At 34.4% G+C, this 57671-nt stretch carries 47 protein-coding genes (1 of these 47 running past the window's edge); 4 read left to right on the forward strand and 43 right to left on the reverse strand.

Features of this window, described 5'->3' with window-relative positions; translation table 11 throughout:
• Positions 1-415: 415 nt before the first annotated feature.
• The 26 genes from BC952_RS13745 to BC952_RS13880 all read right to left on the reverse strand — a co-directional run bounded on the left by BC952_RS13745 (position 416) and on the right by BC952_RS13880 (position 29093).
• On the reverse strand, positions 416-991 hold the full coding sequence (locus BC952_RS13745) for a sugar transferase (RefSeq protein ID WP_121366190.1): 576 nt from the start codon (positions 989-991) through the stop codon (positions 416-418).
• Positions 992-1039: 48 nt separating this feature from the next.
• The gene (locus BC952_RS13750; RefSeq protein ID WP_121366191.1) at positions 1040-1993 is read right to left on the reverse strand and encodes an MraY family glycosyltransferase; all 954 of its coding nucleotides are present in this window, start codon (positions 1991-1993) and stop codon (positions 1040-1042) included.
• Between the two features lie 124 nt (positions 1994-2117).
• Positions 2118-2987 carry a glucose-1-phosphate thymidylyltransferase RfbA gene (gene rfbA, locus BC952_RS13755; RefSeq protein WP_121366192.1) on the reverse strand — a complete coding sequence of 290 codons (870 nt, stop codon included), beginning with the start codon at positions 2985-2987 and terminating at the stop codon, positions 2118-2120.
• A 114-nt stretch (positions 2988-3101) separates the two neighbouring features.
• Positions 3102-3281: a GxxExxY protein gene (locus BC952_RS15210; RefSeq protein WP_121366193.1), complete on the reverse strand. Its 180-nt coding sequence runs from the start codon at positions 3279-3281 to the stop codon at positions 3102-3104.
• A 397-nt stretch (positions 3282-3678) separates the two neighbouring features.
• The gene (gene rfbB / locus BC952_RS13765; protein WP_121366194.1) at positions 3679-4725 is read right to left on the reverse strand and encodes a dTDP-glucose 4,6-dehydratase; all 1047 of its coding nucleotides are present in this window, start codon (positions 4723-4725) and stop codon (positions 3679-3681) included.
• A 557-nt stretch (positions 4726-5282) separates the two neighbouring features.
• The gene (gene rfbD, locus BC952_RS13770; protein ID WP_121366195.1) at positions 5283-6143 is read right to left on the reverse strand and encodes a dTDP-4-dehydrorhamnose reductase; all 861 of its coding nucleotides are present in this window, start codon (positions 6141-6143) and stop codon (positions 5283-5285) included.
• Between the two features lie 546 nt (positions 6144-6689).
• Complete coding sequence (gene rfbC, locus BC952_RS13775) at positions 6690-7238, reverse strand: dTDP-4-dehydrorhamnose 3,5-epimerase (RefSeq protein ID WP_121366196.1); 549 nt, start codon at positions 7236-7238, stop codon at positions 6690-6692.
• A gap of 328 nt (positions 7239-7566) precedes the next feature.
• Positions 7567-8055, reverse strand: a complete 489-nt coding sequence (locus tag BC952_RS13785) for a cupin domain-containing protein (RefSeq protein WP_121366198.1) — start codon at positions 8053-8055, stop codon at positions 7567-7569.
• A gap of 18 nt (positions 8056-8073) precedes the next feature.
• Complete coding sequence (locus BC952_RS13790; protein WP_208639990.1) at positions 8074-9162, reverse strand: mannose-1-phosphate guanylyltransferase; 1089 nt, start codon at positions 9160-9162, stop codon at positions 8074-8076.
• Positions 9163-9178: 16 nt separating this feature from the next.
• Entirely contained in the window at positions 9179-10078 is a 900-nt protein-coding gene (locus BC952_RS13795) for an NAD-dependent epimerase/dehydratase family protein (RefSeq protein WP_121366199.1), read from the reverse strand.
• Positions 10078-11184, reverse strand: coding sequence for a glycosyltransferase (locus tag BC952_RS13800; RefSeq protein WP_121366200.1), 1107 nt, complete (start codon positions 11182-11184; stop codon positions 10078-10080). Before BC952_RS13800 ends, BC952_RS13795 begins: the two co-directional genes overlap by 1 nt.
• A gap of 31 nt (positions 11185-11215) precedes the next feature.
• The gene (locus tag BC952_RS13805) at positions 11216-11953 is read right to left on the reverse strand and encodes a glycosyltransferase (RefSeq protein WP_121366201.1); all 738 of its coding nucleotides are present in this window, start codon (positions 11951-11953) and stop codon (positions 11216-11218) included.
• A 144-nt stretch (positions 11954-12097) separates the two neighbouring features.
• Positions 12098-13291 (reverse strand): hypothetical protein, encoded by a 1194-nt coding sequence (locus BC952_RS13810; RefSeq protein WP_121366202.1) that lies wholly within the window; start codon positions 13289-13291, stop codon positions 12098-12100.
• Positions 13292-13402: 111 nt separating this feature from the next.
• Positions 13403-14242, reverse strand: a complete 840-nt coding sequence (locus tag BC952_RS13815) for a glycosyltransferase family 2 protein (RefSeq protein ID WP_121366203.1) — start codon at positions 14240-14242, stop codon at positions 13403-13405.
• Between the two features lie 3 nt (positions 14243-14245).
• Entirely contained in the window at positions 14246-15064 is an 819-nt protein-coding gene (locus BC952_RS13820) for a glycosyltransferase family protein (protein ID WP_121366204.1), read from the reverse strand.
• 27 nt (positions 15065-15091) lie between these two features.
• A complete protein-coding gene (locus tag BC952_RS13825; protein WP_121366205.1) occupies positions 15092-16087 on the reverse strand; it encodes a glycosyltransferase family 2 protein in 996 nt (331 codons plus the stop codon).
• A gap of 17 nt (positions 16088-16104) precedes the next feature.
• Positions 16105-17574 (reverse strand): glycosyltransferase, encoded by a 1470-nt coding sequence (locus tag BC952_RS13830; protein WP_121366206.1) that lies wholly within the window; start codon positions 17572-17574, stop codon positions 16105-16107.
• Positions 17564-18784 carry a hypothetical protein gene (locus BC952_RS13835; protein WP_208639991.1) on the reverse strand — a complete coding sequence of 407 codons (1221 nt, stop codon included), beginning with the start codon at positions 18782-18784 and terminating at the stop codon, positions 17564-17566. The genes BC952_RS13830 and BC952_RS13835 overlap by 11 nt, the downstream gene beginning before the upstream one ends.
• Before the next feature lie 98 nt (positions 18785-18882).
• Positions 18883-19905, reverse strand: a complete 1023-nt coding sequence (locus tag BC952_RS13840) for a GDP-mannose 4,6-dehydratase (protein WP_121366208.1) — start codon at positions 19903-19905, stop codon at positions 18883-18885.
• On the reverse strand, positions 19902-20780 hold the full coding sequence (locus BC952_RS13845) for an NAD-dependent epimerase/dehydratase family protein (RefSeq protein WP_121366209.1): 879 nt from the start codon (positions 20778-20780) through the stop codon (positions 19902-19904). The genes BC952_RS13840 and BC952_RS13845 overlap by 4 nt, the downstream gene beginning before the upstream one ends.
• A gap of 3 nt (positions 20781-20783) precedes the next feature.
• Entirely contained in the window at positions 20784-22109 is a 1326-nt protein-coding gene (gene rfbH / locus BC952_RS13850) for a lipopolysaccharide biosynthesis protein RfbH (RefSeq protein ID WP_121366210.1), read from the reverse strand.
• 2 nt (positions 22110-22111) lie between these two features.
• On the reverse strand, positions 22112-23191 hold the full coding sequence (gene rfbG / locus BC952_RS13855) for a CDP-glucose 4,6-dehydratase (protein ID WP_121366211.1): 1080 nt from the start codon (positions 23189-23191) through the stop codon (positions 22112-22114).
• Positions 23179-23955: a glucose-1-phosphate cytidylyltransferase gene (gene rfbF / locus BC952_RS13860; protein ID WP_121366212.1), complete on the reverse strand. Its 777-nt coding sequence runs from the start codon at positions 23953-23955 to the stop codon at positions 23179-23181. Before rfbF ends, rfbG begins: the two co-directional genes overlap by 13 nt.
• Before the next feature lie 15 nt (positions 23956-23970).
• Entirely contained in the window at positions 23971-24954 is a 984-nt protein-coding gene (locus tag BC952_RS13865) for an FAD-binding oxidoreductase (protein WP_121366213.1), read from the reverse strand.
• Between the two features lie 26 nt (positions 24955-24980).
• A complete protein-coding gene (locus BC952_RS13870; protein WP_121366214.1) occupies positions 24981-26042 on the reverse strand; it encodes a Wzz/FepE/Etk N-terminal domain-containing protein in 1062 nt (353 codons plus the stop codon).
• A gap of 606 nt (positions 26043-26648) precedes the next feature.
• Complete coding sequence (locus BC952_RS13880) at positions 26649-29093, reverse strand: SLBB domain-containing protein (protein ID WP_121366216.1); 2445 nt, start codon at positions 29091-29093, stop codon at positions 26649-26651.
• Between the two features lie 2210 nt (positions 29094-31303).
• Between BC952_RS13880 and BC952_RS14945 the strand changes: the two genes are divergently transcribed.
• A complete protein-coding gene (locus tag BC952_RS14945; protein WP_208639992.1) occupies positions 31304-31468 on the forward strand; it encodes a hypothetical protein in 165 nt (54 codons plus the stop codon).
• A gap of 491 nt (positions 31469-31959) precedes the next feature.
• On the opposite strand, the gene BC952_RS13885 is transcribed toward BC952_RS14945, so the two are convergent.
• The 8 genes from BC952_RS13885 to recR all read right to left on the reverse strand — a co-directional run bounded on the left by BC952_RS13885 (position 31960) and on the right by recR (position 44638).
• Positions 31960-32610, reverse strand: a complete 651-nt coding sequence (locus BC952_RS13885) for a UpxY family transcription antiterminator (protein WP_244200158.1) — start codon at positions 32608-32610, stop codon at positions 31960-31962.
• Positions 32611-33925: 1315 nt separating this feature from the next.
• On the reverse strand, positions 33926-34933 hold the full coding sequence (locus BC952_RS13890; RefSeq protein WP_121366217.1) for a mannose-1-phosphate guanylyltransferase: 1008 nt from the start codon (positions 34931-34933) through the stop codon (positions 33926-33928).
• A 1654-nt stretch (positions 34934-36587) separates the two neighbouring features.
• On the reverse strand, positions 36588-37871 hold the full coding sequence (locus BC952_RS13895; protein ID WP_167445798.1) for a nucleotide sugar dehydrogenase: 1284 nt from the start codon (positions 37869-37871) through the stop codon (positions 36588-36590).
• Positions 37872-38180: 309 nt separating this feature from the next.
• Positions 38181-39572: a UDP-glucose 6-dehydrogenase gene (locus BC952_RS13900; protein WP_121366218.1), complete on the reverse strand. Its 1392-nt coding sequence runs from the start codon at positions 39570-39572 to the stop codon at positions 38181-38183.
• A gap of 98 nt (positions 39573-39670) precedes the next feature.
• Positions 39671-40651 carry an SDR family oxidoreductase gene (locus BC952_RS13905; protein ID WP_121366219.1) on the reverse strand — a complete coding sequence of 327 codons (981 nt, stop codon included), beginning with the start codon at positions 40649-40651 and terminating at the stop codon, positions 39671-39673.
• Between the two features lie 29 nt (positions 40652-40680).
• Positions 40681-43137 (reverse strand): polysaccharide biosynthesis tyrosine autokinase, encoded by a 2457-nt coding sequence (locus BC952_RS13910; RefSeq protein ID WP_121366220.1) that lies wholly within the window; start codon positions 43135-43137, stop codon positions 40681-40683.
• Positions 43138-43152: 15 nt separating this feature from the next.
• Complete coding sequence (locus tag BC952_RS13915; RefSeq protein ID WP_091173757.1) at positions 43153-43944, reverse strand: polysaccharide biosynthesis/export family protein; 792 nt, start codon at positions 43942-43944, stop codon at positions 43153-43155.
• A 73-nt stretch (positions 43945-44017) separates the two neighbouring features.
• The gene (gene recR, locus BC952_RS13920; RefSeq protein ID WP_121366221.1) at positions 44018-44638 is read right to left on the reverse strand and encodes a recombination mediator RecR; all 621 of its coding nucleotides are present in this window, start codon (positions 44636-44638) and stop codon (positions 44018-44020) included.
• A 100-nt stretch (positions 44639-44738) separates the two neighbouring features.
• Here recR and BC952_RS13925 point away from each other — a divergent pair, with 100 nt between their 5' ends.
• Entirely contained in the window at positions 44739-46247 is a 1509-nt protein-coding gene (locus BC952_RS13925; protein WP_121366222.1) for a sodium:solute symporter, read from the forward strand.
• A gap of 99 nt (positions 46248-46346) precedes the next feature.
• On the opposite strand, the gene BC952_RS13930 is transcribed toward BC952_RS13925, so the two are convergent.
• Positions 46347-46712 (reverse strand): CoA-binding protein, encoded by a 366-nt coding sequence (locus BC952_RS13930; RefSeq protein ID WP_091173917.1) that lies wholly within the window; start codon positions 46710-46712, stop codon positions 46347-46349.
• A gap of 146 nt (positions 46713-46858) precedes the next feature.
• Between BC952_RS13930 and BC952_RS13935 the strand changes: the two genes are divergently transcribed.
• Positions 46859-47488 carry a MarC family NAAT transporter gene (locus BC952_RS13935; RefSeq protein ID WP_091173749.1) on the forward strand — a complete coding sequence of 210 codons (630 nt, stop codon included), beginning with the start codon at positions 46859-46861 and terminating at the stop codon, positions 47486-47488.
• A gap of 64 nt (positions 47489-47552) precedes the next feature.
• On the opposite strand, the gene ctlX is transcribed toward BC952_RS13935, so the two are convergent.
• The 4 genes from ctlX to eno form a co-directional block, all read right to left on the reverse strand.
• The gene (gene ctlX / locus BC952_RS13940; RefSeq protein WP_121366223.1) at positions 47553-48488 is read right to left on the reverse strand and encodes a citrulline utilization hydrolase CtlX; all 936 of its coding nucleotides are present in this window, start codon (positions 48486-48488) and stop codon (positions 47553-47555) included.
• Positions 48489-48563: 75 nt separating this feature from the next.
• The gene (locus BC952_RS13945; protein ID WP_121366224.1) at positions 48564-49478 is read right to left on the reverse strand and encodes a dimethylarginine dimethylaminohydrolase family protein; all 915 of its coding nucleotides are present in this window, start codon (positions 49476-49478) and stop codon (positions 48564-48566) included.
• Positions 49479-49543: 65 nt separating this feature from the next.
• Positions 49544-50827 carry a citrate synthase gene (locus tag BC952_RS13950; RefSeq protein WP_121366225.1) on the reverse strand — a complete coding sequence of 428 codons (1284 nt, stop codon included), beginning with the start codon at positions 50825-50827 and terminating at the stop codon, positions 49544-49546.
• A 155-nt stretch (positions 50828-50982) separates the two neighbouring features.
• Positions 50983-52275, reverse strand: coding sequence for a phosphopyruvate hydratase (eno, locus tag BC952_RS13955; RefSeq protein WP_121366226.1), 1293 nt, complete (start codon positions 52273-52275; stop codon positions 50983-50985).
• Between the two features lie 379 nt (positions 52276-52654).
• On the opposite strand from eno, the gene BC952_RS13960 reads away from it, so the two are divergent.
• Positions 52655-53992, forward strand: a complete 1338-nt coding sequence (locus tag BC952_RS13960) for an erythromycin esterase family protein (RefSeq protein ID WP_121366247.1) — start codon at positions 52655-52657, stop codon at positions 53990-53992.
• A gap of 85 nt (positions 53993-54077) precedes the next feature.
• Here BC952_RS13960 and carA read toward each other — a convergent pair whose 3' ends face one another.
• From carA to rpsD, 4 genes are all read right to left on the reverse strand, one after another.
• The gene (gene carA / locus BC952_RS13965; protein WP_121366227.1) at positions 54078-55178 is read right to left on the reverse strand and encodes a glutamine-hydrolyzing carbamoyl-phosphate synthase small subunit; all 1101 of its coding nucleotides are present in this window, start codon (positions 55176-55178) and stop codon (positions 54078-54080) included.
• 431 nt (positions 55179-55609) lie between these two features.
• Entirely contained in the window at positions 55610-56095 is a 486-nt protein-coding gene (rplQ, locus tag BC952_RS13970) for a 50S ribosomal protein L17 (protein WP_091173723.1), read from the reverse strand.
• A gap of 31 nt (positions 56096-56126) precedes the next feature.
• Positions 56127-57119, reverse strand: coding sequence for a DNA-directed RNA polymerase subunit alpha (locus BC952_RS13975; protein WP_121366228.1), 993 nt, complete (start codon positions 57117-57119; stop codon positions 56127-56129).
• Between the two features lie 21 nt (positions 57120-57140).
• On the reverse strand, positions 57141-57671 hold the 3' portion of the coding sequence (gene rpsD, locus BC952_RS13980) for a 30S ribosomal protein S4 (RefSeq protein ID WP_113636693.1). 75 nt of this gene lie beyond the right edge of the window; the window shows 531 of its 606 coding nt (coding positions 76-606); its start codon lies off the right edge, out of view; its stop codon occupies positions 57141-57143.

Consider the following 57671-nt stretch of genomic DNA (forward strand, 5'->3'; position numbering starts at 1 on the left):
CTCGGGCTGCGGAACGGTACTTTGAGGTAGTTTTTGAGCTTTTGATTTTCAGGCTTGATCTTTTGTTTCTTTTGCATCAAGGCAAAAGAAAAGATTGTTCTTGAGTAATACTATATAGTCCCAATAAACAAAAATTTAACCCGTAAAACATTTTTTGTTTCTATTTTTATCAAAACAAATCGAAGATTCATGAACCACAAAAAAGTATTAACTCGTGAGTAATCAAGACAAAAAAAATTAGTACCCCTTAATTTTATACTTTCAATAAAAAGTCATTGGCAGCACACTTCAAAGTCTCTATATAGTCTCGAAACAACATCAAACGCTAAATTTTCAACTCCCTTTAAGACTGGTGCAAAACGAAAATTTCAAACCTACTATTGACTCCCTAAAATCCAAAACCCTTTTCGTAAGTCTATTTCTTTCGAAAAAAAACAACCCACACAGTATTCCAGATAACTACTAAATCTCCCCAAAAACTTCGATTGTAGTAATACGCGAGATTCAGTCGTACTTTATCGGGGAAAATAATACTGTCATTATAAACCAAAGGCGACTCCTGCTTCTGCAACAAGAACTCCTCTTTATTATATTTTATGGAAGCTAAACAGGTTAATCCTGGCTTCAATTCTAGTATTTTACGATTTTCACCTGTTAACAAATCATAATAACCCGGTAAATCGGGTCTTGGCCCCACAATACTCATTTCTCCATTGAGAACAATAAATAACTGAGGCATCTCATCCAATTTAAAGCGTCTCAGGAACTGGCCTATTCTCGAAATATACTTTTGACCTGTGTGAGATTCAGTCCGAATCGTCCGCAGTTTATATATTTTAAATGGTACACCATATTGACCAATACGCTTTTGGGTGAAGATGCCATGAGTACTAGTATCGATAGCAGCAAGCAGCCATGAAATCAACAAAACCCAAAAAAACAAGAGAAGTGTGAAGAGGGAGAAAACAATATCAAAAAGACGTTTTGTCATACCTTTCGAAGTATTTAATTCGAGATAAAAATACAATCAAAAAACAGATTATGAATTCCCGAGAACCATTTTACGAGTAACAAAATTTCGAACAAGTAAATAGATAAAGGTCAGTAGCAGTAAAAATCCGCCGATAAAAAGCAGGCTCAAGTCCCCAATGGCATCCATATAAATAACCAGTCCGTTTATACCCAATTGAAATCCTGCATACATAAAGGCAACTAAAATATGGGAATAGCCCATTTCATTAGCCAGATATTGGTACAAATGAGAGCGGTGTGGCTGAAATATATTTTCTTTTTTAAGCAATCTATTGATAATGGTGATAATAGCATCAATTCCATAAACCGAAAAGAAAAGAATATACCCGAGTTGCCCAGAATCAATAATGGTCTTTATCATAAAATAGCCCAAAAAGAGTGCCATGCTAATACTCCCAACATCTCCTGCAAAGGTTTTTGCTTTTTTTCGAACATTAAATATCCCAAAAGCCAAACAAGACAATCCCATAGTAATCAGTAATGGCAAACTGGCTTCGTTGATTGGTAAAAAAGAAAAAGTAGCTATGGCTGCTAAAGCATATAAAACGGTTATCCCATTGATACCATCCATAAAATTAAAGGCGTTCACCCAACCTATAAGGAGTACAAACACAACAGGAAGCAACCACAAAGGTTCATAAAACAAATGCAACTCATAAAAAATCAAACCCACAGCTATGACATGTGAAATAAAACGAGGCAATTGAGAAAGCGGTTTGATATCATCTATAAAACTTACTATCGCAACTAATACTACTGCAAGCGTAACAGCCCAAGAAACATAGCCCAGTAAAAAAGCAATACTTATGGCTATTGGAAAAATAATGCCACCACCTCTTAATGTAATAGAAGTGTGTGATGATCTGCTATTGGGTTTATCAATGATATTGTAGGTATCCGCTATTTTAAAATAAATAAGTTCAATACCAACTAATAAAATAAGTAATGCAAAATATATCATGTTTTAAACTTTGTCTATGCTTTTAAATAAATAAATAATAATAATAATAATAAATAAGAACTAATCCCTGATCACTCCTCACTATTCACTTCTCACTATTCACTTCTCACTACTAACTACTAACTTACAACTTATGCTTCAGCAATCCCAAAAGATACTCCCCGTAACCTGATTTTTTCAAAGGCTCGGCTAGTTCTTTAAGTTGTTGTTCACTAATGAAACCTTGTCTCCAGGCAATTTCTTCGATACAACCTACTTTTAATCCTTGACGCTCTTCAATAACCTGAACAAACTGTCCCGCTTGCATTAAGCTGTTAAAAGTTCCGGTGTCCAACCAAGCGGTACCTCTGCTTAGAATACCTACTTTCAAAGCTCCTTTTTCAAGATATACTTTGTTCACGTCGGTAATTTCGTACTCACCGCGGGCACTAGGCTTGATATTCTTGGCAATTTCCACCACCGAATTATCATAAAAATACAAACCGGGAACGGCATAATTAGATTTGGGTACCAAAGGTTTTTCTTCAATAGAAAGCGCTTTGAATGTGGCATCAAACTCCACCACACCATAACGCTCCGGATCAGAAACATGATACGCAAACACGACTCCGCCTTCCGGATTAGTATTGGATTGTAACAATTCATGCATATTAGCCCCAAAGAAAATATTATCCCCTAAAACCAATGCCACACTGTCTTTTCCTATGAATTCTTCTCCAATAACAAAAGCTTGCGCCAAACCATTCGGAATGGCTTGTTCCGCATAACTAAATTGGCAACCAATTGAAGACCCATCGCCTAGTAATTTTTTGAAATTAGGCAAATCATGAGGCGTAGAAATAATTAATATTTCATGAATCCCAGCCATCATCAAAGTAGACAACGGATAATAAATCATCGGCTTATCATACACAGGCATCATTTGTTTGCTCATAGCAAGCGTTAACGGATGCAAACGGGTTCCGGAACCTCCGGCTAATATAATTCCTTTCATAAATGCTATCTTTATTTTGTATTGGTCATTTATGGTATCGCTTTTTATTTATTGGTGTTTGCTTACGCAAACTTATTTTTAATAGCGATTTCATAATTGTACTAATTTTACGAATTAATTCGAGTTTCTCAAATTAATCATTCTTTTATAAGGTAAGGAAGGCGTGCCGAAATTAATCAACATACCCAATTCCATTTTTGTACATTTTAAATAATTGGTCAACTGCATATAAATAAGTTTTATGATGAAATTAAGTGCTTTTTTTATGAATCCCTTGACCCCAGACTTCTCGATACAATTTTATAAAAACGCTCTCGCTATTTTATAAAATCACTCGAAGTAACGAAAACCGAAAACTCACATCTCACCACTCCTCACACCGCCCTTAAATTAAAAACGTCAAAAAACAACATTTGAAATTAAAAGGAGGACTGCCGGTGGCAGTCAGGTAAATACCCAAAACAGTGTTAGATTTTCAGGCTTGAAATTGAAGATTCATGAATACAAAAAAACAATAATAACCCGTGAATAATTTTTACTTTCAATAAAAAGGTATTAATAGTACAATTCAAAGTCTCTATATAGCCTCGAAACAATATTATACTCTGAATTTTCGACTCCCTTTATATCTATGGCAAAACGAAAATTGCAAGCCACTTCTCACTATTCACTTCTCACTATTCACTTCTCACTAACTATACTGTTTCTCGTAATAACTAGCATACTCCCCTGAAGTAATATTATTCAACCAGCTTTGATTTTCCAAATACCAATTTACGGTTCGTTCCAATCCTTGCTCAAAGGTAACCGACGGCTTCCATCCCAACTCTTTATTAATCTTGCTTGCATCAATCGCATAACGCAAATCATGTCCTGGACGGTCTTTTACATAGGAAATCAGTTGTTCAGAGGTTCCAGCAGCTCTTCCCAATTTGGCATCCATTATGGTACACAATAATTTAACCAAATCAATATTTTGCCATTCGTTAAAACCACCAATATTATAAGTATCGTGGTTTTTACCTTCATGAAAAACCAAATCAATGGCCACGGCATGGTCTTCTACAAAAAGCCAGTCGCGGGTATATTTCCCATCACCATATACAGGTAACGGTTTGTTTTGAATGATATTATTAATAAACAACGGAATCAGTTTTTCAGGAAAATGATAAGGTCCGTAATTATTAGAACAATTCGTCAGGACATAAGGCAAACCGTAGGTTTCACCATAGGCCCGAACAAAGTGATCCGAACTCGCTTTTGAAGCCGAATAAGGTGAATTCGGATCGTAAGCGGTAGTCTCCGTAAACAATCCTTCGGCACCTAAACTTCCATAAACCTCATCAGTACTAATATGGTAAAAACGTTTTCCTTCATAATTGCCTTGCCAAATCGTTTTAGCGGCATTCAATAGGTTCATGGTTCCTATCACATTTGTTTTTACAAAAGACAACGGATCCGTAATGGAACGGTCCACATGTGATTCAGCAGCCAAATGCAATACCCCGTCAAATTGATGTTCCGCAAACAATTTATCTATAAAAGCAGCATCAACGATATCTCCCTTAATAAATGTGTAATTAGGTTCCTTTTCTATATCAACTATATTCTCCAGATTCCCCGCATACGTCAGTGCATCCAAATTAAAAATGTGATACTGCGGATACTTCTTTACAAAAAGTCGTACGACATGGGACCCAATAAAACCGGCACCACCAGTGATTAATATTTTTTTCATTTTATTTTTATATATTTTAATTAGTTGCAAAAAACTCCCTAAATATTTTTTGTTTACTCTTTAGTGTCAATAATAGAAAAACCCTATTTTCGGCTTCCTTTACGGCTTAGGCAAAACGAAAATCGCAAACCCTAACCGAAATACCCACAACACCACTAAACGTCCATTTAAATACTCTTCACATCGCCCTTATGGTTTTATCCCAAAAAAATCACGGTAAGGATTTAAGCGGTGGCCGAAGGGAGCAACCCCCGAGTCGAGTGTGAAACACGAGCGGCTGGGGTTGTGATAGGAAAATGCGTCCGATGATTTTGGGTTAAAACTATTGAGGCTTGATCTTTTGTTTCTTTTGTATCAAGGCAAAAGAAAAATAAATACCCATTAATTTTTACTTTCAATAAAAGCTATTGATAGCACAATTCAAATTCTCTATATAGTCTCGAAACAACTTCAAGTTCTAAATTTTCGGCTTCCTTTACGGCTTAGGCTAAACGAAAATTGCAAGCCTATTCTCACTATTCAATTCTCACCTCTCACTATTCACTCCTCACTTCTCACTATTCACTCCTCAACAACTTCATACACCTTGTCAAACTATCCTTATACTCCGGCACATCAACACCGTACACCTCTTTAATCTTACCCTTATCCAATAAAGAAAAAGCAGGACGCTTTGCAGGCGTAGGATAAGCCGATGAAGGAATACCATTTACTTCACAAGTAAAACCTCCAATTTCTTGGATAGCCAAAACAAACTCGTACCAACTGATTTCCCCTTCATTCGAATAATGATACATTCCTGCAATCCACTCTTGTGCCGTTACAATGTCCATCATTACCTGAGCCAAATCCGCTGCATACGTTGGAGATCCGATTTGATCATTGACAACACTGATGGTATCGCGCTCCTGTAACAATAGTTGCATGGTTTTTACAAAATTGTTTCCAAATCTACTGTAAACCCATGAAGTTCTGATGATAATAGCGTCAGAATTTAATTTCAAGCACGCTAGCTCCCCTGCTCTTTTTGTTGCCCCATAAACATTAATAGGTTTGGTTATAGCTTCCTCTGTCAATGCAACGGATGAGGTACCATCAAAAACATAATCGGTAGAAATATGGATTAATTTTACGGAATGATCTTTAGCATATTGGGCAATAATACCTACAGCCAAATCATTAATCATGTTTGCTAATTCCTGTTCGGTTTCAGCTTTGTCTACAGCAGTATAAGCACCACAATTCAAAATTATATTTGGAGATAGTACTTCTAATTGTTTTTTTAAGACATCCAAATTATCCAAAGATACTTGCGTTCTATCCGCAAAAATCCATTCATATTGCGCATAATTCTCGGATAACGCTTTCAGTTCTGAACCCAATTGTCCGGTGGCTCCTGTTACTACTATTTTTTGCATAATTATTTTTTATCAAACAAACGATCAATCTTACCGACAACTTTAAACTTTAAACCTTAAACTTTTTTTAATCTTCTTTGCGAACTTTGCGGTTAAATTTTAAAACTCCCAGTCAAACAACTTTGAGTCCTTCGCGCCTCCTTTGCGAACTTTGCGGTTAAACCCAATTCTCATTCTCACCAGTGACAACTTTAAACCTTAAACCTTAAACTTTTTTTAATCTTCTTTGCGAACTTTGCGGTTAAATTTTAAAACTCCCAGTCAAACAACTTTGAGTCCTTCGCGCCTCCTTTGCGAACTTTGCGGTTAAACCCAATTCTCATTCTCACCAGTGACAACTTTAAACCTTAAACCTTAAACTTTTTTTAATCTTCTTTGCGAACTTTGCGGTTAAATTTTAAAACTCCCAGTCAAACAACTTTGAGTCCTTCGCGCCTCCTTTGCGAACTTTGCGGTTAAACCCAATTCTCATTCTCACCAGTGACAACTTTAAACCTTAAACCTTAAACTTTTTTTAATCTTCTTTGCGAACTTTGCGGTTAAGTATTAAAACTCCCAATCGATATCATTAAAACCAGGCAATATCAAATCCTTTTCAGAAACAATAACTTCTTCAGGACGCAATTGCCAGTCAATCGCTAAAGTAGGATCATCAAACCGAATCCCTCTTTCGCTTTCCTTATGATACAATTGATCCACTTTATACAGTACAGATGCCGTTTCACTCAAAACCGAAAAACCATGGGCAAAACCATGCGGCACCATCAATTGTTTTTTATTTTCGGCACTCAAAACCACACTAAAATGCTCGCCGTAAGTCTCCGAATTTTTACGTAAATCGACGGCAACATCAAGAATTTCTCCTTGAAGTACACGAACCAATTTCGCCTGTGCAAAAGGATTAATTTGCAAGTGCAATCCTCGAATCACCCCTCTTGTAGAGAAGGACTGATTGTCTTGGATAAAGTTGTACATAATTCCATTTTCATGGAACTTCGCTCGATTATAAGCTTCAAAAAAATAACCCCGTTCGTCATGAAATACAACTGGGTTTATAATCACAAGATCTTGAATTGTAGTAATTTCTAAAGTCATTTTTATTTAAAGTATAGAATTATAATGGTTAGTAACCCGCTGGCTGCGAATATTCAAAACGCAGTCCCTCCCAACACTTCGGGATTTTGTAAAAAAAATATAATATAACATCCACTCTGTCACCCTGAGCGCAGTCGAAGGGCTCCTCAATAAAAACATCAGTTCTAGCTAAATTTTTAAATCCGCGTGTATCAGTTAAAATCCGTGTCATCCGTGTTCCATTTTAAACAGTGATTCAAGTAACGGATTATCATAAAAATCAACATTCATTCTGTCACCCTGAGCGCAGTCGAAGGACACTTCTCACTCCCATACCGATAACAGCCTGCTATCGCCCAAAATCATCCTGTACCCGCACAATATCATGCTCATCAGATGGATTTTCCGTATCGGTATGTTGCCAGATTTCGGCAACAACTCCCCAATCTTCAAGTCCTACTAAACGATGGCGCTCTCCTTGCTGCAAGGTAATCGTATCGCCTTTTTTTAATACTTCAAGTTCTCCTTGAATATCATCTTCACTATGAATAACACCTGCTTCCCCATCAATTAGCCGCCATATCTCAGCCCTACGGTGATGGTATTGCCAGGATAATCGTTGATGAGGTGCTACTAACAATATTTTCGGACTCAGTTTTCCGGATATCTTAAGAGATGCTACATCTAATCCTTCAAAATAGCGGTTGGCAAATTGCTGTGCTTGATTTTCGTCAATAACAAAAAAACCGCCCCAGGGACGATGGTCATCATAGGATGCTATTGTAAATCCCTTTTGTCGTAAGGATTCATTTATTTGATTAAATATGGTAGTTTTCATTTATTATTTATCACTTTTTTACTGAAAATCAACACCAAAATCTTCACTCATTTGCATCGATACTTGTTTGATTTCTTGTTCCTTTTCTTTAGGATAAATTAGTAATACATTGGCATCATCAACAATAATGTAATTTTCAAGTCCATCTATAACCACCCCTTTCCCTTTTGGCACTTGTATCAAGCAATTCGTAGTGTTGCTTAGATGCTTTTGAGAAACGGTAACCGAGTTATTAAAAGCATCTTTCTCAGCTACTTCATGCAAGGAAGCCCAAGTACCCAGATCAGACCAACCGATATCAGCAGGAAGGGTATAAATATTGGTTGCCTTTTCTAAAATAGCATAATCTATAGAAATGTTAGGACTTTTAGGGTAGTTTTCGGCAATAAATACTACTTCCGCGTTAGTATTATAGACATCATTTCCTTGAATAAACAACTCATGTATTTCGTTTGCATGTTGTTTAAAAGCATTTTGAATACTTTGAGCACGCCAAATAAAAATTCCTGCATTCCACAAATACGCTGCGCTAGCGAGATATTCTTGTGCTTTTTCAAGAAGAGGCTTTTCTAGGAAACATTCCACCTTATGAACGCCATCAATCCCCTCTTTCTGGAAATTGATATACCCATAACCCGTATCCGCGCGTGTTGGAGTAATCCCCAACGTCACCAATGCGTCGTTTGTTGCGGTATAATCAAGGGCTTGCGTAATTTTATTCAAAAACTCCGTTTCTTTTAAAATCAAATGATCCGAAGGAGCCACCACTATATTCGCTTCAGGATTTGCCTTTAAAATTTTATAAGAAGCATAAGCAATACAAGGAGCCGTGTTATTACGACATGGTTCGAGTAAAATATTATCTACCGCTATTCCTTTTAGTTGCTCCTGTATCAATCCCAAATACTGCTTATTACTCAGTATAAAAATATTTTTTTTGGGACAAACTTTCTCAAATCGCTCGTAAGTGAGTTGCAATAACGATTTGCCTATGCCCAGAAAATCAATAAACTGTTTGGGAAAGTGGTTGCGGCTTTTAGGCCAAAACCGACTTCCCACACCACCTGCCATGATTAAAACATAGTTGTTATTTTTAGTTCCAGTCATTATATTTTTTTGTCTTTTATTTCTTAAAGGATTCAAAAGTCATCATTAAACCTTGCTCAGTAGAAACGGGCAATTCTTTCCCAATCGCCTTTATTATCTTTTGATTACTTACCATATAATTCTCTGTTAGCTTTTGTAACCGTTCTGAATTTAAGGGCAAATACAAATAATTCCCAAATTTAGCCATCGATTTTATCATACTTTGTGATAAATTTAGTATTCTACTTTTTTTATCCAAACCCCTCCCGATTAACTGAATCAATTCGTTTGTAGACAACGGTTCGTTATCAGCTAATTGATACACTCCCGAAGGAATAGAAGTATTTTCCAGTAATTCTTTAATCACAAAACAAAGATTTTCAATACTCAAAAAAGAACGCTGATTTTCAAAAGCGCCCAATGGCCAGGGCAATCCTTTGGCAACCAATTGATACAACAAATTTAGATTTCCTTTATTTCCAGGGCCGTGAATCATACAGGGACGCAAAATATACACTCTCTTTTCTTCTGGTAGTAACTGACTCAGAATATACTGTTCCGCCTGTTGTTTGGCAATACCGTAATGGGTTTTAGGATTTGGGATTTCGTCTTCACTCAATATTCCTTTAACTTCATCTGCTACAGCTTTTACCGTACTCATAAACACAAACACTTGGGCATCTGAACGCAAAAAAGCATCAAACAATTGCTTGGTTAATTCATAATTAGCTTCATAATAATCCTGAGGATTGGAAACCTTTTTTAAATCGTGGGCTTTTCCTGCAAGATGAATAATCGCATCCGCTTCTATATCAAATCGCTGATTGGGTATATAACGAATGCTGATGGGTTGCACCTCACATGAAAGCTCCAAATAATTTTGGAGATTTGTCCCAACAAATCCTGTGCCGCCTGTTATTGCGATTTTTTTTAACATTATGATTGATAAATTTTATCATATGCTTCCGACATTTTTTGTCGTGAAAACGTTTCAACTCTTTCTAATGCATTTGACGAATACAATTCGTACAACTCTTTATTATGAATTAACTTTTCAATTGCACCTCTTAACCCTTTAGTATCTTTAGGTTCCACAGTAATTCCTGAATAATCATGCAAAGACACAAAAGGAACGCCTGATTCTAAGTTGGTATTTATAACAGGTAGTCCATTAGCCATAGCTTCCAATTGAACAACCCCAAAAGCTTCGGCCTCATTAATTGAAGGTAACACAAACAAATCGGCTTCTTTGTAAAAATCGACTAGCTGATTATCACATGCATTAGAAACAAAAGTAACTTTGTTTCTAATATTTAGCATTTCTACTAATGATTTTAGGCTTTCAAGTTCCTCGCCATTTCCAACAATTTTTAATTTAATGTCTAAATTTTCTATAGCTTTTAATAAATACTCAACTCCCTTATATTTTCTAAGTTTCCCAACAAAAAGCAATTGAAAACATCTATCTACAGGATATTTTTTTGATAATACTGAAGAATATTTAGGATCAAAACTAAGCGGTATCGTGTGAATTTTAGATTTATATTTTTGAAGTATCACTGATGCCTCAAATAGTTGTGGTGAGGTAACAATAATAGCATCTGCTCTTTCTAGAAGTTTTTCAATCATAGGATTATAGATCTTCTCAATCCAGCTCCATCTCGAATTTTTAATATTTGCATGCCATGTAATGATAAGTTTTTTATTGGACATCTGTTTAAAATATCGTAACAAAGCAAATTCCATCGTTGGAAAAGGATAATGATGATGGATAACATCATTATCTTTTATTAAGTTTTTTAATGATGGATATCTTAAATTTAAGGGTTGGCTCTTTAAATGGGCAGGTGTAATTTCTTTTATAATTATTTCCCTATTTTTCTCCTCAATAGATTTTACAAAATTTCGTCTATGATTATTAGAATAAACTGTAAAACTAATGTCATTAGAGTGATCAATTACACCCTCAACTATATTTTTTACTACTGATTCCATTCCCCCTTGACAAGGATCATAGTATTTTACTATTTGTAGAATTTTCATTTTGATGTATTGTATCTATATACTAAAAAAATTATTTATGTGACTCAAGAGCTCTTTTAATAAGAGCTTTAAGTAGTAAGATTCTATATCTTACTTTAAAATTTAAGCTATTTGTACTTATTTCTGCTGAGTCTGAAAGATTATTTTGGTGTCTGCGGTAAAGGATTGTTTTTTCGTTCAAAAAATAAACACGCCCATAAATTTCAGCTATTAAACCAATCCATATATCATGAGGAACTGGTTCTAAAGGAAACGGTAAAGCAAATTTTAAAATCTCTTTTTTAAAAGCCATGCAACAACCTAAATAGGAATTTTTAGAAAAATTTTTAATCATTCCTACTTTAGAATTAACCAAATAATAATAGGATTCATGGATTACCTCTAGATTGTCATTAACAACTTTACAGTCAGTAACCACCAGTGTATATTTTTTAAGAAGTGACAACACGGTAGTAATTCTACCAACTTCCCAAACATCGTCTTGATCTGCCATAAAAATGTAATCTCCTACTGCTTGGTTGATAGCATTTTCCATATTTCGAGTTGTTAAATCGAATTTGAATTGTGATTCTCCCACTTGTTTTTTAATATGTGGGAATATTTTAATTCTATCATCATTATAAGAATTTATTATTTCAATAGTGTTATCAGTAGATTGATCATCCGATATAATAATCTCATCTGCAAAACTAAGCTGACTTAGTATTGAATCTATTTGTTCTTTTATATAATTTCCACCATTAAAGGTAGGTATGCAAACTGAAATCATAATTTTTGCTTAATCTAATTTGTTGAATATTATCATCAAGAAAACGTAATTTTTATAGAAAAAAGATCAAGAACATTAAAATAAAATTTAAAACAACACAAATAAAAATCGCCGAATTAAAAATATAATCTTGACAAAATTCATCTACAGAGCAGTTCTACTTTTTGACGATTTTTCATCTAATAATGAATACATAACAACTATTATTAACATGCCTGTTGAACTAATCAGTAATGGATTAGTACCCGAAATAAAAAGATAAGTCAAAAAAGCAATAATACAATATCTATTCCTATCAGTTATTTTTTTATTTATAATAAGATAAATTAAAGGATAAACTATACAAATCATAAATAATATGGCTAAAGGAAATCCGAAAAAACGCACTAAATCAAAATAAGTAAGCTCTGTTTGTGTCGTGAATTCGCCAACACCTTGTGAATAATATTTACTTCCTAAACCTTGACCCCAGATTAAGTATTGTGGATTTGAAGCTGTATTATCTAAAAAAGAATTGAAGTGACCCGCTTTAATTTCTGAAGACGCTTCTTTTTCTCCAAAAGACAAACTTAATAAAAATGTAATGAACAGGAAAAAAAAAGAAGCAATTGCAAATATAGAATAAAGCGCGTTTTTCTTTTTATTTAAATAAAGATAAAAATAATACAATAAAATTATCGTTGCCGAGACAATATTTGCTCTAGTTCCAGAAATTATTAAACTTGAAAAAAAAGTAATAACCAAAAATAATGAAGCAAATTTATTTTTACCATATATCAGTTTATCACAAAAAAAAGACAAGGGAAATACTAAAATAGGACTTGTTTTGTAATAAACACTAAGCAAATTATACCCATAAAAATTTCTTTCAGCAAATAAGCCAACTTGCTTATCAATAACAACATAATCATATATTACAGAAAAAACTATTGGGTTATAAATAGAAACAAAATAAAAGGGTATAGTTAATCCTGGGATCAAAATTGAATATTTATTCAATGTAACATCCGCCTCTAAACCCAAATCTATAACCACGATTAAAACAAATAATATACAAATTGATTTTAAAAAACCTATAGAAAAAGAATAATCTACATCATTATTTTGAAAAAATGCTGTTAGAATACCGAATAAAGTAATAGTTATCAAAGCAATAATTATCCTTATAGAATCTATCTTGTATTTGATTTTTGTTTTGACCTTGTATAGAATCCAACAAAACATTATTGATAAAAATAATGGGATTTTGAGATGAAAAATTTTATCTGCTGGATCAACTATTAATACTACAACAAAAAAAGAAAATAAAATAGTAATTATCCTTTTTAAAATTAGCATATGAAAATTTAAAAATTATTAAAAAATAATCTAATTAGAAATTAAATATGGACTCAATCGTTTATTATTTTGAAATAAAGTCAAATAATTCTCAACTAAATTTATACTGTCTTATTTAGATATATATCTAACTCTAAATAACATTTCTATTTTTAATATCAGAAACTTATATAATGACAAATTTGTAATTGAGTTAACAAATTTAAAATACTCATAATTTGAAGTAATAATTTTATTTAAATTAAAAATTTTATTTTTAATAGAATTATTAAATTCTTTAACTCCCAAAACATTATTACCATGCTGTCGATAATAGATTAGCGAAAAAGGAATTTCTTTTACAACCCCACCAGAATGTAACACTGACAAAGCTATAAGAGAATCATGCATTATTGCTGTAGCAGCATATTTTAATGCAGCCAATTTCGCTTTATTATTAAAAAGCATTGTACATCCTGTTGCAAGTGTTCCAACTAACAGATACTTGTTAGGCTTCATAATTCTATTATATCTAGTATAATCCCACATCGAACTTGAAATAATATTTAATGACTGATCGACAACGAAAAGATCAGAAAAGGTTAATAGAGGTAAGCCTTTATTAACAATCTCTAATTTTTTAATCTCTAAATAACTTACTTCTATTTTATTTGGTAACCACACATCATCTTGGTCGCAAAACATATAATAATCGGATTCAACATTTTCCATGAGCCAAATGAAACTTTTCATAGCTCCAATATTATTTGAAGAATTCTGAAGAAGAATAATATTTGAATATTGTTTAATATAACTTGATATCAAATCCAAAGTTGAGTCGGTTGATCCATCGTCTCTAATATAGAGAGTCCAATCATTATTAGTCTGATTAATAATTGATTCTATTTGTTGAGCCAAATAATTCTCGCCATTATATGTTGCTAGAAGAATAGCTATATTGATTTTACACATAAATTATTTAATTGAATATTTTCCCATCCGATTTGTTAAGCCATCGTAAACACCTCTCAATATCATTGAACATTTTCTTTTTTTATTCTCTTCGATAAGTATAAATAAAATAAATTTTTTCAAGGAATCGTTAAAATACAGCCATCTCATACTTGGTCGCTTCTTCATTAAATATATTCTGTTTCTTGCAATATAATATTTACGCAAAGCTGAATGATTATCGCTGCATATTTTTTTCCATAAAATTTTTCGACAATATTGACTTCCTAACTCATGGACAAGTTCAATTTCATTTATTTTAATTAAATTATATTTTGATTCGTTAAGGCGATATGTATAATCACCGTCTACTTCATCAATAAAAAGATTCTCATCAAATTTTTTTATTAGAGACCATGCTTCCAAATTCATTATAGCTCCAGAGGTATAAAACTGAGGCTGCTCTGCTAATTCTCCTGAAAAATATGGACTAAATAAACCAATATTATTATTCAACTGTACGGAAACTAAATCGACATATTTACCTATACCATCTGCAACATTAAAAGAGCTATCTTGATCCATAGTTAATATCCATTTAAAACCCGAATCATAAGCAATTTGAGAACAGTAATTCAAAGCAAAAGCTATTCCTTTATTTTCCATAAAGGTGTAGTATTGTATTTTAACTGACTTTTCTTTTAAAGTCTCTTGATAATTTATTTCATTATCAGAATTATCAAATACATAGAGAACATCTAGCTTGTGTAAATACGAATCAATATTGTCTAAAACTTTGGAAATATTAGGGTTATACAAAACAACCACACCTGCTAAATTCATTTAATACTTTATTTTGTAAAATTAACTCTAAAATTTTCTAATAATATAAGCCAAGTGAACTTCAACACATATAATAAAACGATCAAAAAAAGGTGGCTGCTTTAATTTTGACAAAAAGTTCATACTAAAAATAAAGTCATTTCTAAGAACCTTAAAAAACCCTATTTTTTTTGATACAATACCATAATGCTGACAAACAATATCATTTTCTATCATTAACTTATAACCTAATGTTGCTGCGGATAGGCCATTTTGAAAAATTAATTTGATCACTGATTTTTTTTCATTGTTTGTTAAATTTAAATTTGAAACATGACTTATATATTTTTGTAATATTTCAAATCTTTTAAAAGGGGTAAAATATAAATTATTTTGGCTACCTGAATAAGAATATGATTTTATATTCTTAACTTCTTCCATAGTTTCCATATAAAATAAAGGCAATTTAACAACGGCTGTTTTTCCTTCTAGACATAATTCCCCTAAGATAAATTCAAAAGGAAAAACTCCAACTTTATCAGTGTTAGAAAAATTTCTAACCACTTCTAAACTTTTTAACTTATCATTCTTAAAAAAATAACCTGTTGGGTGTTGCGATAAATAGGCAACATTTAATAGTCCTTCTAAGCCTTTATTAAATATTATCTCCTCTTGCTTTTTATGAACATCTAATTTACAAAGTCCGGCAACCACATAAGAATGATTTTCAAAAAAATTAATTAAATCGAAAATTCCTGATGGATTAATAGAGTCCTTATCTGTACTAAAAAAAACATACTCTGCATTCCCCTCAGAAATTGCTTTCATATAATTGGGAATAGCACCTATATTAGGACTATTAATTATATAACGAAAACGCTTGTCATCAATTTTTGATAATTCTACTACAGTATTATCAGTTGAACAATTATCAGACACTACGACTTCAATATCATCGCCTTCGTATTTAAGAATGTCATTTACTAGTTTTACAATCTTTTCGGATCGATTAAAAGTTGATATACAAAAGCTAATTTTTTTCATCTTTAAAAAATAAAAACTTATATACTAAATGTTTTAACAATGCGTGCAGGATTCCCAACTACAATACAATTGGGAGGAACATCTTTGGTGATAACCGTATTAGCTCCAATAATTGAATTCTTACCAATGGTTACATTTGGCAAAACTGCTGCACCATCACCTATCCATACATTTTCTTCTATAATTACTGGGCCCTTTGAATACAAAACTCGTTTAGATGGTGGTAACATTAAATCCGCCATTTCATTGTTTCCATGTGAATGATCAGTTATTAGAACTCGACTTCCAATTAAAACATTACTATCAATTTTAATTAATTCCAAAGCTCCTATATGGCAATCCCAATTAATACAAACATTATCACCAATAATAATTTTTGGATTATCAATAACAATTTTACCTACTGCTTCAATTCTTGTCCTTTTATAACATGTGAAATTATCACCTATAATAATTGATTTGCTGCCTTCTACATAAAAAGGAAACTTTATACTAGCTTTTTTTCCCATTTTAAGAATGTTTCTACTAGCATAATAAGAATAGATGTTTGATTTAATTTTAACAGTACTAACATAAATTTTTCTTAGAACTTGTTTAGTAATTAATTTAATTAAATAATAATATGCATAAAGACAGTGTCCGTAAGAAAAAAAAAGTATTTTTTTTGCTGATTTTACTTTAAAATTACCGGTCTTTTTTAGAATTAATAATTCCACTATATAGGTAGCTAAAAAATATTTAAAAATATCTCGTTTAATCAAATAAAACAACTTGCTAGGTATTGTTTTTGAGTTAACAAAATCTTTCCAAATTTTCAAATAATTCACAACAAATACCTCGAAAAAATTATAGCCTCCATTTGAATTCGACTCGATTCCTTCGTTAAAAACAAGTTCATGAATTAATAAGTTTTTATCATGTGATGCTGCAGCATTTAAATAAAGAGGAACAATCGTTAAAAAGGTTCCGAAATTTTTCTCGAAATCATATCCTTTTATATATTTAGCATTAACAACATTTGAACTGATATAAGTAACCCAATAACTTACATTTTGCAAAAATAATGTTGAATCAGTAAATTCCTCTTCTAAAATTTTAGCTTGAGAATTGGTTTTTAAGTGAACCAATCCATAATCACCGTTTTTTAAATAATCTAAAAGTTTTTCCAGCATTCCATCAATTAAATAATCGTCATCGCCAAGAACTAGTACATATTTTCCAGATGCTTTTCGATAACATTGAGCAAAATTACCGTCCATACCCAAATTAATAGTATTTCTAATGTAATTTATTGGCATTCCTTCTTCTATATATTTATTAACAACAGTAGAAGTTTCATCGCTAGAGCAATTATCTGAAACCATTAATTCTAATGGCAAATTCTTACCTGAAACTTGCTTGTTTAAAGCTTTTAAGTTTCCATCTAAAGCTTTTGCACGATTATATGTTGGAATACATATTGAAAGAAGGACTTCGTTATTGTTCATTAATACGATTCTTAAATTGTTTGTAAATAAAAAAGGATAGTGGTAACCACCATAAATAACTAGATAAAAAACCAATAAAAAAATATTCTGGCTTCAAGTAATATCCGGCAAATGCGGTAGAAAATAACACCCAAAAAGCTAAAATAATGGAGGGCACCATATACAGCTCTTTTTTAAAAGCTCTCAAGTATGTAGCCCATGAATTTACTAAAAGCTGAAAAAAATAACATAAAACCAACATCCCTATTGAAGTTAAAGAAAGAAACCTAGAAACTATTCGTGGTATAACCCAAAAATCTTTGAGGAAATAATAAAATAAAATCAAACACCCTAAGATAAATAAATAAGTGCTTGCAGAAAAAAGCAATCTTTTTTTGAATAATCTATTCAGTTCTTTAAAATTTTTTTGAGAAACTAAAATATTCATTTGTGGCGTAATGGTGTATATCCAAATATTACTTAGGCTAAATATTGCCATAATAAGTGTCAACGTAATTCCGACTTTACCACTTTCTATTGGTCCGGCATAATATTGCATTAATGGTGTATAAATCGAAAAAATAAAATAACCACTTGCAAAACTAAGTGCGTATCGTATAAATAAAGGCAATATTTCTTTGTTCCAATCATACTGGTAATTAACTGATGCTTTTAGTAGTTGTCTTAACAAGGATTTAAACTTACCTAAAAACAGAACAAATATTAATGAACCTCCTACTAAACTACCTATAGCCAAAGCATATATGTTACCACCCATAAGCAAAACTACGGCAATAACTACTGTATTAACAACTGACACAATTAACTTCGTGTTTTCAATTACTTGTATTTTATTCATCCCTTCGATAAAAGATAAAATAGAGTAATTAAAAAAATTTATCAAAGAACCTATTGCATAGATCGTCCATGGTAATATAAGTACGTCTATAACAGAATCTCTCTGAAAAAACCAAAGCCCAACAATATAAATTACAGGAAAAGTAATCAATATAATAAGACTTATCCTCTTTAAAATAAATCGAAGCAGACTTCCCATTTTTTTAATATGCAAATCATCCCCTACAAGCAATCCCTTGTCGCTAAATGAAAGAAATGCAAATTCATGGGCTGAAAATTGCATTACGATATTTGAGAAACCTAAATCAGCAAACACCGTTAATGCAGACAAACTTATAAATAAATACCAGTATCCTTGAAATACACTTGACAAATACAATGGAATTAAAACCATTGTAAGCGGACCTGAAATTAATCTCCAAAGTTGATTTATCAATGTTGACAATAAATCTTTATGATGTTGATTTAAGATCATTTGTTAATCCCCTGCAACCAATCTGTCATCTTTTTAATTCCACTCTCTTTATCAACTAACGGACTCCATCCAATTATTGAACTTACTTTACTGTTGTCAGCAATAAATACTTTTTGATCACTTTCACGCCAAGGCAACTGCTCAAATTTCATATCAACATTAAGAATTCCTTCTAGTAATCGAAATAATTCAATCAATGATAGGCTATTATCCTGACCACCGCCAATATTAAAAGCCTGACCATATGCAGCATTAACATCTTTTGCCATAAAATATAGATTCACAACATCAGATCCATGCAGGACATCTCTTACTTGCTTACCTGTCCCTGATATAGTAAAAGGTTCTTGATCAGCGTTTTCTTTAAACTCTAAGGCTTTTTGGCAAAACCAGCCAACCCAACCTTGATCAAAAGTTGCGTGTTGATTACTACCATACATTGATGAATGTCTAAATACAATAGTTTTTAATCCGTAAATACGATTATAATCCAATAAATATTGATCTGCAGCACCTTTGGAACAGCCGTAAGGAGAAGAAAAATTTAATGAAATATCTTCTGGCAATCCTAACGGGTATTCTACACATGAATATCTAGAAACCTCTTCAGTAAAATTCAAATTATCAAAATCTCCATAAACTTTATTCGATGAAGAGTAAAGTATTACAGAATTCGGCGAAAATTTCCTAACTGCTTCTAGCAAGTTAAAAGTACCCAATATATTTACTTCAAAATCTAATCTAGGATTTGATATTGATGTGGTCATTGCTACTTGGCCAGATAGGTGAAAAATATAATCCGGTTTTATTTCTTGTACTACAGTTTCAACATCATTATTATTTCTGATATCACATGGGTAAAACTTAAAATCTCCTTGTGTTTTAAGCCATTCTAAATTTTTAGAGCTTCCGAACCTTGATAGATTGTCAAAAACATACAATTCATCACCTCTATGTAAAACTTCTGCAGCAAGATTTGAACCGATAAAACCACAACCTCCAGTTATTAAATACTTCATTTATAATTTTTTATAATTTTTTCAACTCCGTCAGCAATGGCCACGTTTTGTTGCCACCCTAACGCTATTAACTTTGTATTATCTAATTGTGGTGACATAATATCACCACTTCTATAGGGAATTGCTCCAAACTTTAATCTTGACACTATTTCCCTATTATATGATCTTTCTAATTCTTCTGCTATTTGTAAAACAAAATCCTTCACTTCAGTAAAAACATTAGTACCGATATCAAATACGTTCCAAGAAGATAGACTTTTCCGTTTCTTTATAACTAAATTATAAGCGGCCACAACATCAGATATATAAATAAAATCTCTTTTTTGAATTCCAGAAGTTAAGTTAATGTCATCATTACCGTTAATCATTTCATTTATTAGCCAAGGCAAAAACTTTTTAGTATCATCTTTGATTCCATACATGTGCTCAATTTTAAAATTAACAACTTGAATCTTATCAGAACGTTTTTGCAGCCAATCTGTAAACTGGGCTTTTGACAAACTATAATCGTTTAAATTTCTAGGCAAAAGAGAGTCTGTGTTTATAAATGTATTCACATTACTAGTTATAGATTCTTCCAATAAATCAAGGCCGAAAATTAAATTTGAATTCACAATATCAATTAAGCTCTCATTTTTTCGTCCATAACTACAAGCGGTATGAACAATTATATCAGGCTTAATTTCCTGAAAAATAGTTTTCAAATTTACTTGATCAATATTGTAGCTAATTATTTTATGCAATAGATGGCCTATCCGCCAAGTATCTGATGTTGATCTTTTTAATACTGCAACCTCGTGACCATTCGCAACAAAGCTATCTAATAAATGACTTCCTAAAAACCCCGTTGCACCAGTTAATAAAATTTTGGCCATTTATTAAAAATTTAAACCGAAAAACTCTTCCATTTTCTCCACTACAAAATCAAGATGATCATTTGTTAATGCAGGTTGTACTCCAATCCAGAATGTATCATTCATTGTTTTATCGGTATGCGTCAATTCTCCAACTATCCTGTATTCGATATCCTTGAAATAAGGTTGTTTGGTTAGATTTCCTGCAAACAATAAACGAGAACCTATTTTATTATTGTCTAAAAATTTTAATAGATCAACTCTATTTGATCCACAGTTATCTTTTAATGTTATGGGAAAACCAAACCAAGAAGGATTACTGTTTTCTGTAGCTATAGGTAAATGTATAAAATCGTTTAGTGATTGTAACTTTTCAAATAAATAACTGAAATTTTCACGACGTCTGGCAATAAAAAAATCTAATTTATCCAACTGTGCCAAGCCACAAGCTGCCTGCATATCAGTTATTTTTAAGTTATATCCTGAGTGAGAGTAAACGTATTTGTGATCGTAACCATAAGGCAAATCTCCATGTTTTTGTTCAAAACGACAGCCGCAAGTATTATCACATCCTGGTGCGCAATAACAATCACGTCCCCAATCTCTAAAAGATTCAGCAATAGATTTTAACTCTGATGAGTTCATAAATACAGCCCCGCCCTCGCCCATAGTCATATGGTGCGCTGGATAGAAGCTAAGTGTACCAATATCTCCAAAAGTACCAACTTTTTGTCCGTTGTATTCGGCACCAAGTGCATCACAAGTATCTTCTATCAACCATAAATTGTATTTTTTACAAAGCTCGGTAACCTTGTTTAAGTTAAACGGGTTACCCAAAGCATGTGCTAACATAATAGCTTTGGTTTTTGGTGTAATTGCCGCTTCAATTAAATCTGCATTTACGTTGTGCGTAGAAATATCAACATCAACAAAGACGGGAATAGCTCCAAATTGAACAATAGGATTTACAGTAGTAGGAAAACCAGCAGCAACACCTATTACTTCATCTCCTTTTTTAATGGCGCGATCACCTAATTTATGTGAAGTCAAAGTACTAAAAGCAACTAAATTGGCCGAAGAACCTGAGTTTACTGACAAACAGTATTTTACGCCTAGAAATTCGGCCAATTTTTTTTCAAATTCTGCATTAAAACGTCCTGTAGTTAACCAAGCATCGAGCGAGGCAGCTACCATATTTTGTATCTCCCCTTCTCCTAATAATTTCCCCGACGGAGGAACGACAGTTTCCCCTGGAATAAAAGGAGTAGGCTCATAATTGATTGCCGCATATTTTGATACCAAACCTGCAATTTCATTTCGCAAATTTTGTAATTGTTCTTTCTTTTCCATTATTATAATTTGTTACTATATAAATCTATTTCTTTTAAACATTGTTTTTTCATATCGGCTTTGCTCATCCAGGCTTTGTGCCAATTAACTATCAAACTTAAAGTAAATTCTAAATTCCATTGTGGCACCCATTTCAATTGTTGGGCCGCTTTGGAGCAATCTAATTTTAAAAATCCAGCCTCATGAGGATTGCTATTGGTATCTAATTCCCAAGAAGCCCCTTCTCCCCAAGTTTTAATCATCGTATTCAAAATTTTTTCAACCGATTGACAATCTTCGTCTTTGGGACCAAAGTTCCAGCCTTCGTCAAATCGATTGCCATTAACATATAATTCTTCTGCTAGAACCAAATAACCCGATAGAGGTTCTAGCACATGTTGCCAAGGTCTTGTAGAAAGTGGGTTTCTCACAATTACAGGGGTTGATTTTTCAAAAGCCTTTAAGATATCCGGAATTAAACGATCATCGGACCAATCTCCTCCCCCAATAACGTTCCCAGCACGTACCGAGGCCAATGAAGCGGAATTTGGACTATTAAAAAAAGATTTTCTATAGGAAGCAATTAGCAGCTCGCAACAACCTTTGCTACTGCTATATGGGTCATGGCCGCCCATGGGTTCGTTTTCGCGATAGCCCCAAGACCATTCCTTATTTTCATAACATTTGTCTGTTGTAATGGCCACAATCGATTTTAAATTGGTGCATTGTCGAGCAGCTTCAAGTACATGTATAGTTCCCATTACATTAGTCGAGTAGGTTTCCACTGGTTCTAAATAAGACAAACGTACCAAGGGTTGTGCCGCCATATGTATCAAAATTTCGGGATCAAAATCGACCATACTTTTGGTAACGGCCTCTAAGTTGCGAATATCCCCTATTTCTGATTGCATACCAGTGGCGACTGAAGCTTCTTCAAACAAATTAGGGTTCGTATAAGGCGCTAATGAATACCCTTTTACGACTGCACCCATTTGTTGCAACCATAGTGAAGTCCAGCTCCCTTTAAAGCCTGTATGACCCGTAAGGTAAACTCTTTTGTTTTTCCAAAATACTGAATTTACTTTGCCTTCTAATCCTTCCATAATCTCCAAGGTGCTTGATTAGTATCCCATAACTCTTCTAAGTGTACTTTATCTCTTAATGTATCCATAGGTTGCCAAAACCCTTCATGTTTGAAGGCCATCAGTTGATTATCTGAAGCCAATCCTTTTAAAGGACCCTGTTCCCAAACTGTATCATCACCAGCAATTCGATCAATCACTTTAGGTGACAAAACAAAAAAACCTCCATTGATCAAAGCACCATCTCCTCTTGGTTTTTCTTGAAACTGCCTCACTTCACCATCTACTATATCTAATGCTCCAAATCTACCTGGAGGATAGGTAGCAGTTAACGTAGCATCTTTTCCATGTGATTTATGAAATTCTAATAAAGCTTTAATATCAACATCGGCAACACCATCACCATAGGTAAAACAAAAACTTTCCTCATCTTTTAAGTAAGGAGCTACTCTCCTCAGTCGTCCTCCTGTCATAGAATCATCCCCCGTATCAACTAAGGTTATCGACCATGGTTCAGCTCTTTCTTCATGCACAACCATTTTATTATCTCTCATGTTAAAAGTTACATCAGATTGATGTAAAAAATAATTTTGAAAATATTCCTTAATAATATACCCTTTGTATCCACAACAAATTATAAAATCATTTATTCCGTAATGAGAATAGGTCTTCATAATATGCCATAAAATAGGTTTTCCTCCAATTTCAACCATTGGTTTCGGTTTGGATACTGTTTCTTCACTTAAACGAGTTCCTAAACCACCTGCAAGAATTACTGCCTTCATATATATAATTTATATTTATTTGGTACTGACAAATGCATCCGAATAAAATGAATCCTCAGACAATCCGTTTTGAATTAACATTTTATTAGAATCGTTTATCATATTTTCAGATCCGCAAGCATAAACTACGGAATCAGATAAGTTAATTGATTTAGAAAGAAGGATATCTTGAACATATCCAGTAGAACCATCCCAATCTTCTGTGTTTTTACTTAACACTGGAATAAAATTCACGTTTATATTACTGAACTGTGGTTTCCAAAATAAATCTTCTGAAAATCTGCCACCAAAAAAAAGGAATATTTTTTTAGTCATAAGCCCTGTATTGTCATCATTCATTTGCTCCAAAATTGCCTTGACAGGAGCAATTCCCGTACCTGTAGCCAAAAAAATGATATTCTTTTTATCCGTGTTTCTCAAGAAAAAAGTTCCTATTGGACCTTCTATTCTAAGTAAATCGTTAATTTTAGCTTCGTTAAACAAATAATTACTAAACACCCCCCCTGGATACTTTTTAATAAAAAAAACAAGGTTTGAAGATTTATTATAATTCGCGACTGAATAACTTCTTTTATAATCGTCTTTAATAAAGTTCACATATTGCCCAGGCAAATAATTAAATGTAGATTGAGGAGGAGTTCTTAACTCCAATTCTATAACATCTGCTGAAATTTTAGTTATTTTATTAATTTTAGAAGGCAGTGTTTTTATAGATTCAAGCTTATAATCACTTAAGTCATCAAGATCTAAAACAACATCAGAAGTTGGAGTACGAACACAAGTCAGTATATAGCCCTTTTTTTTATCTTCTTCACTAAGTCCAATTTCATCAACTTTGGCGATAGAAGTACCTGAAAGGACTTTTGCTTTACAAGATTGGCATCTTCCCGTTTGGCAGCTATAACTTAAGTTGAGATTCTGTTTTTGGGCACCAACTAAGATTGTATCATTAGCCTCACAATAAAAACTAATATCATTTTTTAAAGAAACTTGATACATAGTACTATAATATTATTGAATTATAATTATTGATTAAGCAGTTTAAAAACTCTTCTTATTATCAATCCAAAAACTACCAAAAACCCAGCTAAAAACCCTCCCATTACAATACCTTTCTCTTTACCAAAACGTTCTTTCGGCAATGGCAAAATGGGTTTGTCTATAACCTGAATCAATGGGGTTTCTTTACGCAGCGTAACCTTAGCTAGTTCGGTTTGTTTTACTAACTCGGTTAAGATGGCGGTATTCGCCTGCACATCCACCTGTCTTCTGGCCGATGGAGCACGACGCACATTCATCGCAGGATTCAATCCAAAAGTATTGTCGTTGGCAACGGCCACACCTGTAATCGCACCATTCAGTGCTCCACGAATAGAATCTGTTTGCCGTTCTAGGATATCCATATTCTCACGTGCTTTTTTACTCTTCGTAGTTACGTAAAAATCGGATACTTCTTTTACCAAAGATTCAGTAAAATATTTAGAGAACAATTCATTATTAGAAGACACATCAATAGTAATAATCGCTATTTTTTTATCTTTTTGTCCCACTACCAACCCGCTTTGAGACAAATTTTGATACACAACCCCTAAAATACTGTCATGTACGCGGGTAAAATACTTTCTCTTAGTATCGGGCAAAAACTGGATAGCTTTGTATTTTGGCATAGCGTTCCATTGGTCTCTCCATCCATTATTTTGAATATACATCTCCGCCAAGGATATAGCCTTTCCATCAACCACAACGGGACTCAACAAGGTTTGTTCCACCATCGCACGGGACTTGAACAATTCAGTCAAATTAGAGCCGGTAAAAATACTCCCGCCACCACCGCCTAGATCTAAACCAAGCGAACTGGCCAATCCAAGGGCACTCCCTAAACCACCACCACCTTTTTCATCTTCTAAAGCAAAAGACAAGCTGGCCGTGTATACTGGTTTTTTACTAAAAGAATAGGCAAGACCCAATCCGGCGCCTATAATCCCCGCCAAAACAATAATCTTCCATTGCGAAAGCAAATAAGAAAACCATTCCCTTCCTTTTTCAATAAGTTCTTTTAACGATATTTCATCATTTTGTACTTCCATCAATACTTATATTTTATAACTAACAGCTAATTATTTTTCGTTTTTTGCCCATTATTTTTCATTCGCCTTTTTCTCAATCATCGATCAACTAATATCGAAAACGGAACCCTCTTCACACCACTCCTCCATCGCCCTTAAATAAAAAGTATAGAAAAACAACGAAAAAGTAAAGTGGCAGCAGTCCGCGAGTTGAGGACGAAGGACGAACGGCTCGGGCTGCGGAACGGCACTTTGAGGTAGTTTTTAAGCTTTTAATTTTCAGGCTTGATTTTTTTGTTTCTTTTTTGATCAAGCAAAAAAGAAAAGATTGTTCTTCAATAATACTATATAGCCTCAATAAATATACAGTTAACCCATGAATAATTTTTGTTTCTTTTGCATCAAGGCAAATCGAAGATTCAGACACCCGAGCGAAGCGAACAGGCGAAGCAAACACCACTTATAATAAAAGTTAAGTGAGCTAAAAGAAAAGATTCAGCGAACACCAATCAAATTTACAACAACAAACTCAAATTATAAATATCTCAATCTTTATAACTTTTTGTTGTCCTTATTGTAAAGCATTCTCTCTTTTACAGACAACAGAAAACCCTAAACCTATAAATACTATTTAAAAGCAGTCAAAATCAACAACGCAAGACTCGAAATCACACTTCCTATCCCTACCCATTCCCCTGCAGTCATTTTCTTCACTTCTGGTTTCTCCGGAACTATGATTTGTGACCCGGGAACAACCCTTGGATACGATCGAATAAACAGGAAAGAACCCGCAACATCCGCTTTTCCATTCGGATAAATGATATACGCTTTTTTCTTCCACCCTTTAGCGTCAATTCCACCGGCTGCATTCAGATAATAACGAAATCCTTTGCTGGGATCATACGGAATCTCCGAAGTCAACAATACATTCCCCGTCACTTTAACACCTTCATTAAAAGGAACTACTTCAATTTCATCTCCTGGAAACAAAGTCACATTGGTATTGCTTTTGGGGTTCTTAACGATAGACTTCCAATCCACTGGAATAGTGGCATATTTTAAATCTTCTTTTAATTTTTTCTCTAATTTATTTTGAATGCTGTCTTTTTTACCTAAGTTCAAATTCACATTTTCCAAATCTTCAATTTGTTTGGCTTGGATAGGTCTTTTGATACGCACCCCTTCTACATTGGCAACCGAAGTCAATCCGCCCGCTCTTTGAATCACATCATACACACGGTCTTTTTTACCGGCCAATACATATTTACCGGCGTAATGCACAGCTCCGCTTACGGTAACCATCTCGGGCTTTTCATACACCGCCATCTTACGGATATTCACCACATCAAAAGGACGCAAGGCAAAGTTTTTGGCCTGCTCATTATTGGTGGCCGTAATTTCGATGTTAAACAATTCTGCTTTATTTGGATTCGAATCATCAATGGTCTCTGATTGTATCATTCTCGCGATCTCCACCCTTTTAGAGGCCGAACCGGTCAAACCGCCTGCTTCCACTAACAAATCATTTAAGGTCAAATTTTCATAATAATCATAAATCCCGGGTTTTTTGATTTCTCCGTCAATGGTTATTTTAAATTCGTCTACAAAGTCCAAAATAGAATAGACAGTTACTACATCTTCTTTCTTCAAAGCTACATCCGCTTCCAAGTCTCCGGATAAGGCTTTCGCCAAATTGACGTTGACGATTTCAGTGGTAAGATCGGACTGCAAACGAATAATTCTGGCCCTATTGGTATAAGCATCTTCCTTTAACCCGTCCGCTTTAAGGACCAAATCAGAAATACGCATCCCTTCATAAAAAGAATAGGTATCCGGTCTAAATACTGCCCCATCAATTTTAATTCGGTTTTCAAATCGGTTCAATATTTTAGTCACTCGAAACACATCTCCTGAAAGCGGTTTATAAGTACCATATTCGCTGGCTTTAATATCACGAACTTTAAATTCGCGATCCGTTTTCTGCAAAACATTCACCGAAGCGGTATAAGCAAACTCATTGAATCCTGACGCAAAAGACAAGAGATCTTCAAAAGTCTCTCCCGTTTTCATTTCAAAAATACCAGGACGTTTCACCTGTCCTTCTACCGTAACCCTTTGGTTATAGGCGGGTATCCGAATAACATCATTGTCCTTTAAACCTACATTACTCGATTGATCCCCATTAACCAAAAAATCATATATATCTACTTTAGTAAACACTTTATTGTTTCGGATCAGCTCAATATTTCGGTAACTGCCATTTTTGCCAGGACCACCGCCCAAAAACAACGCATTATAAACGGTTGCCAACGAGGATATCGAATAATTTCCGGGCTGCTTACTTCCGATAAGCGTTACTCGAATCGTTCGGATGCGTGTGAGGTTGACACTAACCTGCGATTGTCCGGATCGTACCGTACTGTAAACGCCCGCAATAGCTGCGCGTATTTTTTGGGTGGCTGCCTCAATAGTCATACCCGAAACAGCAATTTGTCCCACGTATTGAATAGTCACTTTGCCTTCAATACTCACTGGAATACTCGCGTTAAACTCTTGCACGCCATAGACACTCACTTGCAACTCGTCTCCGGGTCCCAAGATGTAATTCATTGGTGTGGCCAATTTCAAATTAGGCTCAAAATTTAAAGTAGGAGTATCAAATAATTCAGAACCAAATACCAGCGCGTTCAACGAATCCTTTACTTTAGTATTAACTATTTTCTCCTGTTTTCTTCCAAAAGCATCCTCTTTATCAGTAGCTGAATCTTCAGAATCGCTGTCGTTTTTATCCTTTTTAACCACAGCTGACGGGGTTGCCGGCATCGCTAAACGTTCTTTCAATTTAGCAAATTCAGTGGCCGACATTCCTTTAGACAAAGCCATTGGTTCCGCCTGTTCAATAGTCACATTATTGGTCTGCAACTGTGTTTTTATTTTAGCAATATCGCTATCGGATAAATAATCCACCTTCAGCATGCTTAAGTCCGTACTCTTTAATAAATCTTGTGCCACCACAGTAGTCGACTGAAAAAAAGCGATAAAAAGGACAACAACAGTAATTATTTTTCTCATAATTCAGATATATAAATTTATTTGTGCAACCGTTAGTGGTAAGCCGCAAAAAGCAATTCGAGTTTTGGTTAAAGAAAAGCGAAGAGAAAACACCGCTAAAAAGTCATTTTCAATACTACAATTCTATTTCCAAATACGATTCTTTTCAAAAACCACTCCAACCAACAAAAATCGATGCTGAAAACCAATAATAAGCATTGGATTTTCTTTGATATTAAAGTAAAAAATCACCACATGATATGGCTTCGCCGTTGCAAGTCCCAATTAAGAACATGCACCAAATTTTAAATGGCAAATTTATAGTAAATAATAAGACTATCTAAAGTTTTATTTACAAAATTCACACTTTAACACTAAATCCGCTTAAAATTTTAAAATGATTTTTCTTGCATATAACAAAATAAAAGTTTCTAAAAAGAAGGATACAATTGGTACTCCTACCCCCGTCCTTAAATAAAAAACGTCAAAAAATAGCAATTTGTCAGTTCGTCCCGACGCTTCGGGATTTTATAAAATAGCGACAGCCGCTTTACAAAAATGTATCGGTAATAATACCAGTAAACGTTCATTCAACCCCTCCTCTCACGCCCTTAAATAAAAAGCATAGAAAAACAACGAAAAAGTAAAGTGGCAGCAGTCCGCGAGTTGAGGACGAAGGACGAACGGCTCGGGCTGTGGGACGGCACTTTGAGGTAGTTTTTAAGCTTTTAATTTTCAGGCTTAATCTTTTGTTTTTTTTGAAATCGAAGATTCACGAACTCCAAAAAAGCATTAACTTGTGAGTAATCAAGACAAAAAAAAGATCGCTCTTCAGAAATAATAATAATAATAATTCCGTTAACGCTCTTCACACCACTCTTACTCCGCCCTTAAATAAAAAGCATAGAAAAGCAACGAAAAAGTAAAGTGGCAGCAGTCCGCGAGTTGAGGACGAAGGACGAACGGCTCGGGCTGTGGAATGTTTGAAATTAAAAGGATGACTGCCAGTGGCAGTCAGGTAAATAAAACCGTTTTTAAGCTTTTAATTTTCAGGCTTGATCTTTTGTTTCTTTTGCATCAAGGCAAAAGAAAAGATCGTTCTTCAGAAATAATAATAATAATAATAATAATTCCGTAAACGTTGATGTTACCCCTCTTCTCCCCGCCCTTATAGTTTTATCCCAAAAAATCACGGTAAGAATTTAAGCGGTGGCCGAAGGGAGCAACCCCCGAGTCGAGTGTGAAACACGAGCGGCTGGGGTTGCGATAGGAAAATACGTCCGATGATTTTGGGATAAAACTATTCAGGCAGTGATTTTTTTGTTTCTTTTTTGATCAAGCAAAAAAGAAAAAATTGTTCTTCATATAAAGTAGTAGTAGTAGTAGTAGTAGTAGTTCCAATAAACGTTTCTGTAACCCCTCCTCTAACCGCCCTTAAATAAAAAGCATAGAAAAGCAACGAAAAAGTAAAGTGGCAGCAGTCCGCGAGTTGAGGACGAAGGACGAACGGCTCTGGCTGTGGAACGGTACTTTGAGGTAGTTTTTAAGCTTTTGATTTTCAGGCTTGATCTTTTGTTTCTTTTGCATCAAGGCAAATCGAAGATTCAGCGAACACCACTTATAATAAAAGTTAAGTGAGCTAAAAGAAAAGATCGCTCTTCAGAAATAATAATAATAATAATTCCGTTAACGCTCTTCACACCACTCTTACTCCGCCCTTAAATAAAAAGCATAAAAAAACAACGAAAAAGTAAAGTGGCAGCAGTCCGCGAGTTGAGACTGAAAGGCGAACGGCTCGGGCTGCGGAACGGCGCTTTGAGGTAGTTTTTAAGCTTTTGATTTTCAGGCTTGATCTTTTGTTTCTTTTGCATCAAGACAAAAGAAAAATAAATACCAATTAATTTTTACTTTTAATAAAAAGCCATTGGTAACAGCATTTAAAGTCTCCATGTAGTCTAAACAACATCAAGCGCTGAATTTTCGACTCCCTTTAGGACTAGTGCAAAACGAAAATCACAAGCCTCCTCACTAAAAACCCAAAACCTAGAACCTAGAACTCCTAACCCCGCCCTTATAGTTTTATCCCAAAAAATCACAGTAAGGATTTAAGCCTTGGCCGAAGGGAGCAACCCCCGAGTCGAGTGTGAAACACGAGCGGCTGGGGTTGCGATAGGAAAATACGTCCTATGATTTTTGGGATAAAACTATTCAGGCAGTGAAATCGAAGATTCATGAAAACCAAAAAAACAATAACAACCCGTGAATATTTTTTTGTTTCTTTTTTGATCAAGCAAAAAAGAAAAAATTGTTCTTCATATAAAGTAGTAGTAGTAGTAGTAGTAGTAGTAGTTCCAATAAACGTTTCTGTAACCTCTCCTCTAACCGCCCTTAAATAAAAAGCATAAAAAAACAACATTTGAAATTAAAAGGAGGACTGCCAGTGGCAGTCAGGTAAATAAATAAAACAGTATTTAAAATTTTGATTTTCAAGCAGTTAAATTGAATATTCATGAATACCAAAAAAACAATAACAACCCGTGAATAATTTTTGTTTCTTTTGCATCAAGGCAAATCGAAGATTCAGCCAACACCACTTATAATAAAAGTTAAGTGAGCTAAAAGAAAAAATTATTCTTCAGCAATATTATACAGTCTCAATAAACGTACAATTAACCCATGAATATTTTTAGTCTCTTTTGATATCAAATTTACTTTCAATAAAAAGGTATTGGTAGACTCGATACAAAATCACCTTCTAAATTTTCGGTTCCCTTTAGGGCTAAGGAAAAACCAAAACCCAAAATCTAAAACTCATCAATCCATAAAACCTTTTGAAACCAAGGCATTCGTCTCCTCTTCACACAAACGCCAAATATACCAACAGATTTTACAATTGCTTTTTTTCCACTTTAAGCACACAACCCAAAGATTCCAATACAAGCAAGTAATGACGTTGTTTAACCTCTTGCACAATAGCCTCCTGGTCTATAAAGGGTCCCGACTCCAAAACAATTTTATCGCCTTTTCGCCAAGTATCTATAGCAATTTCAAATGTTTCTGGTGCCGAAAGCCAATTTTGTATGGCTTCAATTTCAAAATCTTTAACTAGTGCCGGTTTCCCCAACCAAAACAAATAGCGAATAGCCCCGGGCACTTCAAACACCCGATTACGGTCTTTATCCGAAACCTGAACAAAAATATAAGAATTAAACAAAGGCACCAATACCTTTTTTTTTCGATCGGACCACTGACTGATTTTTGCAATCAAAGGACAATAGGCAACTACTCCCATTTCATTTAAACGCTCAGCCACTTTTTTCTCCCACTTGGGCTTGGTGTATACAACATACCAATTCATATTTTTCCAATATTGATTAATGGTTTTTCTAGTACTTATTTCGCAGGAACTACACTTAAATTCCTCTAGCACTATTTCTAAATCCTTAATAACATCCAAAACTACAAAATACTCAGTGAGTAATCTTATAAAATAGCGACAACGATGTATAAAAAGAATACTAATAATACCAGTAAACATTCTTAGAAACACTCTTCTCACCGCCCTTATAGTTTTAACCCAAAAAATCACGGTAAGAATTTAAGCGGTGGCCGAAGGGAGCAACCCCCAAGTCGAGTGCGAAACACGAGCGGCTGGGGGTTGCGATAAGAAAATACGTCCGATGATTTTTGGGATAAAACTATTCAGGCTTGAAATCGAAGATTCATGAATACCAAAAAAACAATAACAACCCATGAATAATTTTTGTTTCTTTTGAAATCGAAGATTCACGAACTCCAAAAAAGCATTAACTTGTGAATAATCAAGACAAAAGAAAAGATCGCTCTTCAGAAATAATAATAATAATAATAATAATAATTCCGTAAACGTTGATGTTACCCCTCTTCTCCCCGCCCTTATTGTTTTATCCCAAAAAATCACGGTAAGGATTTAAGCGGTGGCCGAAGGGAGCAACCCCCGAGTCGAGTGTGAAACACGAGCGGCTGGGGTTGCGATAGGAAAATACGTCCAATGATTTTTGGGATAAAACTATTCAGGCTTGATTTTTTGTTTCTTTTGCATCAAGGCAAAAGAAAAGATTGCTCTTCAGAAATATTAATAATAATAATAATTCCTTAATCGCTCTTCACACCACTCCTATCCCGCCCTTAAATAAAAAGCATAAAAAAACAACGAGAAAGTAAAGTGGCAGCAGTCCGCGAGTTGAGGACGAAGGACGAACGGCTCGGGCTGTGGAACGGTACTTTGAGGTAGTTTTTAAGCTTTTGATTTTCAGGCTTGATCTTTTGTTTCTTTTGTATCAAGACAAAAGAAAAATTAGTACCCCTTAATTTTTACTTTCAATAAAAAGTCATTGGTAGCAAATTTTAAAGTCTCCATGTAGTCTAAACAATATCAAGCGCTGAATTTTCGACTCCCTTTAGGACTGGTGCAAAATGAAAATTGCAAGCCTCCTCACTAAAACCCAAAACCTAGAACCTAGAACTCCTAACCCCATCCTTATAGTGTTATCCCAAAAAATCACGGTAAGGATTTAAGCGTTGGCCGAAGGGAGCAACCCCCGAGTCGAGTGTGAAACACGAGCGACTGGGGGTTGCGATAGGAAAATACGTCCAATGATTTTTGGGATAAAACTATTCAGGCTTAAACTTTTGTTTCTTTTGCATCAAGGCAAATCGAAGATTCAGACACCCGAGCGAAGCGAACAGACGAAGCAAACACCACTTATAATAAAAGTTAAGTGAGCTAAAAGAAAAGATTGTTCTTCAGTAATATTATATAGTCTCAATAAACGCACAATTAAACAACTAATAAATCTTACAATCACTTTCCTTTACTCTAACAAATGAGATTTCTTTCGTTCCAATTCGTTATATACATTCTTAACTTCCTGAGAACTTTCTTTTTGCAAAATTAAATTAGCGGACTCGGTAGAAACAAAAATAGTGTTTTTAAGTCCTACAAAAGCCGTATAGGCATCGGTCCCAATAACCATATTGCCATTGGCATCAACAGGATGGCCCTTTGACACTAAATAATCATAAACAGATTCAAAAGACCCTAAATCAGACCAGATAAATTCAGAGGACACTACTTTTATTTTCCTGCTTCTTTCCATAACCGCATAATCAACACTGATAGAAGGAATGGCAAGTGATAATTCCAAATCCAATTTCCCATCGATATTAGTATCCCAGGCGGCTTTAGATTTTTCATATACTTCTGGGTTATACAATTGTAGTTCTTCCAGAAAGACACCTGCTTTAAAACAAAACATACCGCTATTCCACAAAAAATTCCCCTTTTCAATAAAATCTTTGGCAGAAACCTTATTGGGTTTTTCTCGAAAAGAAAGAACGTCTTCTCCTTTACGTTCAATATAGCCATATCCTGTTTCTGGTTTAGTTGGAACAATTCCAAAAGTGACAATAAACCCTCTGGACGCTTTTTCAATAGCCTCTTTAATAGATTGCTCGTAGTGCTCCACCTCATCGATGATATGATCGGATGGCGTAACAACCAAAATAGCATCCGAATCAGAGGCAAACGCAGCAAAAGCAATTGCTGCAGCCGTATTTCTTGGTGTTGACTCGATGATATCGACATAGTCAGTACCTGATTTTTCTAAAACCTTTCTGCTCAAATGGCAATTATCGGTATTACCCACAACCATAACGGTATCCACCAAAGTCCGATTACGATCAACAGTCATTTCAAATAAAGATTTGCCGTCAAACAAATCCAGATATTGCTTAGGCTGGCTTTTACGTGATAAAGGCCACAACCTGCTGCCAACTCCACCAGTGAGTATTACGTGTGTAATTGAATTATTTTTTTCCATGTTTACTTCTTTATTCGTAAGCTATTATTTTTTATCCGTGAACTATATTTAAAACGGAAATATACTATTTTTACAAAAAAACGACAGCGATTGTATAAAATACATCAAATCCGTTTTTCCCCATCCTGAGCGGTCATTTCAAGCGAAGCCAAGATACAAAACCAAATACTAAATCCCCTACTCCCTTTAGTGCCAAAACAAAATCACGTTCTAAATTTTCGACTCCCTTTAGCGATGGCACAAAACTAAAAATTATAAACTCAATACCCCAATAAACATTCATTTAAATACTCTTCACACCGCCCTTATTGTTTTATCTCAAAAAATCATGATAAGGATTTAAGCGGCGTCCGAAGGGAACACCCCCCGAGTCTAGTGCGAAACACGAGCTGCTGGGATTGCGATGGGAAAATACGTCCAATGATTTTTGGGATAAAACTATTCAGGCTTAATCTTTTGTTTCTTTTGAAATCGAAGATTCACGAACTCCAAAAAAGCATTAACTTGTGAGTAATCAAGACAAAAGAAAAGATCGCTCTTCAGAAATAATAATAATAATAATAATAATTTCGTTAACGCTCTTCACACCACTCTTACTCCGCCCTTAAATAAAAAGCATAGAAAAGCAACGAAAAAGTAAAGTGGCAGCAGTCCGCGAGTTGAGCCTGAAAGGCGAACGGCTCGGGCTGTGGAACGGTACTTTGAGGTAGTTTTTAAGCTTTTGATTTTCAGGCTTGATCTTTTGTTTCTTTTGCATCAAGGCAAAAGAAAAGATTATTCTTGGGTAATACTATATAGTACAATTAACCCATGAACATTTTTTGTCCCTTTTGAAATCAAAGATTCACGAACTCTAATAAAGTAGCAACTCGTGAATAATCTAGACAACTCGAAGATTACTCTTCAATAATAATAATAATAATAATAGTAGTAATAACCCAATAAACGTTCATTCAAACCCTCCTCTCACCGCCCTTATAGTTTTATCCCAAAAAATCACGGTAAGGATTTAAGCAGTGGCCGAAGGGAGCAACCCCCGAGTCGAGTGTGAAACACGAGCGGCTGGGGTTGCGATAGGAAAATACGTCCGATGATTTTTGGGATAAAACTATTCAGGCTTGAAATCGAAGATTCATGAATACCAAAAAAACTATAACAACCCGTGAATAATTTTTGTTTCTTTTGCATCAAGGCAAAAGAAAAGATTGCTCTTCAGAAATATTAATAATAATAATTCCTTAATCGCTCTTCACACCACTCCTATCCCGCCCTTAAATAAAAAGCATAAAAAAACAACGAGAAAGTAAAGTGGCAGCAGTCCGCGAGTTGAGGACGAAGGACGAACGGCTCGGGCTGTGGAACGGTACTTTGGAGGTAGTTTTTAAGCTTTTGATTTTCAGGCTTGATCTTTTGTTTCTTTTGCATCAAGGCAAAAGAAAAGATTATTCTTGAGTAATACTACATAGTACAATGAACCCATGAATATTTTTTATTTCTTTTGAAATCAAATTTACTTTCAATAAAAAGTCATTGGTAACAGCATTTAAAGTCTCCATGTATTCTAAACAACATCAAGCGCTGAATTTTCGACTCTCTTTAGGACTGGTGCAAAACCAAAACCCAAAACCTAGAACCAAAAAACAGAAAACTTCTGCTATAATCTCCCATCAGCTGCAGCACCTAAAACCCCTTTTACATCATACAACAAACTACTTTTATGCTGCAATAGCGACAAATCCAAATCCAAAAAAAGAGTATGCGCAACACCTAAAACCAAGGCATCAAATTTTGCAAGCGGCAGTTCTGTTGTTGTTGTTAGATTATATTCCCGTTGTACCTCAACAGGATTAGCCCAAGGGTCATATATTGTAATTTGAATGCCATAATCAGCCAGTGCTTTAATGACATCTACTATTTTAGTATTGCGTACGTCAGGACAATTCTCTTTAAAAGTGATTCCCAGCATCAACAAACTGGCACCATTAACGATTACGCCTTTTTTAATCATTAATTTAACCACTTGTGAGGCTACATATTCTCCCATACTATCATTCAAACGGCGTCCTGCTAATATAATTTCAGGATGGTATCCTTTTTCTTGAGCTTTTTGAGCCAAATAATAGGGATCAACACCGATGCAATGACCACCAACTAAACCCGGTTTAAAAGGCAAAAAATTCCATTTGGTTCCCGCAGCCTCCAAAACCGCATGCGTGTCAATTTCCAAAAGATTAAATATTTTCGCCAGTTCATTGACAAAAGCAATATTAATATCCCGTTGGGAATTCTCAATTACTTTAGCCGCTTCGGCTACTTTTATCGATGGGGCTAAATGGGTACCGGCTGTAATAACCGATTGGTAGAGCTGATTCACTTTCTGCCCTATTTCTGGAGTGGATCCGGAAGTAACTTTTAAAATTTTCTCAACGGTATGTTCCTTGTCTCCAGGGTTGATCCGCTCAGGCGAATAGCCGGCATAAAAATCAACATTGAATTTTAATCCCGAATATTTTTCTAGCACAGGAACACATTCCTCTTCAGTCACACCTGGATAAACAGTAGACTCATAAATAACAATATCCCCTTTTTTCAAAACAGAACCCACACTTTCGCTGGACCTGAACAAAGGAGTCAAATCAGGACGATTATTTTTATCCACCGGAGTTGGAACCGTAATGATAAAATAATTACAATCGGCAATATCAGCTAAAGTAGCAGTACAATAAAGCCCAATTTCATTACTTGGTGCAGGGCGTAAAACACGCTGCAGTGTCGCATCATCAATCTCAAGTGTCGCATCATTTCCTGCAGCAAGTGCTGCTATTCTCGACTGATTAATATCAAATCCTACTACAGCATACTTGGTCGCGAAAAGCCTTGCCAAAGGCAGACCTACGTAACCCAGCCCTATAACTGCTATTTTTATATTTGTACTCAACTTTAAAAACGGAATTGGTTGAAAATTACAAAACCTTTGTGGGGCTTGTATCTATAATTATTTAAAAATCAAAAAAACTATCCCTTGATTCGGTACGCAAAGATAGCTAAAATAGCGCTGTTTTTCCCTCCACTTTACACTGCCTGAAACGAACAGTACGATCAATCGAACTGGTAAAAGCTAAAATACTAACCCCCAATAAAAAGCAAAAAAAAGGTTTAAAAATAACCCTATTTAGGCAGACCAATTACTAAAAAACGAAGGGATTCACAGCAAAATTACCTGCAGTAAGCGCTACTTTTTTGCTGACTACGATCCAATAGCATGATATACAAAGCCAATGGCCCTCATTTCAGCAGCGTTTAAAACATTTCTGCCATCAAAAACAAAAGCAGGTTTTTGCATGGAATCATATATTTTTTGCCAGTCATAATCTTTAAACTCATCCCACTCCGTCAAAATGGCTATAGAATGGGCGCCTTTACAAGCTGTATACGGGTCTTCAAAAGAAGCAACGTATGCTTTATTTTGTGCACTTGTTCTTGTTTCTAAATAATCCAAATCGGCTAATACTTTTTTCTCAGAAACTTTAGGATCATAAACCGCTATTTGAGCTTGTTCATTAACTAAATCATCTGCTACGTATATGGCAGCCGACTCTCTGGTATCATTCGTATCTTTTTTAAATGCCCATCCTAAAAATGTGATTTTCTTATCAGCAACCGTATTGTATAACGTTTGCACAATAGTATTCGAAAAACGTCTCTTTTGGTGATCATTCATAATGATTACTTGTTCCCAATAATCAGCAACTTCATTCAGACCGTATGATTTGGCTATATATACTAAATTCAATATGTCTTTTTGAAAACAAGATCCCCCAAATCCAACCGAGGCTTTTAGAAACTTAGGACCTATTCGGCTGTCCATTCCTATGGCTTTTGCCACTTCATTGACATCAGCTCCTGTTTTTTCACAAAGCTCAGACATCGCATTGATGGAAGAGATACGCTGTGCCAAAAAAGCATTTGCGGTAAGTTTAGACAATTCAGACGACCATACATTAGTCGTTAGTATTTTATCAGCGGCTACCCAATTAGAATACACGCCAACTAAGGCTTGTATAGCCTTTTGTCCCTCCTCTGAAGAATCACCTCCAATTAAAATACGATCAGGATGCAATAAATCTTGAACAGCCGTTCCTTCAGCAAGAAACTCCGGATTAGAAAGAATTTGAAACTGAACACCGTTACCGGTATGATCCAGAATACTTTTAATCGCTTCTGCTGTTCGAACAGGCAAAGTCGATTTTTCAACAACAATTTTATTGTCTTTAGCTACTCTGGCAATTTGTCTGGCACACAATTCAATATATTTCAAATCAGCGGCCATTCCTTTGCCTTTACCATACGTTTTGGTAGGCGTATTCACTGATATAAAAATAATTTGTGCTTCATCAATCGCTTTTTCAACTTCCGTAGAAAAAAACAAATTTCTTCCTCTGGCCTCTGCTACAATAGCATCAAGACCAGGCTCATATATGGGAATATTCGCTACATCTGCATCATTCCAAGCCGCAATACGTGCTTCATTTAAGTCAACAACCGTAACCTGTATATTAGGACATTTCTGAGCAATAACTGCCATAGTTGGCCCTCCTACATATCCCGCCCCAATGCAACAAATTTTTGTGATTTTCATTCTTTTATTTTTTCTATTCGCTAATTTAACTTCTTACTTCTCATCTATCACTTCTTCACTCTTCACCTATCACTTCTCACTTATCACTTCTTCACCCTTCACTCTTCACGCAAATTCTCCCAATACCAGTGTACCGCTTCTTTCAATCCTTCCTGCATAGAAAACTTTGGATCATACCCCAATAATTCTTTTGCTTTATCAATACTGGCCAGCGAATGAGGAATATCGCCTGCTCTGTTAGGGCCGTATTCAACAGTAATATCCCCAATTTTAGGGTCATACTCGGCTAAAAACTCTTTTAAATAATCCACTAAATTAGTCAACGTATTCCTGTCGCCATAAGCGGTATTGTAAACGGTGTTTATCGCAGCTGGATTTTGGGTTGTCAGGGCCAATTCATTCATCTGAATTACATTATCTATGTAGGTAAAATCCCTTGAAAAATTGCCATCCCCGTTAATTATTGGACTTTCCAATTGCATTAACTGCATCACAAATTTTGGAATAACAGCCGCGTAAGCACCATTTGGATCTTGTTTTCGTCCAAAAACATTAAAATAACGCAAACCTATCGTTTCCAATCCATACGTCCGACTAAAAATATCGGCATACAACTCATTCACATATTTAGTAATCGCATAGGGCGAAAGTGGTTTCCCGATGACTTCCTCCACTTTAGGCAACCCCACTGAATCCCCGTATGTGGAAGAACTCGCCGCATAAACAAAACGTTTTACTTTAGCATCACGAGAGGCTACTAGCATATTCAAAAATCCAGAAACATTAACATCATTTGTGGTTATGGGATCATTGATTGAGCGTGGCACAGAACCTAAAGCCGCCTGATGCAATACATAATCCACCCCCTGAACAGCACGCTGACAATCGACTAAGTTTCGTATATCACCTTCAATTAAATGAAAATCAGCATTATTAATAAAATCTTTAACATTATGTCGATATCCTGTGGCAAAATTATCCAAACAAATTACTTTATATTTTTTGGACAAAAAATATTCACAGAGATTTGACCCTATAAAACCCGCACCTCCGGTAATCAAAATAGTTTTTTCTTTCATTTTATCGCTACTAAACAGATTTTAACCTATTATTTTTTCTTTAGTAATTTTTGCGCTACTCTTTCATAAATGCTTTTTGGTTTTTCTTCTTCATGATACCCATTAGAATAAGGTGCATTTCCATAACCATAGCTATATCCGTAACCTGTGCCATATTTAGCTTTATTAGCAAACCCATTCAAAACAATGCTTGCATGATCTAACTCTCCTCTTTTCACTCTATTGTTCAATAACGTAATCATGTCCTTTTTAGTAAAATTTTGTCTTACAATATACAAAGTTACATCACAATACTGAGCTAATTCTAATGCATCAGACACTAAACCAACAGGAGGTGTATCTAGAATAATATAATCGTATTTTTTCTTTAATTCTGCAATTAACTCTCCCATACTTTCACTCAAAATCATCTCTGATGGATTTGGCGGAATTGGTCCTGAAAGGATAACATCCAAAAAAGGAATTTGAGTATGATTTATAATTTCATCTACACTTTTTTGCTTGATTAGATAATTCACAACGCCTACTTCATTGGATAAATTAAATTCATCAAATAATTTAGGCTTTCTTAAATCAAGTCCAATGATAACCGTCTTTTTTTCGCTGAGGGCAAATACTGTCGCAATGTTTATGGAACAAAATGTTTTTCCTTCTCCACTGACTGAGGATGTGATCATAAGTGTTTTTGCTCCATCAACGTTTTGTTTCTTGTACAAAAATTGCAATGAGGAACGAATCGCCCTAAATGACTCTGATAAGGCAGATTTCGGCTTCTCATATACTGCCAAACTTGAATCATCTTTATTTATACCCACCACTCCAATGATTGGAATTTTAGTCAGTTTACTAATATCCTCGGCATTTTGAATAGCATTATTTATAAAGAAAATTCCAAAAACAAATAATAAGGGAATCAAAATTCCCAAAAATAAAGCCAACACATAATTAACTGAAGTTTTAGGCCCAATTAATCCTCCTCCAACATCCTTAGCTGGATCAATAAAATGAATATCTGATAAATTTGCAGCTTTAACAATATCGGCTTCACTGCGTTTTTGAAGAAATGTGCTATAAATATTATCACTTAAATCATATTTCCTTTTTATTTTAATAAGCTCTTGTTGGTCTTCAGGCAATTTTTTTATTGCACTTTCAGTCTGATTGATCTTGCTGTTGACCATAGCGAGATCTTCTTGTAAAGAAGCTTTGGCCGAGGCAATATTTTCTATCAAAACTTTTTTCACAGCCTCCATCTGATTGTCAAAATCTTTGAATATCTTATCACTTTTTACCGCATAAGCCATTTCCGATCTTTGTGTGGAAAGTGCAATCAATTTTGAAACATTAACCACTATATTAGGATCTTCGATTCCAGCAACCGTTGGAGCGGGAAGCTTAGAATAATCCACACTATTTTTCAAATACGCCTTCAAAGAGTTGTAATACGTTATTTTACGAATAACTTCATCTCTTTTAACATCAAACTCTAATGCTTTGTCTGAAAACTTCGCTCCTCCTTCTTCTATATCAAAAATGTTTTTATCTTTCCTGAAAGATTTTAATTCATCCCCAGTTTCTTTCAATTGGGATTCCATAGCCACAAGCGTACTATCTATAAATGCAATTGTATTGGTCGCAAACTGATTTTTACTATCTAATTGCCTTTTTATAAGCATTTTAACCGTTGCATTTAAATATTCTACCAATCTGGCTTTGTTGGTTCCCTGCATACCAAGAGTAATGATCGAACCACCCTTATCATCTGACCTGACATTTATTCCTTTGTATCTGGATACTGTTTCATCAAAACCATTAAATTGCACAAAATATTCATTTCCTTTGTAAAAACCGGGATTCTCTTGTATTTGTAATTTCCAATTTAAAAAAGGCAAAGACACTTGTTCTCCAACCTTATACTTTTTTACAAAATCCCCAGTTTCAACGTTTGTATTGCTATAGGAATTATTGGAATACGTTAGTAATGAAACACTTTGATTCTCAAATGGAATCCTGATTTCATATTCATTTTCACTTAGAAACTTAATCCCAATCAGATTTCCTGCCAATTGACCTTTAGATTTATCAATATTTACATAAAAGGGTACGGCGCCATAAGCATCTACCAGATTGTATTTCCCCTGAACTAGGTAATTTATATAATATTGCAACTTGTCTACCACTATCTCGTTATGAGATCTGGATTGTAAGGTTGTTGAAATCGTTTGAACTTGATCTGAAGTACCTCCCCAATTAAAAACCAAGCTGGTGTTTGAAGTAAAAAGAGGATTACTTTCTTCTTTCACTGCTATTAACGTTTCCATTCCGTAAATTTTTTCTTTACGAATATTCACTTGGTAGGCAATAGTGAAAGAAATTAATAAACTAATTAGAAACCACTTCCAGTAACTTCCAATTTTAATTAAAAAATCTTTAAAGTCAAAACCAGCTTGATTTTCAAAACCCGAAAAATCTTTTATATCTAACATTTTTTGAAATGTATTTTATTTTTTTAAAAGTAAAAAAGTAGTTGTTGCCAATGATAATAGTGTAATAATTGTTCCCAAAGATTCGATTCCGGTTTTCCCGGTTCCCCAGGTTTTTTGTTTGAGTGGTTTCACATAAATATAATCATTGGGTTGCAAATGATAATAAGGTGATTTCATCACATTACTATCGGTAAGATCGATATCCTGCATTTGAACTCCAGTAGAGGACTGCCGAATAATTGTAACGGATTTTCTATTACCGGTAATCGTAATATCGCCTGCATTTGCTATGGCTTCCATCACATTTACATGTTCTTGAAATAGTGTTTTTGTCCCTGTACTACCTACTTCGCCATTTATTGTATATCTAAATCCCGCTAATTTTACAGTAACAAAAATATTTGCGGCTTCGTTAAAATATTCGGATAATAATTGTTTTTCGATTTTAATCCTTACTTCTTCAAGTGTGAAGCCAATTACGTTTATTTCTCCTAAAACCGGAAATCGTATTGCTCCGTGATCGTCTACAGTAAAACCATCAAAATACAAGCCGGATTCTGATTTATTTCCTATTTCGGATTGATTTGAAGTACTAAAAATGGAAACTAACTTTGGATCATTTGCTTTAATTGTAATACTCAAAACATCATTAATTTGCAATCGATACGGTTTTGACTCTACTACAGCTACAGTACTTTGAGTTTCATTTCCATCTTTTTTTTGCAAATAAATCAAATCTTGCGTAGGAATACAAGAAGAAAACAATACACTAACAATTAGCAACAAATAGAGAATGGACTTACTCATTTTTATATTTTTAATAACAAATATAGGCTTTTCATTTACTATATAAAAAAGCACCGTTATTCATTAAAATGGATTAATTATTTTTAAAAGATTTTTCGAATGGAACTCTATGCAAAATACTGCGTCCCAAAGTAACTTCATCCGCATATTCCAGTTCATCGCCTACCGAAATTCCTCTCGCAATTGTTGATATTATTATTTCACAATCGGCGATTTGTTTGTAGATATAAAAATTAGTCGTATCACCCTCCATCGTGGAGCTTAAAGCAAAAATAATCTCGTTTACACTTCCTGATTTAACTTTTTCGACTAAAGTAGTTATGTTTAATTGACTGGGACCAACGCCATCAATAGGAGAAATTTTACCTCCCAAAACATGATAAATCCCTCTAAATTGTCCTGTATTTTCAATTGCCATCACATCGCGAATATCCTCGACGATACAAATGATTTGGTGATTCCTGCTTTTATTGGCGCAAATTTCGCACATCATGCTATCCGAAATATTATGACAACTTGTACAATACTTAATATCTTCACGCATAGCGACCAAGGCTTGCGATAGAAATCCTGTTTGCTCTTTAGGTTGCTTCAATAAATGCAACACTAATCGCAGTGCCGTTCGTTTGCCAATTCCAGGCAGCTGAGACATTTCGTTAACTGCCTTTTCTATTAATTTCGAAGAAAATTCCATAACTGCAAAAGTAGTTAATTTGTCCCAATCGTTCGGGATAGATAATTTGAAAATTTGAAGATTATTTATGTAATTTGGCCAAATACAATATTCACACAATATGACTCCATTTGCCATTCTATCACTAATTGTAATCTACTTCGGAATTCTTTTTTTGATTTCGCATTTTGTAAGCAGAAAAGACAGCGGCAATGATGCTTTTTTCAAGGCCAATAAAAATTCCAAATGGTATTTAGTCGCTTTTGGAATGATTGGAACAGCACTTTCCGGTGTGACTTTTATTTCTGTTCCGGGAGAAGTTGGTTCTCCAAATGGGGAACAATTCAAATACTTTCAGTTTGTTCTGGGTAATGCGATTGGTTTCATCATTATTGCAAAAGTATTGCTACCGTTGTATTATCGGATGAATTTGACTTCGATTTACGGCTATATAGAACACCGATTAGGAATGTATTCTTATAAAACTGCTGCAACTATTTTCCTGATTAGCAGAACCATTGGATCAGCATTCCGGTTGTATCTTGTTGTGATTGTTTTACAACGCTTTGTTTTTGACTTTTATGGGATCCCATTTGCAGTTACGGTTCTGATTTCGCTGGCTTTGATATTTGCTTACACGTATCGAGGCGGATTGAAAACCATTATTATTACGGATACTTTACAAACCTTTTTCTTAGTTTCTTCTGTCTTTTTGACGATTTTCTTTATTTGCCGAAGTTTAAACTTGAATGCTTTTGAAGCCTTTGAAGCTGTAAAAAACAGCAATTATTCTAAAGTATTTTTCTTTGAGGATTTTGTGTCGAGTAAGTTTCATTTTGCAAAGCAAATTCTGGGAGGAATCTTTGTAACTATCGCCATGGTAGGTTTGGATCAGGATTTAATGCAGAAAAACCTAAGTTGCAAAAACATTGGCGAAGCCCAAAAAAACATGTTTACGTTCACTGGAATATTTGTAGGTATTAATATTTTTTTCCTCAGTGTGGGTGCTTTACTTTATATCTATGCGGCTAAAAACGGAATAGAAGTGCCAACCGATCTAGTTACCGGAAAACCCAGAACCGATTTACTGTTTCCTGAAATTGCCTTTAACCATTTAACACTTATTCCATCAGTCATTTTTCTATTAGGATTAACCGCAGCTACCTTTGCTACGACGGACTCCGCTTTAACTGCATTAACAACTTCGTTTTGTGTGGATTTTTTAGGAATGGATAAAACAGAAAATCTAAACAAGCCAAACGTAGTCAGAAATAGGCATCTTGTGCATATTGTCTTTTCGTTTTTAATGTTTTTGGTTATAATTTTCTTTAACTCAATTAATGACAGCTCTGTAGTGGGAATGATTTTTAGAGTTGCGTCCTATACGTATGGTCCGCTTTTGGGACTGTATTGTTTTGGATTGTTTGTAAAATCAAAAACGGTAAAAGACAAATTTGTTCCTATAATTTGCTTATTGTCTCCTGCTCTAACTTACTTTATCAGCGAAAATTCGAAGACTTTATTCTGGGGATATATTTTCGATAACGAATTGATTATCGTAAACGGGCTAATCACTTTTCTAGGTTTGTTGTTGATTAGCAAGAGTGCTACTTCTGAAACACGATTCTAGTTTTTAGCCCAGATAGCAGCGACATCCTTTTCTTGTTCCGTTTTTTTTTAACGGAACAAGAAAAGATATAGTGTATAGCTGGAATAGCTCCTAGAAAATTTAATATTGATTGGTAGCTAACAAAACTAACGTACAAGCTACTTCTACTTTAATATCGTTCAATTTCAACAATTGATAGAATTCTGGATTTTCAGTACCCGGATTGAAAATAACACGTTTTGGTTTTGCTTCGACGATATAATTGTAATAATCGCGTTGACGTGTTGGATTTAAATATAAGGTAACAGTATCGATATTTTTTAATGGAATGGCTTTAGTCTGGATTTTCACTCCTGCAACTTCGCCCGCATTTTGGCCTAATGCAAGAACGGAATGCCCTTTTTCTACTAACATATTTACGGCTTTGAAAGCGTAGCGCTCTGGTTTAGTTGTCGCTCCAAGAACCAATGTTTTTTTATTCTTTATCATTTTCTATAATTGTATTTGGCAAAAGTAATCAAAAAGGTTTATCCGTTTAGCAATTTTAAGGTTTACTTACACCTGCAATAAAAAACATTCGCCTAACATTAAAAAACAAAAAAAGAGTATTTTTACAATCTTAAAAATAAAATATGGATCTGTTTATTTATCTTTTTGTTGCCCTTTTTTCCGTTCTAAATCCTATTGGAACCGTTCCTATTTTTGTGGGACTTACGCAACACGACTCTAAAAAAGAGCGTTCCAGAATTTCTTTGTGGACGGCGATAAATGTATTTATCATTCTTATCGTCTCGTTTTTTATCGGGCAATATGTATTGCTTTTTTTTGGAATCAGCATTGATGCACTCCGAATTGCAGGTGGAATTATTATCGTGAGTTCTGGTTTTTCATTACTTTCTGGAAAATTCACTAAGAAGCGAGGTATTAATAAAAAAGCCGAAACTGACGCGCAACAAAGAAACGATATCGCCTTAACACCACTTGCAATACCAATGCTTGCCGGACCTGGTTCTATTTCCCTACTTATTGCTTTTTATCAGGAACACAATACCACGATGGAAATTATTATTTCTTCAATTGCTATTCTTGCCATTGCAGTAACCATTTTTCTTATTCTAAAAAGCGCTCATTATTTAGCAAAAATTCTTGGAGCATCCGGAATTGTAGCGATATCAAGAATTGTAGGTTTTATTGTAATTGCGATAGGAATTCAATATATAGTAAGTGCTATTATAAATATTATAAAAGGGAATCTTTCCTAAACTTAAATTACAACCATAAAAAAACCGGATATGATTTAGAATCGTATCCGGTTTTTTTATGTTTTTAATTTCTTGGTAAGAAAATCTCTGCCATCATACATCTGGCGCTTCCTCCACCGCAAGCTTCAATAGTATCTAGACTTGAACTCAAAATTTCAGCATGTTTTTCTAATTGTTCTATTTGTTTTGAAGTCAAACTTTGATGAGCTGCAGCACTCATAACCAAATATCGTTTATCATTTGCTCCACGAATTTCAAGCATATTTCCAGCAAAATTATTCATTTGAGCTTCGGTAATCAAAATGATTTCTTTTCCGTTTTCTTTCAGATTGTCCAAAACCATTTTGCGTTCTTTTTTATCATCGATACAATCCGAACAAATTACCGCAAAAGTTTCTCCTAAACACATCATCACATTAGTATGATAGATTAGTTTTCGCTCCGAATCAACCGTTTGAAAAGCTTCAAAAATCACTGGTGCATAATCAAAATCCTCACAGAATTCGATGAATAATTCTTCATCCGCTCTGGGAGATAATGCGCAATACGCTTTAGCATTTGCTCGGTCTAAAAGTAAACTTCCTGTTCCTTCCAAGAAAAATCCATCCTCTTCAGCGGAAGTATAATCTATAATATTGTGAATCACAAAACCTTTTTCTTCCAGTAAATCTAAAATCTCTTCGCGACGTTCTTGACGACGATTTTCAGCAAACATTGGATATAAAGCTACGTCACCATTTTCATGAAAAGAAATCCAATTGTTTGGAAAAATACTATCCGGAGTATCTGGATTCAACGTATCATCAACAACGGTAACATCAACACCAACTGCTGTCAATTTTTCGACAAAGGCATCAAATTCTTGTTGCGCTTTAGCATTTACAGTTGCCGGTAAAAGTCCGTCTAATACTTTTTGATAATAATTATTTACTGCCGTTTGTTCGTTCATTCTAAACGCAACTGGGCGAATCATCAATATGGAATTTGTCGTTTGTTTCATATATTTTTAGTTTAAAGTTTAATCGTTTAAAGTTCATTGTTGGTCAACGTTAACTTTAAACGATTAAACAAATATTTATTCTCTAATTAAAGGCAAAGTAGAACATCGCAATAATCCTTCTTGTTTTGCAATTTCTGCGTATGGAATTTCTTCTACGATAAAACCATTTGCACGCAACCAATTGTTAAGTCGGGTAAAATTTCTTTCTGAAACAACAACATTCGTATCGATAGAAAAAACATTGGAATTCATATTGTACATTTCGTCTCTCGTAATATGAAATAGGTTTTCTTTTCCAAAAAGATTTACCAAAAACAAATAATCTGCTTCTTCACGGAAACCATTTTTATAGATAATTCCTTTGTCATTCCCGACAGACTGAAAACAACAATCTAAATGCAATGCATTGTCACGGGCTTCAATTTTAGATTTTACCAAATCGAATTCTTTGACAATCTTATTTGGAAACAAATCTTTTATGTATTGCACTCCTTGTAAATTCGTTCTTGCTGTAATGTAATCTTTGTAATCACTTCCTTTATAGGTTCCAATAAAAATATAATCGTTCCACAACATAACATCACCACCTTCTATGTGAACTTCATCTGGAGGACGCACCACTTTTTTAGCATCAATTTGTTCAATTATATATTGGATTGCATCCAGTTCGCGTTCTCTGTCTGGTAAAATATTTGATTTTATAAAAACATCATCAATCACGAAACCAATGTCTCTGGTGAATATCTGATTGTAATTCTCAATCATTTCGGGACGATAAACAGTCACGTTATATTTTTTCAGAACGGCGCTAAATGCTTCCATTTCATTCACCATGTCTTTTTCGTGAGGATAAGTACCTGCAAGTATGTGTTCTAATGATTTTGGGTCGTAAGCTTCTTCAACCTTAGGCGTAGGTCCATTATTGACTGCTGAACCCAGCACTACAGCTCGGAGCCTCGATGTTTCATTCTTTATATTTAACTCTAACATGTATTTTTAGCTTTTGGCAAATATAAAAAAAGCTTCACAAATTAGTGAAGCTTTTTAAATTGAATTTATCTTTTCTCAGATGGTACAAAGTCTCTCAAAGGATGCCCTGTATAAATCTGTCTTGGTCTTCCGATAGGCTCTTTATTTTCTCGCATCTCTTTCCATTGTGCGATCCAACCCGGTAAACGTCCTATAGCAAACATTACTGTAAACATGTCTGTAGGAATACCTAAAGCTCTATAAATAATTCCAGAATAGAAATCTACATTTGGATATAAGTTTCTTGATTTGAAGTACTCATCCTCTAAAGCTGATTCTTCTAATTTTTTTGCAATCGCAAGAATTGGATCATCTACTCCTAAAGTCGCTAAAACTTCGTTAGCTGCTTTTTTAATGATTTTTGCTCTTGGATCAAAGTTTTTGTAAACTCTGTGACCAAAACCCATTAATCTAAATGGATCGTTTTTGTCTTTGGCTTTAGCCAAATATTTATCAGCATCACCACCAGTTGCATGAATCTCCTCTAACATTTCAAGAACAGCCTGATTTGCTCCACCGTGTAATGGTCCCCAAAGTGCAGAAACACCCGCAGAGATAGAAGCAAATAGTCCGGCATGTGAAGACCCAACCATTCTTACTGTAGATGTTGAGCAGTTTTGCTCGTGATCTCCGTGAAGAATAAAAAGTTTATCCAAAGCATCAATAACAATAGGATTAGGTGTATAAGGTCCAGTAGGCAATTCAAACATTAAATGCATAAAATTTTCCACATATCCTTTTGTATTATCGTAATAATTTAACGGATAACCCATACTTTTTCTATAAGTCCAAGTTGCAATCACAAGGAATTTACCCATTGTTTTACACACTGCCTCGTACATTTCTTTCTCATTGTCAACATTCACTGATTTAGGGTTGAATGCTGTTAATGCACTTGTCAAAGCGGCCAAAACACCCATAGGATGAGCTGTTTTAGGAAAACCATCTATGATGTTTTTCATTTCTTCATTGACTAATGTATATTTTCTAATATCGTTTTCAAATTGCTCTAACTGCTTAACAGTAGGCAATTCTCCAAAAATTAATAGATAAGAGACTTCAAGAAAGTGAGCTTTTTCTGCTAAATCTTCTATTGAATACCCTCTGTATCTTAAAATGCCAAGTTCTCCATCAAGAAAAGTGATTTCACTTTTACAAGAACCTGAATTTTTATAACCTGGATCAAGGGTTATAACCCCAGAAAGATCACGTAATTTACTAATATCGACAGCTGATTCATTTTCACTTCCTGTAATAACTGGAAGTTCAAATACCTTACCATCTATTTCTAATTTTGCTATTTTTGACATAATATAATTGAAAATAAACTTTTAAAATAATAATTTCTCAAATCTAAGGAATTAAACACTAATTAAAAAGAGAATAACACAATGAAATTGTTAAATATTACAAAAAAAAGCCACTCACACAAGGCGAATGGCTTTATATAAAAAAACCGTAAGAATTATTTTATTTTGAAAGCATTTTTACCAGGAAAATAAGCTGTATTCCCTAACTCCTCTTCAATTCTTAATAATTGATTGTATTTAGCCATACGATCAGAACGAGAAGCTGAACCAGTTTTAATTTGACCACAGTTTAAAGCTACTGCTAAGTCTGCAATTGTATTGTCTTCCGTCTCTCCTGAACGGTGTGACATCACTGACGTATATCCTGCATTTTTAGCCATATTAACAGCTGCAATCGTTTCTGTCAATGTTCCAATTTGGTTTACTTTAATAAGGATTGAATTAGCGATTCCTTTTTCAATACCAGTAGCTAGACGCTCCACATTGGTAACAAATAAATCATCCCCAACTAATTGTACTTTATCACCAATTTTATCTGTAAGCAATTTCCATCCTTCCCAGTCATTTTCATCCATTCCATCTTCAATAGAAATGATAGGATATTTAGCAACTAATTCAGCTAAATACTCTACTTGCTCTGCAGAAGATCTAACTTTACCTGTTTCCCCTTCAAATTTAGTGTAATCGTATTTTCCATTGACATAAAACTCCGCAGCAGCGCAATCCAAAGCGATCATGATTTCATCTCCAAAAGTATATCCTGCAGTTTCAACCGCTTTTTTGATAGTATCTAAAGCATCTTCAGTTCCTCCAGCTAGATTTGGTGCAAAACCACCTTCATCACCCACCGCTGTAGAAAGTCCTCTATCGTGCAATACTTTTTTCAAGCTATGAAAAATTTCAGTTCCCATTTGCATCGCATGTGAAAACGAAGTTGCTTTCACAGGGAAAATCATAAATTCCTGAAATGCGATAGGCGCATCAGAATGTGACCCTCCGTTGATAATATTCATCATTGGAACTGGTAATGTATTTGCAGAAACACCACCTACGTATCTATATAATGGCAATCCTAATTCATTCGCAGCCGCTTTTGCAACAGCAAGAGAAACACCTAAAATTGCATTTGCTCCTAAATTAGATTTATTTGGTGTACCATCTAAATCGATCATCATCTGATCAATAAGATTTTGTTCAAAAACAGAAACTCCTAAAAGTTCTTCAGAAATAACAGTATTAACATTTTTCACTGCATTCAAAACTCCTTTTCCAAGAAATGCTTTTCCTCCATCACGTAATTCAACCGCTTCATGTTCTCCAGTAGATGCTCCAGATGGCACTGCAGCTCTTCCTAAAACTCCATTATCTGTAATTACATCTACTTCTATTGTAGGATTTCCTCTTGAATCGAAAATTTGTCTTGCGTGAATTTTGATAATAATACTCATATACTAAAATTTTAAATTTTAAAATACAAATATATTCTATCTTTTGGAATGATTTTATGAAAATAATGAATGTTATTAACGAAAACGTTATAATTTTTTTTACAAACAAAACATTTCTACTTTTTTAGAATTTATTTTTTCACTAACTGTTATTTTTTTCTGTTATTTAAAATTAAATAAAAACAATAACACTATTTTCATCAAAACATAACAGTACCAACCAGAAATCCAGATCATTGAATTTAAAAAAAAATTAAATTTAAGAACACTGATTATCAGTTATTTATATTAATTTTATAAATGCTTTTTAAAAACACTCACATTACAAATAGTTTTTTTTTGAAAAGTTTTATTGCTTAATCTGAAAACAAAAAATGTGATGGAAACTATAAAAAACCTTAACAATTTAATCAATTCTAGTGAAATAATAGAATTATTGACTAGAACATCAACTCCATTAGAAAATACGGACGATTTAGACCCATTAATTGACTATATAGGAGATGCAAAATATGTTCTTCTAGGAGAAGCCTCACATGGCACGCATGAATATTACACTTGGAGGGCAAAAATCACACAACGACTCATTCAGGAAAAAGGATTCTCGTTTGTAGGAGTCGAGGGAGATTGGCCGGACTGTTACCGATTGAATCGTTTTGCAAAAGGATATTTAGATTCCGGAAAAGACATCTTTAGCGTTATGAATGAGTTTAAAAGATGGCCTACTTGGATGTGGGCAAATTGGGAAACAACAGCATTCATAGATTGGCTCAAGGTATACAACGAAAGCTTATCTGCTGATAAAAGAATCGGATTTTACGGATTAGATGTATACAGTTTTAGAGAATCCATGAACTCAATCGTTCAATATCTAGAAAAAAATGACCCAAAAGCACTCGCAATTGCAAAAACTGCTATGAAATGTTTTGAACCATACAATAAAGACGAAGGTCAATCTTATGCCAGAGCTTCTTCATACATTCCTGAATTATGTGAGAAAGAAATACTGCACATGCTTACGGAAATCATTAAAAACGCACCCAATTACAATCACGATGCTGAAAATGCTCTGAGCACAGAGCAAAATGCATTTATTGCCAGAAATGCCGAAAAGTATTATCGCGCCATGATAAAAAGGGGTTCCGCCTCTTGGAATATTCGTGACGAACACATGGTTTCCACGATACAACGCCTTATGAAATTCCACGGAAAGGATGCGAAAATAATTGTTTGGGAACACAACACCCACATCGGCGATGCGCGTGCTACAGAAATGGCTTCAGGAGGGATGGTAAATGTAGGGCAGCTGCTGAGAGAAGAATATTTGACTGATGGAGTAGTTGCTGTAGGATTTGGATCTTACAAAGGAAGTGTCATAGCTGGAAGAGAATGGGGCGATTCTATGCGGAAAATAAAAGTTCCAGAAGCCGTGGAAGGAAGTTGGGAACATGCCTTTCATCTTGCTGGCAATGGCAAAAACAAATTGTTATTAATGAATAAAGTAAAGAGCGAAAAATGCCTTTCTTCCTATATAGGACATCGTGCAATAGGTGTTGTTTATAATCCAGAGCATGAAAGATTCGGAAATTACGTTCCTACAATACTACCCAAAAGATACGATGCTTTTATTTTTCTAGACGAAACAAGTGCATTACATCCCATACATATCCAACCGGCCGGAAATCAAATACCCGAAACCTATCCCTTTGGTATGTAAGTATACTGTATATAAAAAAGGGTTTGACTTTCAATTAAGTCAAACCGCTTTTTTTTAATATCTAATCTTGGAAATTATTCCAAGATTAACCTTTTATATTCTCTATAAATTGATCAAATAAATAAGAAGAATCATGTGGTCCTGGGCTTGCTTCTGGATGATATTGAACGGAGAAACAATTTTTGTTTTTCATACGCATCCCTGCAACCGTTCCATCATTTAGATGAAGATGTGTAATTTCTAAATCAGGATGATTATCTAATTCTTCTTTGTTAACAGCAAAACCATGATTTTGAGAAGTGATTTCTCCTTTTCCGGTAATGATATTTTTAACAGGATGATTGATTCCTCTGTGCCCGTTAAACATTTTATAAGTCGAAATTCCGTTGGCCAAACCAATTACTTGATGTCCCAAACAGATTCCAAATAAAGGCTTATTATTTACCAAAATCTCTTTTGCTACTTGAATAGCTCCAGAAAGTGGCTCTGGATCACCAGGTCCATTAGATAAAAAATATCCATCCGGGTTAAAAGCAGCTAAATCTTGGTAAGAAGAATCAAAAGGAAATACTTTGATGTAACAATCTCTTTTGGCAAGGTTGCGAAGGATATTCATTTTTATTCCTAAATCAAGTACTGCTATTTTATAGGTTGCATTTTCATCACCAAAAAAGTAAGGTTCTGTAGTTGAAACTTTAGAAGCCAATTCCAAACCTTTCATATCCGGAACTTTTGCCAGTGCAATTTTTAGTTCTTCTATTGGAGTTTCGTCTGTGCAAATGACTGCATTCATAGCACCATTGTCACGAATGTAACTCACCAAAGCACGAGTATCTACGTCAGATATACAGATTAGGTTTTGTTTATTAAAATAATCTTCTAAACTCCCTGAAGCATCTTCACGAGAATAATTGAAGCTAAAGTTTTTACAAACCAATCCAGATATTTTAATACTTTGTGATTCAACTTCTGAATCGTTTACCCCATAATTTCCAATATGTGCATTAGTAGCTACCATTAATTGACCAAAATAAGAAGGGTCAGTGAATATTTCTTGGTAACCTGTCATTCCTGTATTAAAACAAACTTCTCCAAAAGTAGTTCCACTGATTCCAATAGATTTTCCGTGGAATATGGTCCCGTCACTTAATAAAAGAATTGCTTTTTGTCGTGTTGTGTATTTCATTAGTTGATTTCTATTAATTTTATAATAGTCTCATGTAACTCGAAAGAACTCGTTTCATGTGTAGTTAAATATTTTGCAAATTTAATTTTTAAAAACAGTGAATCCAATGTTTTTTTAAAAATTTATGCTTTTCAACTTTTCTTGTTTAAGGAAAAAGTTTTAAACTAGCCCCGATTACTTCACTTAGTTTTTATTTTCATAGGACCTCAGTGAACTTTGTTTGAAGTGGAAATCCTTTTTCTTTTTTCTTTAGAAAAAAAGGTTACTTCTTAACATTCATTTTAAGCGGAGTTCAGTTAACTTCGTTTGCAACGGAAAGCGGGACAATTAGTTCTTAAAAACTCGAAATGTTATGCTCCGAAAAAAACAAAAAAAAAGGATAAACTATAAATAGCTTATCCTTGATTTTTATTGAATGATTATTTTCATAATTACTCAGCAGTCTCAGTAGTTGTTTCAGTTTCAGCAGCTGGAGCTTCAGTAGCTTCATCTTTCTTAGCTTTACCACCACGACGGCTTTTTGCTTTTTTAACTTCTTTTTTACCACCATTGTAAAGTTCATTAAAATCTACTAGTTCGATCATTGCCATATCAGCATTATCTCCTAAACGATTTCCAACTTTAATGATACGAGTGTATCCACCTGGACGGTCTCCTACTTTAGCAGCTACGTCTCTGAACAAGTCAGTTACCGCATATTTGCTACGTAAATAAGCAAAAACGATACGACGATTGTGAGTCGTATCTTCTTTTGATTTTGTTATAAGCGGCTCAACGAATTGTTTAAGTGCTTTTGCTTTAGCAACAGTAGTGTTAATACGTTTGTGCTCGATAAGAGAACAAGCCATATTAGCTAACATAGATTTTCTATGTGCAGTCTGTCTGCTTAAGTGATTGAATTTTTTTCCGTGTCTCATTGCTATGTAAATTTAAACCTTGCGGCTTAGATTATTCTTTATCTAGTTTGTATTTTGCTAAATCCATACCGAAGTTCAAATTTTTAACTGCAACAAGTTCATCAAGTTCAGTTAAAGATTTTTTACCAAAATTACGGAATTTCATTAGGTCATTTTTATTGAACGATACTAAATCACCAAGTGTATCAACTTCAGCCGCTTTCAAACAATTTAATGCTCTTACAGAAAGATCCATATCAACAAGCTTAGTTTTAAGCAATTGTCTCATGTGCAATGACTCTTCATCATATGATTCTGTTTGTGCAATTTCGTCAGCCTCGAGTGTAATTCTTTCGTCAGAAAACAACATGAAGTGGTGAATTAAAACTTTTGCAGCTTCAGTAAGAGCATCTTTAGGATTGATAGAACCATCAGTTTTTATTTCAAAAACTAATTTTTCGTAATCTGTTTTTTGCTCTACACGGAAGTTTTCAATAGCATATTTTACATTTTTTACCGGAGTAAAAATTGAATCTGTAAAAATAGTTCCAATTGCAGCATTCTGCTTTTTGTTTTCTTCAGCAGGAACATAGCCTCTACCTTTTTCGATTGCTAAATCGAAATTAAGTTTGATTTTACTGTCTAAATTACAGATAACTAGTTCTGGATTCAAAACTTGGAAACCTGAAATAAATTTTTGAAAATCACCAGCTGTTAATTGGTCTTTACCTGAAACAGAAATAGTAACTGATTCATTATCGATGTCTTCAATTTGACGTTTGAAACGTACTTGTTTAAGATTAAGGATAATTTCGGTAACGTCTTCAACAACTCCTGAAATAGTAGAAAACTCATGATCTACACCTTCAATGCGAACAGATGTAATTGCATAACCTTCTAATGCTGAAAGCAAAACTCTTCTAAGTGCATTACCAACGGTCAATCCGTAACCAGGTTCTAAAGGTCTGAATTCAAATTTACCTTCAAAATCGGTTGAATCGATCATGATAACTTTATCGGGCTTCTGAAAATTAAATATTGCCATAAATTTCGACTAAGTCAATTATTATTTGTTGTACAACTCTACGATTAATTGTTCTTTAATGTTTTCTGGGATTTGAAGTCTCGCAGGTACAGAAACGAAAGTACCTTCTTTGATATCATTATTCCAAGTAATCCATTCATAAACATGACTTGAATTAGATAAAGAACGTTCGATAGCTTCTAAAGATTTAGATTTTTCACGAACTGCAACTTTATCACCAGGCTTAAGGTGGTAAGAAGCAATATTTACAACATCACCGTTAACAGTGATATGTCTGTGAGAAACAAGTTGTCTCGCTCCTCTTCTTGAAGGGGCAATACCCATTCTAAAAACAACGTTATCTAATCTTGCTTCACACAATTGTAAAAGAACCTCACCAGTAACACCTTTAGTAGCTGATGCTTTTTTGAATAAACCTCTGAATTGTTTTTCTAAAATTCCGTAAGAATATTTAGCTTTTTGTTTCTCCATTAACTGGATAGCAAATTCAGATTTTTTACCTCTTTTTTTAGCCATCCCGTGTTGTCCGGGTGGATAATTTCTTCTTTCGAA

The organism is Flavobacterium limicola, assembly GCF_003634755.1.
Taxonomy (GTDB): domain Bacteria; phylum Bacteroidota; class Bacteroidia; order Flavobacteriales; family Flavobacteriaceae; genus Flavobacterium; species Flavobacterium limicola.

Coding starts and splice junctions, on each gene's coding strand:
- BC952_RS13745 (WP_121366190.1), bottom strand. CDS start 991: ATGACAAAACGTCTTTTTGATATTGTTTTCTCCCTCTTCACACTTCTC.
- BC952_RS13750 (WP_121366191.1), bottom strand. CDS start 1,993: ATGATATATTTTGCATTACTTATTTTATTAGTTGGTATTGAACTTATT.
- rfbA (WP_121366192.1), bottom strand. CDS start 2,987: ATGAAAGGAATTATATTAGCCGGAGGTTCCGGAACCCGTTTGCATCCG.
- rfbB (WP_121366194.1), bottom strand. CDS start 4,725: ATGAAAAAAATATTAATCACTGGTGGTGCCGGTTTTATTGGGTCCCAT.
- rfbD (WP_121366195.1), bottom strand. CDS start 6,143: ATGCAAAAAATAGTAGTAACAGGAGCCACCGGACAATTGGGTTCAGAA.
- rfbC (WP_121366196.1), bottom strand. CDS start 7,238: ATGACTTTAGAAATTACTACAATTCAAGATCTTGTGATTATAAACCCA.
- BC952_RS13785 (WP_121366198.1), bottom strand. CDS start 8,055: ATGAAAACTACCATATTTAATCAAATAAATGAATCCTTACGACAAAAG.
- BC952_RS13790 (WP_208639990.1), bottom strand. CDS start 9,162: ATGACTGGAACTAAAAATAACAACTATGTTTTAATCATGGCAGGTGGT.
- BC952_RS13795 (WP_121366199.1), bottom strand. CDS start 10,078: ATGTTAAAAAAAATCGCAATAACAGGCGGCACAGGATTTGTTGGGACA.
- BC952_RS13800 (WP_121366200.1), bottom strand. CDS start 11,184: ATGAAAATTCTACAAATAGTAAAATACTATGATCCTTGTCAAGGGGGA.
- BC952_RS13805 (WP_121366201.1), bottom strand. CDS start 11,953: ATGATTTCAGTTTGCATACCTACCTTTAATGGTGGAAATTATATAAAA.
- BC952_RS13810 (WP_121366202.1), bottom strand. CDS start 13,291: ATGCTAATTTTAAAAAGGATAATTACTATTTTATTTTCTTTTTTTGTT.
- BC952_RS13815 (WP_121366203.1), bottom strand. CDS start 14,242: ATGTGTAAAATCAATATAGCTATTCTTCTAGCAACATATAATGGCGAG.
- BC952_RS13820 (WP_121366204.1), bottom strand. CDS start 15,064: ATGAATTTAGCAGGTGTGGTTGTTTTGTATAACCCTAATATTTCCAAA.
- BC952_RS13825 (WP_121366205.1), bottom strand. CDS start 16,087: ATGAAAAAAATTAGCTTTTGTATATCAACTTTTAATCGATCCGAAAAG.
- BC952_RS13830 (WP_121366206.1), bottom strand. CDS start 17,574: ATGAACAATAACGAAGTCCTTCTTTCAATATGTATTCCAACATATAAT.
- BC952_RS13840 (WP_121366208.1), bottom strand. CDS start 19,905: ATGAAGTATTTAATAACTGGAGGTTGTGGTTTTATCGGTTCAAATCTT.
- BC952_RS13845 (WP_121366209.1), bottom strand. CDS start 20,780: ATGGCCAAAATTTTATTAACTGGTGCAACGGGGTTTTTAGGAAGTCAT.
- rfbH (WP_121366210.1), bottom strand. CDS start 22,109: ATGGAAAAGAAAGAACAATTACAAAATTTGCGAAATGAAATTGCAGGT.
- rfbG (WP_121366211.1), bottom strand. CDS start 23,191: ATGGAAGGATTAGAAGGCAAAGTAAATTCAGTATTTTGGAAAAACAAA.
- rfbF (WP_121366212.1), bottom strand. CDS start 23,955: ATGAAGGCAGTAATTCTTGCAGGTGGTTTAGGAACTCGTTTAAGTGAA.
- BC952_RS13865 (WP_121366213.1), bottom strand. CDS start 24,954: ATGTATCAAGTTTCTTTAAAAAATGATATTAGTTTTTATTGTGAGGCT.
- BC952_RS13870 (WP_121366214.1), bottom strand. CDS start 26,042: ATGGAAGTACAAAATGATGAAATATCGTTAAAAGAACTTATTGAAAAA.
- BC952_RS13880 (WP_121366216.1), bottom strand. CDS start 29,093: ATGAGAAAAATAATTACTGTTGTTGTCCTTTTTATCGCTTTTTTTCAG.
- BC952_RS14945 (WP_208639992.1), top strand. CDS start 31,304: ATGAAAACCAAAAAAACAATAACAACCCGTGAATATTTTTTTGTTTCT.
- BC952_RS13885 (WP_244200158.1), bottom strand. CDS start 32,610: ATGTTTACTGGTATTATTAGTATTCTTTTTATACATCGTTGTCGCTAT.
- BC952_RS13890 (WP_121366217.1), bottom strand. CDS start 34,933: ATGGAAAAAAATAATTCAATTACACACGTAATACTCACTGGTGGAGTT.
- BC952_RS13900 (WP_121366218.1), bottom strand. CDS start 39,572: ATGAAAATCACAAAAATTTGTTGCATTGGGGCGGGATATGTAGGAGGG.
- BC952_RS13905 (WP_121366219.1), bottom strand. CDS start 40,651: ATGAAAGAAAAAACTATTTTGATTACCGGAGGTGCGGGTTTTATAGGG.
- BC952_RS13910 (WP_121366220.1), bottom strand. CDS start 43,137: ATGTTAGATATAAAAGATTTTTCGGGTTTTGAAAATCAAGCTGGTTTT.
- BC952_RS13915 (WP_091173757.1), bottom strand. CDS start 43,944: ATGAGTAAGTCCATTCTCTATTTGTTGCTAATTGTTAGTGTATTGTTT.
- recR (WP_121366221.1), bottom strand. CDS start 44,638: ATGGAATTTTCTTCGAAATTAATAGAAAAGGCAGTTAACGAAATGTCT.
- BC952_RS13925 (WP_121366222.1), top strand. CDS start 44,739: ATGACTCCATTTGCCATTCTATCACTAATTGTAATCTACTTCGGAATT.
- BC952_RS13935 (WP_091173749.1), top strand. CDS start 46,859: ATGGATCTGTTTATTTATCTTTTTGTTGCCCTTTTTTCCGTTCTAAAT.
- ctlX (WP_121366223.1), bottom strand. CDS start 48,488: ATGAAACAAACGACAAATTCCATATTGATGATTCGCCCAGTTGCGTTT.
- BC952_RS13945 (WP_121366224.1), bottom strand. CDS start 49,478: ATGTTAGAGTTAAATATAAAGAATGAAACATCGAGGCTCCGAGCTGTA.
- BC952_RS13950 (WP_121366225.1), bottom strand. CDS start 50,827: ATGTCAAAAATAGCAAAATTAGAAATAGATGGTAAGGTATTTGAACTT.
- eno (WP_121366226.1), bottom strand. CDS start 52,275: ATGAGTATTATTATCAAAATTCACGCAAGACAAATTTTCGATTCAAGA.
- BC952_RS13960 (WP_121366247.1), top strand. CDS start 52,655: ATGGAAACTATAAAAAACCTTAACAATTTAATCAATTCTAGTGAAATA.
- carA (WP_121366227.1), bottom strand. CDS start 55,178: ATGAAATACACAACACGACAAAAAGCAATTCTTTTATTAAGTGACGGG.
- rplQ (WP_091173723.1), bottom strand. CDS start 56,095: ATGAGACACGGAAAAAAATTCAATCACTTAAGCAGACAGACTGCACAT.
- BC952_RS13975 (WP_121366228.1), bottom strand. CDS start 57,119: ATGGCAATATTTAATTTTCAGAAGCCCGATAAAGTTATCATGATCGAT.